The organism is Halomonas sp. V046, assembly GCF_052645355.1.
The window spans coordinates 57,407-114,313 of sequence record NZ_JBQXYF010000004.1 but is presented as its reverse complement, the minus strand read 5'-3'; the positions used below and the strand labels follow the sequence as shown (position 1 = coordinate 114,313).

52 protein-coding genes, 1 other RNA gene and 1 pseudogene (2 of these 54 only partly in view) are annotated in these 56,907 nt (G+C 65.0%); 10 read left to right on the top strand and 44 right to left on the bottom strand.

From position 1 onward, the window contains the following. From murB to ACUN9Y_RS06540, 7 genes are all read right to left on the bottom strand, one after another. Positions 1–899, bottom strand: the 5' portion of a protein-coding gene (murB, locus tag ACUN9Y_RS06570; RefSeq protein WP_445460087.1) for a UDP-N-acetylmuramate dehydrogenase. The gene continues 136 nt to the left of window position 1, outside the view; only the first 899 of its 1,035 coding nucleotides appear in the window; the start codon lies at positions 897–899; its stop codon lies off the left edge, out of view. Between the two features lie 5 nt (positions 900–904). After that, a complete protein-coding gene (locus ACUN9Y_RS06565) occupies positions 905–1,375 on the bottom strand; it encodes a low molecular weight protein-tyrosine-phosphatase (protein WP_445459881.1) in 471 nt (156 codons plus the stop codon). A 3-nt stretch (positions 1,376–1,378) separates the two neighbouring features. Further along, positions 1,379–2,158 carry a 3-deoxy-manno-octulosonate cytidylyltransferase gene (kdsB, locus tag ACUN9Y_RS06560; protein WP_445459880.1) on the bottom strand — a complete coding sequence of 260 codons (780 nt, stop codon included), beginning with the start codon at positions 2,156–2,158 and terminating at the stop codon, positions 1,379–1,381. After that, entirely contained in the window at positions 2,158–2,394 is a 237-nt protein-coding gene (locus ACUN9Y_RS06555; protein WP_445460086.1) for a Trm112 family protein, read from the bottom strand. The genes kdsB and ACUN9Y_RS06555 overlap by 1 nt, the downstream gene beginning before the upstream one ends. Next, complete coding sequence (gene lpxK, locus ACUN9Y_RS06550; RefSeq protein ID WP_445459879.1) at positions 2,394–3,506, bottom strand: tetraacyldisaccharide 4'-kinase; 1,113 nt, start codon at positions 3,504–3,506, stop codon at positions 2,394–2,396. The genes ACUN9Y_RS06555 and lpxK overlap by 1 nt, the downstream gene beginning before the upstream one ends. Then, positions 3,506–5,239, bottom strand: coding sequence for a lipid A export permease/ATP-binding protein MsbA (gene msbA / locus ACUN9Y_RS06545; RefSeq protein WP_445460085.1), 1,734 nt, complete (start codon positions 5,237–5,239; stop codon positions 3,506–3,508). Before msbA ends, lpxK begins: the two co-directional genes overlap by 1 nt. A gap of 123 nt (positions 5,240–5,362) precedes the next feature. Further along, complete coding sequence (locus ACUN9Y_RS06540) at positions 5,363–7,645, bottom strand: DNA internalization-related competence protein ComEC/Rec2 (protein WP_445459878.1); 2,283 nt, start codon at positions 7,643–7,645, stop codon at positions 5,363–5,365. A gap of 408 nt (positions 7,646–8,053) precedes the next feature. Here ACUN9Y_RS06540 and ACUN9Y_RS06535 point away from each other — a divergent pair, with 408 nt between their 5' ends. Further along, positions 8,054–8,593, top strand: a complete 540-nt coding sequence (locus ACUN9Y_RS06535) for a DUF2062 domain-containing protein (RefSeq protein WP_445460084.1) — start codon at positions 8,054–8,056, stop codon at positions 8,591–8,593. 174 nt (positions 8,594–8,767) lie between these two features. On the opposite strand, the gene ACUN9Y_RS06530 is transcribed toward ACUN9Y_RS06535, so the two are convergent. Further along, a complete protein-coding gene (locus tag ACUN9Y_RS06530; RefSeq protein ID WP_445460083.1) occupies positions 8,768–9,487 on the bottom strand; it encodes an ABC transporter ATP-binding protein in 720 nt (239 codons plus the stop codon). A gap of 4 nt (positions 9,488–9,491) precedes the next feature. Further along, positions 9,492–10,733, bottom strand: a complete 1,242-nt coding sequence (locus tag ACUN9Y_RS06525) for a lipoprotein-releasing ABC transporter permease subunit (RefSeq protein ID WP_445459877.1) — start codon at positions 10,731–10,733, stop codon at positions 9,492–9,494. Between the two features lie 146 nt (positions 10,734–10,879). On the opposite strand from ACUN9Y_RS06525, the gene ACUN9Y_RS06520 reads away from it, so the two are divergent. Together ACUN9Y_RS06520 and ACUN9Y_RS06515 are read left to right on the top strand one after the other, a co-directional pair. Next, on the top strand, positions 10,880–11,941 hold the full coding sequence (locus ACUN9Y_RS06520) for an agmatine deiminase family protein (RefSeq protein WP_445459876.1): 1,062 nt from the start codon (positions 10,880–10,882) through the stop codon (positions 11,939–11,941). Next, a complete protein-coding gene (locus ACUN9Y_RS06515) occupies positions 11,938–12,840 on the top strand; it encodes a carbon-nitrogen hydrolase (RefSeq protein WP_445459875.1) in 903 nt (300 codons plus the stop codon). The genes ACUN9Y_RS06520 and ACUN9Y_RS06515 overlap by 4 nt, the downstream gene beginning before the upstream one ends. Before the next feature lie 64 nt (positions 12,841–12,904). Here the strand turns inward: ACUN9Y_RS06515 and ACUN9Y_RS06510 are convergent, their stop codons facing one another. From ACUN9Y_RS06510 to ACUN9Y_RS06495, 4 genes are all read right to left on the bottom strand, one after another. Beyond that, positions 12,905–13,852: a Nudix family hydrolase gene (locus ACUN9Y_RS06510; protein ID WP_445460082.1), complete on the bottom strand. Its 948-nt coding sequence runs from the start codon at positions 13,850–13,852 to the stop codon at positions 12,905–12,907. 209 nt (positions 13,853–14,061) lie between these two features. Further along, positions 14,062–15,291, bottom strand: coding sequence for a bifunctional glutamate N-acetyltransferase/amino-acid acetyltransferase ArgJ (gene argJ / locus ACUN9Y_RS06505; RefSeq protein ID WP_445459874.1), 1,230 nt, complete (start codon positions 15,289–15,291; stop codon positions 14,062–14,064). A 60-nt stretch (positions 15,292–15,351) separates the two neighbouring features. Then, positions 15,352–18,096, bottom strand: a complete 2,745-nt coding sequence (secA, locus tag ACUN9Y_RS06500) for a preprotein translocase subunit SecA (RefSeq protein ID WP_445459873.1) — start codon at positions 18,094–18,096, stop codon at positions 15,352–15,354. A gap of 70 nt (positions 18,097–18,166) precedes the next feature. Further along, complete coding sequence (locus ACUN9Y_RS06495; RefSeq protein WP_445459872.1) at positions 18,167–18,514, bottom strand: hypothetical protein; 348 nt, start codon at positions 18,512–18,514, stop codon at positions 18,167–18,169. A 103-nt stretch (positions 18,515–18,617) separates the two neighbouring features. Between ACUN9Y_RS06495 and ACUN9Y_RS06490 the strand changes: the two genes are divergently transcribed. Beyond that, positions 18,618–19,091: a DUF721 domain-containing protein gene (locus ACUN9Y_RS06490; RefSeq protein ID WP_445459871.1), complete on the top strand. Its 474-nt coding sequence runs from the start codon at positions 18,618–18,620 to the stop codon at positions 19,089–19,091. A 268-nt stretch (positions 19,092–19,359) separates the two neighbouring features. On the opposite strand, the gene lpxC is transcribed toward ACUN9Y_RS06490, so the two are convergent. From lpxC to rsmI, 17 genes are all read right to left on the bottom strand, one after another. Next, complete coding sequence (lpxC, locus tag ACUN9Y_RS06485) at positions 19,360–20,271, bottom strand: UDP-3-O-acyl-N-acetylglucosamine deacetylase (RefSeq protein ID WP_445459870.1); 912 nt, start codon at positions 20,269–20,271, stop codon at positions 19,360–19,362. 329 nt (positions 20,272–20,600) lie between these two features. Continuing rightward, positions 20,601–21,773, bottom strand: coding sequence for a cell division protein FtsZ (gene ftsZ, locus ACUN9Y_RS06480; protein WP_445459869.1), 1,173 nt, complete (start codon positions 21,771–21,773; stop codon positions 20,601–20,603). Positions 21,774–21,807: 34 nt separating this feature from the next. Further along, positions 21,808–23,103, bottom strand: coding sequence for a cell division protein FtsA (gene ftsA, locus ACUN9Y_RS06475; protein WP_445459868.1), 1,296 nt, complete (start codon positions 23,101–23,103; stop codon positions 21,808–21,810). Positions 23,104–23,301: 198 nt separating this feature from the next. Then, positions 23,302–24,030 carry a cell division protein FtsQ/DivIB gene (locus tag ACUN9Y_RS06470; RefSeq protein ID WP_445459867.1) on the bottom strand — a complete coding sequence of 243 codons (729 nt, stop codon included), beginning with the start codon at positions 24,028–24,030 and terminating at the stop codon, positions 23,302–23,304. A gap of 2 nt (positions 24,031–24,032) precedes the next feature. Next, the gene (locus ACUN9Y_RS06465; protein ID WP_445459866.1) at positions 24,033–24,959 is read right to left on the bottom strand and encodes a D-alanine--D-alanine ligase; all 927 of its coding nucleotides are present in this window, start codon (positions 24,957–24,959) and stop codon (positions 24,033–24,035) included. Further along, positions 24,956–26,389: a UDP-N-acetylmuramate--L-alanine ligase gene (gene murC, locus ACUN9Y_RS06460; RefSeq protein ID WP_445460081.1), complete on the bottom strand. Its 1,434-nt coding sequence runs from the start codon at positions 26,387–26,389 to the stop codon at positions 24,956–24,958. The genes ACUN9Y_RS06465 and murC overlap by 4 nt, the downstream gene beginning before the upstream one ends. A 31-nt stretch (positions 26,390–26,420) precedes the next feature. Next, complete coding sequence (gene murG / locus ACUN9Y_RS06455; RefSeq protein WP_445460080.1) at positions 26,421–27,473, bottom strand: undecaprenyldiphospho-muramoylpentapeptide beta-N-acetylglucosaminyltransferase; 1,053 nt, start codon at positions 27,471–27,473, stop codon at positions 26,421–26,423. A 29-nt stretch (positions 27,474–27,502) separates the two neighbouring features. Next, positions 27,503–28,735, bottom strand: a complete 1,233-nt coding sequence (gene ftsW, locus ACUN9Y_RS06450; RefSeq protein WP_445459865.1) for a putative lipid II flippase FtsW — start codon at positions 28,733–28,735, stop codon at positions 27,503–27,505. Continuing rightward, the gene (gene murD, locus ACUN9Y_RS06445) at positions 28,732–30,201 is read right to left on the bottom strand and encodes a UDP-N-acetylmuramoyl-L-alanine--D-glutamate ligase (protein WP_445459864.1); all 1,470 of its coding nucleotides are present in this window, start codon (positions 30,199–30,201) and stop codon (positions 28,732–28,734) included. Before murD ends, ftsW begins: the two co-directional genes overlap by 4 nt. 7 nt (positions 30,202–30,208) lie before the next feature. Then, positions 30,209–31,291, bottom strand: coding sequence for a phospho-N-acetylmuramoyl-pentapeptide-transferase (mraY, locus tag ACUN9Y_RS06440; RefSeq protein WP_445459863.1), 1,083 nt, complete (start codon positions 31,289–31,291; stop codon positions 30,209–30,211). Between the two features lie 9 nt (positions 31,292–31,300). Then, on the bottom strand, positions 31,301–32,683 hold the full coding sequence (locus ACUN9Y_RS06435; protein WP_445459862.1) for a UDP-N-acetylmuramoyl-tripeptide--D-alanyl-D-alanine ligase: 1,383 nt from the start codon (positions 32,681–32,683) through the stop codon (positions 31,301–31,303). Then, positions 32,680–34,194: a UDP-N-acetylmuramoyl-L-alanyl-D-glutamate--2,6-diaminopimelate ligase gene (locus tag ACUN9Y_RS06430; protein ID WP_445459861.1), complete on the bottom strand. Its 1,515-nt coding sequence runs from the start codon at positions 34,192–34,194 to the stop codon at positions 32,680–32,682. The genes ACUN9Y_RS06435 and ACUN9Y_RS06430 overlap by 4 nt, the downstream gene beginning before the upstream one ends. 31 nt (positions 34,195–34,225) lie before the next feature. Next, complete coding sequence (locus tag ACUN9Y_RS06425) at positions 34,226–35,950, bottom strand: peptidoglycan D,D-transpeptidase FtsI family protein (protein ID WP_445459860.1); 1,725 nt, start codon at positions 35,948–35,950, stop codon at positions 34,226–34,228. Then, positions 35,947–36,270 (bottom strand): cell division protein FtsL, encoded by a 324-nt coding sequence (gene ftsL / locus ACUN9Y_RS06420; RefSeq protein WP_445459859.1) that lies wholly within the window; start codon positions 36,268–36,270, stop codon positions 35,947–35,949. The genes ACUN9Y_RS06425 and ftsL overlap by 4 nt, the downstream gene beginning before the upstream one ends. Before the next feature lie 9 nt (positions 36,271–36,279). Then, positions 36,280–37,236 (bottom strand): 16S rRNA (cytosine(1402)-N(4))-methyltransferase RsmH, encoded by a 957-nt coding sequence (gene rsmH, locus ACUN9Y_RS06415; protein ID WP_445459858.1) that lies wholly within the window; start codon positions 37,234–37,236, stop codon positions 36,280–36,282. 92 nt (positions 37,237–37,328) lie between these two features. Continuing rightward, positions 37,329–37,681, bottom strand: an RNA gene (gene rnpB / locus ACUN9Y_RS06410) — RNase P RNA component class A. Between the two features lie 281 nt (positions 37,682–37,962). Then, complete coding sequence (rsmI, locus tag ACUN9Y_RS06405) at positions 37,963–38,817, bottom strand: 16S rRNA (cytidine(1402)-2'-O)-methyltransferase (RefSeq protein ID WP_445459857.1); 855 nt, start codon at positions 38,815–38,817, stop codon at positions 37,963–37,965. 46 nt (positions 38,818–38,863) lie between these two features. On the opposite strand from rsmI, the gene ACUN9Y_RS06400 reads away from it, so the two are divergent. The 4 genes from ACUN9Y_RS06400 to ACUN9Y_RS06385 all read left to right on the top strand — a co-directional run bounded on the left by ACUN9Y_RS06400 (position 38,864) and on the right by ACUN9Y_RS06385 (position 42,279). After that, a complete protein-coding gene (locus ACUN9Y_RS06400) occupies positions 38,864–40,690 on the top strand; it encodes a penicillin-binding protein activator (protein ID WP_445459856.1) in 1,827 nt (608 codons plus the stop codon). Continuing rightward, positions 40,668–41,042: a YraN family protein gene (locus ACUN9Y_RS06395; protein ID WP_445459855.1), complete on the top strand. Its 375-nt coding sequence runs from the start codon at positions 40,668–40,670 to the stop codon at positions 41,040–41,042. Before ACUN9Y_RS06400 ends, ACUN9Y_RS06395 begins: the two co-directional genes overlap by 23 nt. Positions 41,043–41,107: 65 nt before the next feature. Continuing rightward, positions 41,108–41,701, top strand: coding sequence for a phosphoheptose isomerase (locus ACUN9Y_RS06390; protein WP_445459854.1), 594 nt, complete (start codon positions 41,108–41,110; stop codon positions 41,699–41,701). A 2-nt stretch (positions 41,702–41,703) separates the two neighbouring features. Then, the gene (locus ACUN9Y_RS06385) at positions 41,704–42,279 is read left to right on the top strand and encodes a BON domain-containing protein (protein WP_445459853.1); all 576 of its coding nucleotides are present in this window, start codon (positions 41,704–41,706) and stop codon (positions 42,277–42,279) included. 136 nt (positions 42,280–42,415) lie between these two features. Here the strand turns inward: ACUN9Y_RS06385 and ACUN9Y_RS06380 are convergent, their stop codons facing one another. The 8 genes from ACUN9Y_RS06380 to zapE form a co-directional block, all read right to left on the bottom strand. Next, complete coding sequence (locus ACUN9Y_RS06380; protein ID WP_445459852.1) at positions 42,416–42,898, bottom strand: ClpXP protease specificity-enhancing factor; 483 nt, start codon at positions 42,896–42,898, stop codon at positions 42,416–42,418. A 291-nt stretch (positions 42,899–43,189) separates the two neighbouring features. Then, on the bottom strand, positions 43,190–43,816 hold the full coding sequence (gene sspA / locus ACUN9Y_RS06375) for a stringent starvation protein SspA (protein WP_445459851.1): 627 nt from the start codon (positions 43,814–43,816) through the stop codon (positions 43,190–43,192). Between the two features lie 203 nt (positions 43,817–44,019). Next, positions 44,020–44,790, bottom strand: coding sequence for a cytochrome c1 (locus ACUN9Y_RS06370; RefSeq protein WP_445459850.1), 771 nt, complete (start codon positions 44,788–44,790; stop codon positions 44,020–44,022). Continuing rightward, on the bottom strand, positions 44,790–46,049 hold the full coding sequence (locus tag ACUN9Y_RS06365; RefSeq protein WP_445459849.1) for a cytochrome b: 1,260 nt from the start codon (positions 46,047–46,049) through the stop codon (positions 44,790–44,792). The genes ACUN9Y_RS06370 and ACUN9Y_RS06365 overlap by 1 nt, the downstream gene beginning before the upstream one ends. Continuing rightward, positions 46,049–46,648: a ubiquinol-cytochrome c reductase iron-sulfur subunit gene (gene petA, locus ACUN9Y_RS06360; protein WP_445459848.1), complete on the bottom strand. Its 600-nt coding sequence runs from the start codon at positions 46,646–46,648 to the stop codon at positions 46,049–46,051. The genes ACUN9Y_RS06365 and petA overlap by 1 nt, the downstream gene beginning before the upstream one ends. Positions 46,649–46,945: 297 nt before the next feature. Continuing rightward, positions 46,946–47,335 (bottom strand): 30S ribosomal protein S9, encoded by a 390-nt coding sequence (gene rpsI / locus ACUN9Y_RS06355; protein WP_445459847.1) that lies wholly within the window; start codon positions 47,333–47,335, stop codon positions 46,946–46,948. A gap of 13 nt (positions 47,336–47,348) precedes the next feature. Next, positions 47,349–47,777, bottom strand: a complete 429-nt coding sequence (rplM, locus tag ACUN9Y_RS06350) for a 50S ribosomal protein L13 (protein WP_445459846.1) — start codon at positions 47,775–47,777, stop codon at positions 47,349–47,351. A 239-nt stretch (positions 47,778–48,016) separates the two neighbouring features. Further along, positions 48,017–49,189, bottom strand: a complete 1,173-nt coding sequence (gene zapE, locus ACUN9Y_RS06345; protein ID WP_445459845.1) for a cell division protein ZapE — start codon at positions 49,187–49,189, stop codon at positions 48,017–48,019. A gap of 243 nt (positions 49,190–49,432) precedes the next feature. On the opposite strand from zapE, the gene ACUN9Y_RS06340 reads away from it, so the two are divergent. Continuing rightward, positions 49,433–49,870 carry a YhcB family protein gene (locus tag ACUN9Y_RS06340; RefSeq protein ID WP_445459844.1) on the top strand — a complete coding sequence of 146 codons (438 nt, stop codon included), beginning with the start codon at positions 49,433–49,435 and terminating at the stop codon, positions 49,868–49,870. A gap of 138 nt (positions 49,871–50,008) precedes the next feature. Here ACUN9Y_RS06340 and ACUN9Y_RS06335 read toward each other — a convergent pair whose 3' ends face one another. Further along, a complete protein-coding gene (locus ACUN9Y_RS06335) occupies positions 50,009–50,770 on the bottom strand; it encodes a Nif3-like dinuclear metal center hexameric protein (RefSeq protein ID WP_445459843.1) in 762 nt (253 codons plus the stop codon). A gap of 114 nt (positions 50,771–50,884) precedes the next feature. On the opposite strand from ACUN9Y_RS06335, the pseudogene ACUN9Y_RS06330 reads away from it, so the two are divergent. After that, a pseudogene (locus ACUN9Y_RS06330) lies at positions 50,885–52,105 on the top strand (Do family serine endopeptidase); the annotation flags it as partial. A gap of 473 nt (positions 52,106–52,578) precedes the next feature. On the opposite strand, the gene hisD reads toward ACUN9Y_RS06330, so the two are convergent. The 5 genes from hisD to ACUN9Y_RS06305 all read right to left on the bottom strand — a co-directional run. After that, a complete protein-coding gene (gene hisD / locus ACUN9Y_RS06325; protein ID WP_445459842.1) occupies positions 52,579–53,898 on the bottom strand; it encodes a histidinol dehydrogenase in 1,320 nt (439 codons plus the stop codon). A 191-nt stretch (positions 53,899–54,089) separates the two neighbouring features. Next, positions 54,090–54,743, bottom strand: coding sequence for an ATP phosphoribosyltransferase (gene hisG, locus ACUN9Y_RS06320; RefSeq protein ID WP_445459841.1), 654 nt, complete (start codon positions 54,741–54,743; stop codon positions 54,090–54,092). A 167-nt stretch (positions 54,744–54,910) separates the two neighbouring features. Next, positions 54,911–56,173 (bottom strand): UDP-N-acetylglucosamine 1-carboxyvinyltransferase, encoded by a 1,263-nt coding sequence (gene murA / locus ACUN9Y_RS06315; RefSeq protein ID WP_445459840.1) that lies wholly within the window; start codon positions 56,171–56,173, stop codon positions 54,911–54,913. Positions 56,174–56,185: 12 nt separating this feature from the next. Further along, complete coding sequence (locus ACUN9Y_RS06310) at positions 56,186–56,440, bottom strand: BolA family protein (RefSeq protein WP_445459839.1); 255 nt, start codon at positions 56,438–56,440, stop codon at positions 56,186–56,188. 222 nt (positions 56,441–56,662) lie between these two features. Further along, positions 56,663–56,907, bottom strand: partial view of an STAS domain-containing protein gene (locus ACUN9Y_RS06305; protein ID WP_445459838.1) — the 3' portion only. The gene runs 88 nt beyond the window's last position; the window shows 245 of its 333 coding nt (coding positions 89–333); its start codon lies off the right edge, out of view; it ends in the stop codon at positions 56,663–56,665.

Below are 56,907 nucleotides of genomic sequence, written 5' to 3'. Positions count from 1 at the left end.
CCGCCATGGTGGACGATGACCAAGGCCTGGCGCTCATGTACGCCGAAGTGGCCGCTGCGCCAGCCCTTGAGACCGCACTGATCGATCAACCAGCCCGCCGCCAGCTTGACGCCACCCTCGGCCAGGGCGAAATGAGGCATGTCCGGGTGAGCCTGGCGCAGGGCTTGCGCGCGGCTGCCATCGACCACGGGGTTCTTGAAGAAACTTCCGGCGTTACCGAGCTCGGCAGGGTCCGGCAACTTCTCGCGCCGCACGGCGCACACCGCTTCGGCCACTTGCCATGGCGTTGGCGCCGGCGACAGGCGCGACGCCAGGTCGCCATAGCCGAGGCGCGCGCGACCGGCGCGACTCACCCTCAAGGTCAGGTCGGTGATGACGACTCGGCCATCGAGTTCAGTCTTGAACAGGCTTTCACGATAACCGAAGTCACACTCGTCCACGCCCAAGCGCTGGAAGCGACCGTCGTCGAGGTGCATCAGGGTGAGGCTCTCCAGGGCATCGGCCAGCTCCACGCCATAGGCGCCGATGTTCTGTACCGGGGCGGCACCACAGTGCCCGGGTATCAAGGCCAGGTTCTCGAGCCCCCACCAGCCTCGCTCGGCCAGGGCCATGACGAGACCGTGCCAGTTGACGCCGGCGCCCACATGCACGTAGGCATCATTGCCGCGCGGCTCGAGCCACCACTGGGTCATGGCCGGGCGCAGGGTCAGGCCGGGCAGGCGCTCCGGCAGAATCAGGTTGCTGCCGCCGGAGAGCAGCGTCAGCGGGCCACGGCCGGTGTGACCGTCACGCACCAGAGCGCTCAGTGCCGCGCGACAGCGCGGCGTCGCCACCCGCTCCGCGATGCACGCAAGCCCCAGGGTATTGGACGCACTCAAGTCGACGTTGTGCTCGATCACCGCCCTCAAGGCGATTCTCCCAGCCGTGCCTTCAAGTCCGCCACCAGGCCATCGGTGGCACGCTCGATCATCTCGTAGACGCCATCGAAGCCGCCTTCATAGTAAGGGTCGGGCACGCTTCGCTGCGGCTCGCCGGCGAAGGCCATGAACAGCCCGACATGGGCACGGCAGTTTCTCGGTGCCTGACCCTCGAGGGCCGTCAGGTTATCCCGGTCCATGGCCAACAGGTAATCGAAGTCGTCGAAATCGGCGCGGTCGAGCTGTCGACCACGCAGGCCAGACAGCTCGATGCCACGCGAGCGCGCCGCCTGTTGGGCACGACTATCCGGCGGCGCGCCAACGTGCCAGGAGCCGACGCCACAGGAATCGACCGCGACGCGATCCAGCATGCCCTCGGCGTCCAGTCGAGCCCGCAGCACCCCTTCGGCGGTGGGCGAACGGCAGATATTGCCAAGGCAGACGAACAACACACGCATTGACTACTCCTCGTCGGCCGATGCTCGATTGGCGAAATAGGCGCGAACCCGCTCCAGATCTTCTGGTGTATCGACCCCCGCCGGATGCGACGCTTCGGCCATGACGACCTGTATCACATGGCCGTGGTGCAACGCCCGCAGCTGTTCGAGCTGTTCGAGCTGCTCCAGCGGCGCCGGTGGCCAACCACCGAAGTCGGCCAGAAAGCCGGCGCGATAGGCGTACAACCCGATATGACGAAGCCAGGCATCGGTCTGAAGCAGTGTCGGTGGCTCACGGAAGCCATCGCGATCCCAGGGCATTGGCGCCCGGGAGAAGTACAGCGCCCGCCCGCTGGCCGCCCGGGTGACCTTGACCACATTGGGGTTGAACAGGCTCTCGACGTCGGTGATCGGCTCGGCAAGTGTCGCGACCGAAGCGCCCTCGTCCTGCATCAGACGCGCCGCCACCTGATCGATCAGTGCCGGCGGCAACAGCGGCTCATCGCCCTGCACGTTGACCAGTACCGCGTCGGCGGCGAGGCCGAGCTGGCTCGCCACCTCCGCCAGGCGATCGGTGCCGGTGGCATGATCGCCCCGGGTCATGATGACCTCGGCTCCCAGGGGCGCCACCGCATCCCGAATGCGTTCATCGTCGGTGGCCACCACCACACGGTCGGCACCAGAGCGCAGCGCCTGATCCCAGACCCTAGCGACCATGGGCCGCCCGGCAATATCGGCCAGCGGCTTGCCGGGCAGCCGGGTCGAGGCATAGCGGGCCGGAATCACCGCAATGAAGTCGCTCATCAGACCTCTCCGCTACGGTCCTGGGCGCCACCACCGGGGCCGGCACCCGGTGATGTCTTCAGCGTCTCGTCGACGTCCATCGGGCGCGCCTCCTCGACCAGCATTACCGGAATGCCATCGCGGATCGGGTAGGCCAGGCTGTCGAACTGGCAACATAGCTCTCCGGCATCGCGGTCATAGCGCAGCTTGCCCTGGCATTGCGGGCACACCAGCATCGCGAGCAATTCCTTGTCCATCATCTCGTCTCCACAGCATCAGTGCGTTGAGCATCGTCGTCCCGCCAGGACGCGGTGCGTTGGTCCAGCCACTGAACAAAGGACGCCGAAGGGGCGGCCTCGACGTCCAGCGCCCAGCAATCATCGGGAGCAATGTCTTTACATTTGACCGCATCCTTGGCGGTCATCACCACCGGGCGCCCCCCGGCAAAGGACAGGGCGTCCGCCCCGAAGCGCTGGTGATCCGCGAAGGGATGGGCCCGATGCGCGATGCCAAGGGCGTCGAGGGTGGTGAAGAAGCGTCCGGGGTTACCGATCCCGGCCAGCGCTTCCACCGGCGGCGTGAACGGCAGCGGCGTCAGTGGCAAGCCACGCCTTTCGTCTGCGTCCTGCGGCCCCGTCCGAGTCACCACGCGCCGCCACCGCGCCGGTGCCAGACGCATGTAATGGGCGTCGTCGGGGAAGCGGTGTCGCGGTGGGCCATTGATGACCAGCGCATCGACACGCCCGAGGCGTGTCAAGGGCTCGCGCAGGGGCCCCGCCGGCAGGCAGCGTCCGTTGCCGAAGCCGCGCTCGCCATCCACCACCACGATCTCGATATCCCGGGCCAGCGGGTGATGCTGCAGTCCATCATCGGTGATGATCACGTTGCAGCCGCCCGCGATCAAGCGCCGAGCCCCGCGCGGGCGATCCGGATCGACGACCACCGGCAGCCCGGTCTGATCGGCCAGCATGCGCGGCTCGTCACCGCTTTCCGATACGGGCGTCTTCGCGCTTAGCCACAACGGATAGCCACCGTCCTGGCCCTCACTACCCGACGCTTTGCCGCCCGACACCCTGCCACCCCGAACCTGGCCTCCGTAGCCCCGCGACAGGATGCCGGGCCGAAGGCCCTGGTCGGCGAGATGACGACCGATCCAGGCCACCAGCGGCGACTTGCCGGTGCCGCCCAGGGTCAGGTTGCCGACCACAATCACCGGGACCGGGGCGCGCCAGGCGTGCTTCGTGCCGTCGCGGTAGCCACGCTCCCGGCGAGCCACCTCGCAGCGATACACGGCCTCGAGGGGGCGTAGCAGCATGAGCCATGATGCACCGGAATACGCGGCCCGCAGCCAACGATCGGAGAGACGCATCACTCGTCCTGAAACTGCAGCTTGTGCAGTGCGGCGTAGGCGCCATCCTTGGCCAGCAGGTCGCTGTGGGAGCCCTGTTCGATGATTTCCCCCTGCTCCATGACCAGGATCCGATCGGCACGTTCGATGGTCGACAGGCGGTGGGCGATGACCAGGGTCGTACGCCCCTTGCAGACTTCTTCCAGCGCCGCCTGGATATGGCGCTCCGATTCGGTGTCCAGCGCCGACGTGGCCTCATCCAGCACCAGAATGGGCGCATCCTTGAAGATCGCCCGAGCGATGGCCATGCGCTGTCGCTGTCCCCCGGACAGCATGACGCCGTTATCGCCGACCAGGGCGTCGTAGCCTCCGGGCATGCGTTCGATGAATTCATGGGCGTGGGCGGCCCGGGCGGCGGCTTCGATGTCCTTGGGATCGGCATCGGGAACGCCGTAAGCGATGTTGTCGGAAATCGAGGCGTTGAACAGCGTCACCTGCTGTGACACCAGGGCGATCTGTCGGCGCAGCGGCGTCAGCCGGTAGTCCTCCAGCGCCACGTCGTCGATCAGAATGCGTCCTGACGTCGGATGATAGAAGCGCGGAAGCAGGCTGACGAGGGTCGACTTGCCGCTACCGGAGCGACCGACGATGGCAACCATCTCCCCTTCCCGGATGTCCAGATCGATGCCCTTGAGCACCTCCGGCTGATCGCTGCCATAGGCGAAGCACACGTTCTCGAAGCGAACGCGCCCCGCCAGACGCCCGGGGTCCACGCTGCCTTCATCGCGTTCGGGTGTCTCGTCGAGCAGGCCAAACAGCTCGCTGGCCGCGGCGATGCCCTTCTGGATCGTGCCGTTGATCTCGCTGAGCGACCGAATCGGCTTGGCCATCAGCGATGCGGCGGTGATGAAGGCCACGAACTCACCCGGAGTCATCTCGTTCATCAGTGCCGGCGACATGGCCAGCCACACCAGCACGGCCAACGACAGTGCCACCAGCAGCTGAATCACCGGCGTACTGGTGGCCTTGGTCAGGGCTTCCTTCATGCTCTGTCGACGGTTGACCTCACTGGCCGCCCGGAAGCGCCCCTGCTCGTACTCTTCGGCGCCATGGGTACGGACCACCCGGTAGCCCGTCAACGCCTCCGACGCGACGTGAGTCACATCGCCCATGGAGCGCTGGATGCGTCGGGAGATACGCCGAAAGCGCTTGCTGGCAAAACTGACGACGGCGCCGATCAGCGGCGTGACCGCGATGAACAAAAGCGTCAACATCCAGTTGGTCCACAGCAGGTAGCCCACCAGGCCGATCACGAACAGCCCTTCCTGCAGCACCACCGTGATCGCCTTGGTCCCTGCGCCGGTGACCTGCTCGACGTGGTAGGTCACCCGGGAAATGAGATGCCCCGACGAATGATTGTCGAAAAAGCGCCCGGGCAACTTGAGCATGTGGTTGAACACATCGCAGCGCAGCGCGTGGACCATGTTGCGCGCCACGTTGCTCATGAAATAGGTGCCAAGGAAGGTGCCGAGCCCCCTGGCGCCGAACATGCCGACCACGAACAGCGGCAGGAACAGACGAAAGGCGGCATCAGGGTTCTGGATGCCGTCGATCAGGCGCTTCATCATCTCCGCCAGCGCGGTACTGGAAGCGGCGTAGATGGCGTAGCCGACCACGGCAACGGCGAAGGACTTCCAGAAGGGTCGGACGTAACCAAGGAGACGCTTGTAGAGCGTCCAGCCGGAGTATTCGATCACGTTGGCTCCACTAGCGAAGGGAATCGGCACGGGTTGTCCGTCATCGGCGAGGCAAGGCCTTGCTGGTGCGCCGCGCCATCGCGGGGCCGCGCCCGGGCCCCACGGTCCGGCAACCCGGATTCAGTGGCGCGATTCTACCGCATGGCACCGCCCACCGACACCGCCTGCGCCTCGGTCGAGGCCACGAGCAGGCGTTACCTTGAGATCCTGGCCACGGCGCAACCGGAGCCGCAGCTGACCATCCACGGCGGTATTCCACAGGCAGGCCCCGTGGCGGCGAAGCCGACGCACGACCTCTGGCGAAGGATGACCCGGGCGCTTGCCATCGCCCGCCGACACTATGGCATGCCGCGGTTTCAACGCCGCTACCAGGGCTTCACCGCTGCTGGTCTTGCTACCGTGATGGCCCAGTACCAAGGCAGACACCTCCCCCTTTAGCCCCCCGAGCCAATAGCGCTCGATCCGCGAGCCGGCGTCACCGGGCAGCACCAGTCGGCGTCCATCGGCCTTGATCTCGAGCACGCAGGAGCGATCATTGGACGCCAGTTCCCGGCCGGCGCCGACCGCCGTCGGCGGCCAGAGAAAACGAAATTCGACGCCCTCCCAGCGCCAGCCGGTGCCCCTCTGACACAGCGATACCTCGGCGTCAGCACCGACCGGCAGCGCCTCACCGGCCGGGTGGAACCAGCGCCCGACCCGGTGCTCGTCGCGCAGTGCCGCCACGCCCCCGGCATGGTCGCGGTCGGCATGGCTCACGACCACGACATCAACGTCCTGACCCGGGGGCCATAGCCGTGACAGCGGCGTGAAACCGGAACGAAAGCGAGGGCCAGTGTCATACAGGAGCCGATGCCGAGCGGTGATAACCTCGACCATCAGGCCCTGGCCAACATCCCACACCCGCACATCGAGCTCCCCCTGTCCTGGCCCGCTATGCCTCACGCCAACCATGCCCAGAAACAGGCATGCGCTCAGCGCCCAGCGCAGCGGGCGAGCCACGCCAGGCAGCCCCCAGACCAGGGCCAGGAGCATGAGGCCAAGACCCAGCGGCCAGGTCCATTGTGGCGTTAATATCTGGCCGGGAAGCCAGCGCTCGGCCGCGCCGAGAAGCCCCACCAGGGCCTCGATACCATAGCCCGCCAGCGACCAGACCAGGGTGGCAAGGGCTGGCCAGAGCCCAGCCAACGCCCAGCCCAGCAGCCCCAATGGCACCAGCATGCCGACCAACGGCACCGCCACCAGGTTGACCAACGGCGCCGCTGGCGCCAGGCGCGAGAAGGCCAGCAACACCGCACCGGCCATCAAGGGGCTGAGCAGCCACTGGGTCCGCCAAAGCACCTGCAACGACGACGTGACACCGCGCCGTCCTTCCCAGATGACGATCAGTAGCGCCACCGCGACGAAAGACAGCCAAAAGCCAGGGCGCCAGAGCGAGAGCGGGTCGCTCATCACGACGATAGCAAACGCCAGGCAAAGTCCCTGCCACGCCCCGGGCGAATGGCGGCCATTGGCCACCCACAGCGCCACCAGTGTCATGACCAAGGCCCTAAGGGCCGCCGGCGTGAACCCCACCAGCCAGACGAAGGCACCGGCCGCGAAGGCCGCCGCCCACCAGGGCCAGCTCTGCATACGAAAGCGGCGTGGCCATAGCAGCCGCGAGAGCCCTCGTGCCAGGCCCAGGGCCAATGTCGCCACCAACCCCACGTGAAGCCCGGACACCACGACCAGATGCGTTGTGCCTGTGGCACCGAGCAACGCCCAGTCGTCGGCGTCCAGGGCGCCTCCGGCGCCGAGAGTAAGCGCCGCCAGCCAGCGCTTGGTCCGGGCTGGCAAGGGCTCCTCCATCAGGCGCTGCAGTGCCCGTTGGCGCAGTCCAGGGCCCACGTCATCGATCAACACCGGTGGCGGAACATCGACGACCCAACCGGTCGCCCGAATACCCGAGCGCCACAACCAGCGTGCATAGTCGAACGTGCCGGGATTGGACAAGCCGGCGGGCGGTGTCAGGCGAACACTCAAGCGCCAACGCTGGCCCACGCGCATCGCCGACTGGCCTGGGTGATAACGAGACAGGCGCACCTTGCGCAGCGTGCGGCAGTCGCGCGCCGTCAGCAACGGTGACAGGCACCCGTCTACGGCGACGGTAAGCCGATCCATGCCCTGACGCCGCTCGAGGCTGACCACTCGCCCGCTGAGCGGGACCACCGCCAGGTCCGGCCCAGTGGCCAACCGCGCGCCATCGCTATCCAGCAGTGTCACCGCCACCCACAAGGCGGCAAGCGCGATCGCCAGCAGTGGTCCGCGCCGACCCGCCAGGGCGCCGAGCGCCACCAGCGTCAGCACAGGCAACCAGACGTCACCGGCGGAAGAGACGATGCCGCCCAGCAAGGCGCCAGACGCCAAGGGCCCGGCCAGCCCAAAGGGGAATCCCTCGTGTCGAGCTCGGCGCTCGTGGCACGCCGCTGGCGGCTTATCCGACCCCGCTGGCGGCTTATCCGACACCGCCGACGGCTTATCCGACCCCGCTGGTGGCTTATCCGACCCCGCTGGCGGCTTATCCGACCCCGCTGGCGGCCCCGATAGCGACCGGCGCCGCACCCGCCTTTCTGGTTTTGCGTCCATGCCCTTCCCTGGCGTCGGCTCGGTAGCCCGGGTCCTCCATGGCCCTGCCCGGCGTCACTCCAGGCAGCCCCGAGCCGCCCTGACGGATGCTTCACTCCGCCTTTGGCACTTTCGTTGGCAAGCGTCATGGCGGGGCGAGCGGCTAGTATGGATAATAGCCCGGCATCCGCAGTCGCGAGCTACGCCGCCATGCCGCGCCGATTCTTACAGCGCTATCTGCCCAATCCCGACACCCTGAGGCGACAGCGTTCGCTGCGCTTCATGGCGCATCTGATCGGCGACCCTGCACTCTGGGTCCTGTCGCGGCGCAGTGTGGCCAACGCTTTTTCGGTCGGACTGTTCAGCGCCCTGCTGCCGATTCCGTTCCAGATGGTCATCGCCGCCTTCGGCGCACGCCTCGGGCGCTGCAACCTCCCTCTGTCCGTGGCCCTGGTATGGATCACCAATCCGTTGACCATGCCGATCATCTACTACGCCAACTACTGTCTGGGCGCGTGGCTGATGCAGACGCCCGCCATGACGGCACCGGAGCACATCTCCACCCACTGGCTCCAGGACCAGTTGCTCGATATCCTGCCCGCCCTGCTGATCGGCTCGCTGGTCGCGGCGATCGCCATCGGCGCCCTGGCCAACCTGACCATTCGGTTGCTGTGGCGCTGGCAAGTCTCGCGCAGCTGGAAGGCCCGCGCCCGCCGGCGCAGACGCGCCAAGGCCGCCTCTCGAGTCTGACGCCCTCGGCGTCTCCCGCTCCAGCACAGCCCGGAGAACAGACCCGACAACAGCCCCGACAACAGCCCCGAGAGAAACCGATGGCTGATGAGGGCTCATCGCCCGACCCCCGGGGCAGACACGAAGACGCCGGCCCAAGGGCCGGCGTCGCGTTCGGTACTGTACCACCCGGCGTCAGGCCGAATGCAGGCACCCGCCATCGAGGCGCAGGACGCGGTCCTGGTGAGCGGCGAGACCCGGATCGTGGGTCACGATGACGAAGGCACAGCGCGCGGTGGTGGCCAGTTCATCCATCAGCGCCAGGATCCCGGCGGCGGTGGTTTGGTCCAGGTTGCCGGTGGGCTCATCCATCAGCATCAGGCTCGGATCGGTGACCAGCGCACGGGCAATGGCCACCCGCTGACGCTCACCGCCCGACAGCTCACCGGGCTTGTGGTCCGCCCGGGGCGCCATGCCGACCTTGGACAGAAGCGCCAAGGCACGCTCCTCGGCGGCTTTCTTGCGGCTTCCCCGAATGATCAATGGCAGCGCCACGTTCTCCACCGCCGAGAACTCCGCCAACAGATGGTGGAACTGATAGACGAAGCCGATATGGTGATTACGAAAGCGTCCTAGCTCGGCGTTGCCCATGGTGTGCAGCACCTTGTCGGCCACCCGCACCTCACCCGCGGTGGGCTCGTCGAGACCACCGAGCAGGTTCAGCAGCGTGGTCTTGCCGGAGCCCGAACTGCCGACCACCGCCACCCGCTCACCGGCGTGAACCTTGAGCTCCAGTTGATCCAGCACGGTCAGGTCCTGGGGCCCTTCGCTGTACACCCTGGACAGCCGACGGCACTCGAGCATCGGCTCCGACGTGGCCGCGCGCGGCGCCGCAACATTCTGCTCGGGGGTCATGGGATCACTCATAGCGCAACACCTCGGCAGGCTGCACCCGGGCGGCACGCCATGCCGGGTAAAGGGTGGAGAGGAAGGTCAGCACGAAGGCGGCAGTGACGATATTGGTGACGTCGCTCCAAATCAGCTGAGACGGTAGCTCGCTGATGAAGTAGACGCCGGCATCGAGGAAGTGAATACCGAACGTCGACTCGACGAAGGCGATGATATCGGACACGGTCAGCGCCAGCACGATGCCTATCGCGACCCCCAGGACGATGCCGATGATACCGATAGCCAGGCCCTGGACCATGAAGATGCCCATGATCGAGGCCGGCGTGGCGCCGATGGTTCGCAGGATGGCGATATCGGCGTGCTTGTCGGTGACCACCATGACCAGGGTCGAAACGATGTTGAAGGCGGCCACGGCGATGATCACGGTCAACAGCAAACCGATCATGCGCTTCTCCATCTGGATCGCCTGGAACAGGTTGCCCCGGGTATAGGTCCAGTCATAACCGCGATACCCCTGTCCCAACTCATTGACGATAGCGCGGGTCTCGCTGCCCGCCAGGAACAGGTCGTCGAGCTCGAGGCGCAGGCCACCGACGGTATCGCCCATGCGCGCCAGGGTCTGCATATCGTCGATGTTGGCGTAGGCCAGATTGGCATCGAGATCGGCGCCGACGCTGAAGATGCCGCTCACGGTAAAGCGCTTGAGCCGCGGGAAGACCCCGGCCGGCGTGATGGACGCCTCCGGGACCAGAAGCGTCACGCTGTCGCCGACCCCCACACCGAGGTTACGCGCCAGAATCTGGCCCAGCACCACGTGCCATTCCCCCGGCGCCAGTTCATCCAACGTGCCTTGGCTCATGTTTTCGTCGACGATCGAGACCTTGCTTTCCCAGGCCGGGTCGATGCCATTGACCATGGCGCCCTGGTTACGTCCGGCGGCGGAAAACATGCCCTGCTGCTGGATATAGGGGGCGGCACCGATCACGTGCTCGCGTTCGGTCAGGCGCTCGGCCAGAGGCTGCCAGTCGGTCATCCCCCCCGCCTGTTCGATCTGGGTGTGTGGCACCATGCCGAGCACTCGCTCGCGCAGCTCGCGGTCGAAGCCGTTCATCACCGACAGTACCAGGATCAGCACGGCGACCCCCAGGGTCAGACCGAGCATCGAGGTCAGGGAAATGAAGGAAATAAAATGGTTGCGTCGCTTGGCTCGCACATAGCGTAGCCCGATCAGAAACGGCAGTCGGTCAAGCATGGACTCTTTCCTTGTCGGCGGGCCGCCATGGTACGGTTTTTTGACGTCCTATGCATCGCCGTACCGGGTGATTTGCGAGATCCTTGCATCTTCGCGCGCCCGGCCCTACATTTCGCCGTTTGCCCGTGCCGACGCAGAGGTCGCCCATGCACCGTCTTGTCCCCGAATGGTCCGTTCAGGATGCCATCCAACTGACCTGGCCCCACGCCGATGGCGACTGGGCGCCGATGCTCGACGCCATCGAGGCTACCCTCGAACAGATGGCGCTGGTCATCGCGCGCTACCAGAGCCTGGTCATCGGGGTCGCCGACGAGACCACCCGTCGGCGCCTCGAGCGCCGCCTGATCCAGCGCGGCGCCGAGCCCGAGCGCCTGCACCTGGTCATCGTGGAAAGCGACGATACCTGGGCGAGGGACCATGGGCCCCTCGCCACCCGCGACGGTGACGCGCTGCGCATGCATGACTTCGTTTTCACCGGCTGGGGCGGCAAGTTCCCCGCCGACCGTGACAACCGCCTGACCCAGGCACTGGATGGGGCCGGGCTGATCGCCTGCGACGTCGAGTCCCACGCCCTGGTGCTGGAGGGCGGCGCTCTCGAGACCGATGGGCAGGGCACGCTGCTGACCACCGAAGCCTGCCTGCTCAACCCCAACCGCAACCCCGAGCTGAGCCGCGGCGACGTCGAGGCGCGCCTCGCCGAGACCCTCGGGATCGAACGGGTGCTGTGGCTCGCCCATGGTCACCTTGAGGGCGACGACACCGACTCCCACGTCGACACCCTGGCGCGGTTCTGCGACCCCTCGACCATCGCCTACGTGCGCTGCGATGATCCCGAGGATATCCACCATGCGGCGCTGGCGGCCATGGAGGCCGAGCTCAAGGCCCTGCGCCAGCCAGACGGCTCGCCGTATCGGCTGATCGCCCTGCCCTGGCCCCAGGCCTGCTTCGACCCTGAGGACGGCCATCGCCTGCCGGCCACCTACGCCAACTTCGTGATCATCAATGGCGCCGTGCTGGTGCCAACCTACGCGGACCGCCGCGACCTGGACGCCTTGGCGGCCCTGGCCGAGGCCTTCCCCGGGCGCGACATCATCCCGCTGGACGCCACCACGGTGATTCGCCAGCACGGCAGCCTGCACTGCCTGACCATGCAATGGCCCGCGGGCACGCTTGCCCGCCCCGACAAGTCACAAGGAGCCACTCCATGACGCGCCAACTCAGCGTGGGCCTCGTTCAGCAACCGGCCTGGCCCGACAAGGCAAGAAGTCTGGATGCCAGCGAAGCCGGCATTCGTGCGCTCGCCGCCCAGGGCGCCCAACTCATCATGCTCCAGGAGTTGCACGCCACGCACTACTTCTGTCAGCACGAGGATCCTGAGCTGTTCGACCTGGCCGAGCCACTGGACGGCCCCAGTGGCACACGGCTAGCGGCACTCGCCGCCGAGCTCGATATCGTGCTGATGGGGTCGCTCTTCGAGCGCCGCGCGCCCGGGCTCTACCACAACACGGCGGTGGTCTACGACGGCAAGCTTGGCCGTGTCGGCCAATACCGCAAGATGCACATTCCCGACGATCCTGGCTTCTACGAGAAGTTCTACTTCACCCCCGGGGATCAGGATGCCGAGCGCGGCCAGGGCTTCACCCCCATCGACACCTCGGTGGGCCGTCTCGGCGTGCTGGTATGCTGGGACCAGTGGTACCCCGAGGCGGCACGCCTGATGGCGCTGGCCGGCGCCGACATGCTGCTCTACCCCACCGCCATCGGCTGGCATCCGCCCGATGATGATGCCGAGAAGGCGCGCCAGAAGGACGCCTGGACCCTGATCCAGAGAAGCCACGGCGTAGCCAACGGTCTCCCCGTGCTGGTCGCCAATCGCGTTGGCCACGAAGCCGACCTGTCCACGGTGAGCCCCGGCATCGACTTCTGGGGCGGCAGCTTCGTCTGCGGCCCCCAGGGAGAACTCCTGGCCCATGCCGGCACCGAGGCCGAAAACCTGCTGGTGACGCTGGATCTTGACCACGGCGAGAACGTGCGTCGCATGTGGCCCTACCTGCGCGACCGCCGGGTCGATGCCTATGGCGATCTGACGCGGCGGTATCGGGATTAGGGGCGACGAAAAAAACCCACGGCCCTTACGGCCGTGGGTTTTCCTTGCGCGTGCGACGTCTGTCTTACTTCCAGAAATCGCGGATCGAGGCGATGCCCTGCGCCCCCACCGCTCGGGCGTGGCTGGCGTCGTGGCGGGTCATGCCGCCGAGGGCATAGACCGGCATGCCGGCACGTTCGACCAGCTGCTGGAAGTCGTGCCAGCCGATCGGCGGCACCTCTGGATGAGACGGCGTGGTGCGCAGCGGTGACAGGGTCACGAAGTCGCAGCCGATGCGCGCCGCCTGATCGAGCTGGGCCTTGTCGTGGGACGAGGCCGACAACCATTTGGCCTCGGCGATCGGCCGGCGCTCCAGGGTCATCAGGCGGGCACTGGTCAGATGAATGCCATCGGCGTCGACGCGTTCGAGCAGCGTCGGCTCTGCGTTGAGCATCAGCTTGGCGTCGTAGCGCCGGCACAGGGCCAAGGCCCGCTCGGCCCGGGCGATAAAGGCGTCCTCGTCCAGAGACTTCGCACGCAGTTGCACCAGGCGCACGTCGTCGTCCTTCAGTGCCCGCTCGAGGCGCTGATCGAAGATCGCCTCATCGGCTTCCTCATCGCTGATCAGATACTCCGACGGCAGCATCACCGCCTGCAGAATGGGCAGGTTGGCCGCCGGGAACGGATAGTTCGCCAACTCCACCATCGGCACCCAGCGTACCGCCTGTCCTTCACGGCCGAAGGGCTCACCGGCGAACTCCTTGACCTGCCAGACGTCGAGCAGGATATGCTTGTCCGGGTACTCGTGATGGATGCGAATCAAGGGCTGGGCACGCCGGATCTCGATACCGAGCTCCTCGTGCAACTCACGCTTCAGCGCTTCGAGCCCCGTCTCGTAGGGCGCCAGCTTGCCCCCCGGGAATTCCCACAGCCCACCGTGATCCACATTCGATGGGCGCCTTGCCAGCAGGACTTCCTGACCATCGGCGCTGATGATGGCGGCAGCCGCCACGTGCACCCTTCTCTTCACCATAGTGTTCATTCAACGTTACCAGCTTGGGGTCGCGGACCAGGCCCGCGTCGAGTCAGTATCGGGGTGAGCCATGTATCGGGCAGGTAGCCGGGCGGGTCGATCCAGGAATCGACCGGTGCCAACGGCAACCGATATCGGAATCGGCATAGGATACCGGCTGCGGCGCCAGGTTTCACCCATCTCCCGGCGCCGCACCGCGGTGAAGGCGCCTAGCTGCGATAATCGGCGTTGATGGAGACATAGTCGTGCGAGAGATCCGAGGTCCACAGGGTGGCCTCGGCGTCACCACGCCCCAGGTCGATGGCGATGCGGATATCGTCTCGCGCCATCACCGCACTGCCGGCGTCTTCGGTGTACGACGCCGCCCGCCCGCCGCCCTCGACAAGGCGCACCTCGCCAAGGTCGATGACCACCTTGTCGACATCGAAATCCGCGACCCTGGCCCGCCCGACCGCCGCCAGAATGCGTCCCCAGTTGGCATCGCTGGCGTAGAGCGCAGTCTTGACCAGGGGCGAATGGGCCACGGTAAAGCCGACCTCGCGGGCCTCCTCGACGCTACCCGCTCCGCTGATCGCGAGGGTCACGAACTTGGTCGCGCCCTCGCCGTCACGAATGATCGCCTGGGCGAGCTCCACCAGCACCTCATCGAGGGCCTCGCGCAATAGCGCCAGGTCATCGTCGTCGCTGACGGCAGCGCCGCGCCCCGTGGCGATCAGCATGCAGGCATCGTTGGTCGAGGTATCACTATCCACCGTGATGCTATTGAACGAGCGCTCTACCCCGGCCCGCAGCAGCGTCTCGAGCTGCGCTTGATCGATATCCGCATCGGTGGCGACGAAGCCCAGCATGGTCGCCATGTTAGGGCAGATCATGCCCGAGCCTTTGGCGATGCCATTGAGCGTCACGCGACCGCCCTTGAGCATCACACTGCGGGTCGCGCCCTTGGGCCTGGTGTCGGTGGTCAGGATCCCCTCGGCGGCCAACGCCCACGACGAGGCATCATCGCCCAGCGCCGCCAGTGCCCCGGGCAGACCCGCCATGAGCCGATCCATGGGCAATGGCTCGCCGATGACCCCGGTAGAGAACGGCAGCACCGCCGACGGTGCAACGCCACCTTGCTCGCCAAGGGCCTTGCAGGTCTCACGAGCGTCACGCATGCCGACCTCTCCGGTGCCGGCGTTGGCATTGCCGGTATTGATCACCAGATAACGCACAGACGCCCCTGCGCCCAGGGTCTCTTGCAAGTGGGCCTTGGCCACATGCACCGGCGCCGCACAGAAGGCGTTGCGGGTGAAGGTACCGGCGACCTTGGCGCCCTGGGCAATCTCGATCACGACCAGATCGCGGCGGCCAGGCTTCTTAATGCCTGCCATGGCGCTGCCGAGGCGCACGCCGTCGATTCGCGGCATGCTCGGAAAACTACTGTCACCCACTGCCATCTCGTGTCTCCTGCACAGGGAGCGACCCCGGGTCTTGGCCCGGGGTCGCGGTGTCGATCTTCAGCTCAACTTGCCGCAGCACTGCTTGTACTTCTTGCCAGAGCCACAAGGACAGGGATCGTTGCGCCCCACCTTCGGCGCATCGCGGCGCACAGGCCGCGTGTCGCCGACCTCATTGACCCGACGTTCGTCGTCTCCGCCCTCGACGCCGGCCAGACCGGCGCCCGCCGGCGAATCATGACGACTATCGGCCTGGGCGGTCTCACGGGCGAGCGCATCGCGGCGCTGACGCTCCAGCGCCTCGACCTCTTCGGGCTGTCGCACCTGGACATGACTCAGGATGCGAGTGACGTCGGCCTTGATATTGGTCAGCAGGTTCTGGAACAGCTCGAAGGACTCGCGCTTGTACTCCTGCTTGGGATTCTTCTGGGCATAGCCGCGCAGGTGAATGCCACGGCGCAGATGATCCATGGACTGCAGGTGTTCCTTCCAGCGGGTATCCAGTACCTGCAGCATGACCTGCTTCTCGAAGCGACGCATCAGTTCCTGACCGGCAATGGCGACCTTGGCCTGATAGGTGTCGCGGTGCTGAGTCTGCAGCCGTTCACGCAGTTGCTCTTCGTGGAAGCGGTCGTCTTCCTCGGCCCACTTAACCACCGGCGATTCGAGCTGATACTCGCTCTTGAGATGTGCCTCGAGGCCGGCCAGGTCCCACTGCTCGGCCAGGCTCTGGGGCGGCACATAGGCGCTGATGGCCTCATCCAGCACCTCCTCGCGTATGCCCATGACGCTCTCGGAGACATCATCGGCGGCGAGGATCTCGTTGCGCTGCTCATAGATCACGCGACGCTGGTCGTTGGCCACGTCGTCGTACTCGAGCAGCTGCTTACGGATATCGAAGTTGCGACCTTCGACCTTCTTCTGAGCACGCTCGACGGCATTGGACACCATCTTATGCTCGATCGCTTCGCCACGTTCGAGGCCCAGGGCCTGCATCAGCTTCTGGACTCGCTCGGAGCCGAACAGGCGCATCAGGTTGTCTTCCAGCGACAGGAAGAAGCGTGTCGAGCCCGGATCGCCCTGGCGGCCGGCGCGACCACGCAACTGGTTATCGATGCGCCGAGACTCATGACGCTCGGTACCGATGACGTGAAGGCCACCGGCGGCCAGCACCCCGTCGTGGCGCTCGCGCCAGGCAATCTTCAGCGCCTCGATCTGTGCCTCGTCGGGCGCCTCAAGCTGGGCGACCTCGGCCTCCCAGTTGCCACCGAGCACGATATCGGTACCACGACCGGCCATGTTGGTCGCGATGGTGACGGCGCCGGGACGACCGGCCTGGGCGATGACCTCCGCCTCGCGCTGGTGCTGCTTGGCGTTCAGGACATTGAAGTCGATCGCCGCCTTCTGCATCAGGTCGGCCAGATACTCGGAGGTCTCGATGGACGCGGTACCGACCAGCACCGGACGTCCGGCCTCGACCTGCGCCTTCACGTCCTCGATGATGGCCTCGAACTTCTCCTCCGCCGACAGATACACCAGGTCGTTTCCGTCCTGGCGCGCCAACGGCTTGTTAGTCGGGATGACGACCACATCGAGGCCATAGATCTGGCGAAATTCGAAGGCCTCGGTGTCGGCGGTACCGGTCATGCCCGAGAGCTTCTCATACAGGCGGAAGTAATTCTGGAACGTGGTCGAGGCGAGTGTCTGGCTCTCGCGCTGGACCGTCACGCCTTCCTTTGCCTCCACCGCCTGGTGCAGGCCCTCGGACCAGCGCCGCCCCGGCATGGTGCGCCCGGTATGCTCATCGACGATGACCACCTGGCCTTCACTGACGATGTAATCGACATCGGGGTGATACAGGTGGCGTGCCCGCAGCGCCGAATGCATGTGCTGAAGCAAATTAAGGTTCTGAGCGGCATAGAGCGACTCGTCCTCCCCCAGCAGGCCTTCACCGCGCATCAGCTCCTCGACGCGGTGGTGGCCACCCTCGGTGAGTTCGACCTGCTTCTGCTTCTCGTCGAGGGTGAAGTCGCCACTCTCCGGATCTTCTTCATCGGTGCACTGGGACAGCTTGGTGGCGAGGCCGTCGACCACCTTATACATCGCGGTGTTCTCGTCCACCGCGCCCGAGATGATCAGCGGCGTACGCGCTTCATCGATCAGGATCGAGTCGACCTCATCGACGATGGCAAAGTGCAGGTCACGCTGGACCTTCTCTTCCAGCGAGAAGGCCATGTTGTCGCGCAGATAATCGAAACCGAACTCATTGTTGGTGCCGTAGGTGATGTCGCAAGCGTAGGCATGGCGCTTCTCCTCGGAGGTCTGCCCCGAGTAGATGACACCGACCGAAAGACCGAGAAACTCGTAGAGCGGCTTCATCCAGTTGGCGTCACGCCGGGCCAGGTAGTCATTGACCGTGACCACGTGGACGCCCTTGCCCGGCAAAGCATTGAGGTAGACCGCGAGCGTTGCCACCAGGGTCTTGCCCTCGCCGGTCTTCATTTCGGCGATGCGACCGCGATTGAGGGTCATGCCACCGACGATCTGAACGTCGAAGTGGCGCATGCCCATGATGCGCTTGCTGGCCTCACGCACGGTGGCAAAGGCCTCAGGCAGAAGCGCATCGAGGCTTTCGCCCTGGGCCAGGCGCTCGCGGAAGGCACCGGTTCGCTCCTGGAGCGCGGCGTCATCCAGCACCTCGAGGGTGGATTCCAGGACATTGACGTCACGCACCTGGCGGGTCATGCGTTTAACGTCGCGGTCGTTCTTCGAGCCAACCACTTTACGCAGCAGAGAATTGATCATGAAGGGTCCAATAACGGCATAGGAATTCCCGCCGATGCACAACGGCACACCAACGGTACAAGAGCAGACATCAAGCCGTTATGGGGGGGCCGCGCGGGGAAACCACATCCAGGGCCGCGACCGGCGCCACCAGCGGTGCCATGTGGCGACGGACGTTATGAGCGGGGTAGCGCCAGTCGACCGGCGGGTAGCTGGCCAGGCGCCGGCGGCAGGCCTTGAGCACGGTACGGGCACGAATCAGCGCGGGTGCCATGATACATATCTGCACCAGCCGCTCGGTGGCCCTGGGCGACTCGGCCTGGGCTAGACTCGCCGGCAGCAGACAGCTCACCAAGAGCCCAGCCAACCACCAGCGCGGCATCATTCGACGCTGCCGCGGGTCGCCAGGGGACCGGTTGTCTTGGTGGGGACAGGACATGCTGTTGAGTGACTCCGTGGCGTGCTAGGCTCACGCCATTCGACCCATCGTCGAGGCGCGGCCCTCATCATCGACCCGGGGAACCTCCCCGAGATACAAGCCCATGAGTATAAAGGTTAAGCGGTTCCGAGCCCAGCCCATGACCCGGCTGCTCGAAGGTCGAGGCGAAACGGCCTCTCTAATGCGCATGGCGCGGCTCATCGAAAGGGCTCAGAGCCACCTGCGCGACAATCTACCTCCGGAGCTGGCAAGCCACCTCCATGTGGGCGGCTTCCGCCAGGGGCGGCTGACCCTGATTACCGATGGAGCGGCGTGGCTGACACGCTTGCGCTACGAACAAGCGCGCCTGCTCGACCTCCTCCACGAACTCCCTGGCTTCGAGGCCGTGACGGGCTTCACCTTCAAGGTCCGACCGGTGCGCCCGGCCCAGGTCCCGCCACGCCAGGTCAGGCACCTGACCGCGAAGGCCAGCGACGAGATTTCAAGCTGCGCCGACGATGTCGACGATCCGCGGCTGAAGAGCGCCCTCCAACGCCTGGCCGCCCACGCCGAAGCCTCGACACCATCGAACGAATGAGGGTCGATGGCCGGTCTTCCCGTCGGCCCGAGCCAGAGCCGGCCGCAACCCCAACCGCCATGACCAAAGCCCCATAAAAAAGCGACGTAAAAAAGCGCTATAAAAAAAGCGCCGCCCCCGAGGGGCGGCGCTTTTTCTACTGCAATCAGCGACGGAGTGCCTGCATCTTACCGATTTCTGCTCAATGTTACGGACCTGGTCTTGAACCTAGCCTCGGGCCGACGCCTGACGGGGGCGAGTCGTCAGGCGCGGTGTCGAGGGGCGGCTATCACGCCATGGCGGGTGCGGCGTAGGAGATCGGCGCCTGCTGGGCTTCGTCCTCGAAGGTGACGATTTCCCAGGCCTCCGGCTGCTCCAGCAGCGCACGGCACAGCTGGTTGTTGAGCGAATGGCCGGACTTTACGCCGCGGAATTCGCCGATCAGGCTATAGCCGAGCTGGTAAAGATCACCGATGGCGTCGAGCACCTTGTGCTTGACGAACTCGTCGTCGTAGCGCAGGCCACCGTCGTTTACGATGCGGTAGTCATCGACCACGATGGCGTTGTCGAGGCTGCCGCCCAGCGCCAGGTTGTTGGAGCGCAAGTACTCAAGATCACGCATGAAGCCAAAGGTACGCGCCCGAGACACTTCCTTGACGAATGACGTGGTGGAGAAGTCGACCATCGCGGTCTGCTTCTGGTCTTCGAATACCGGGTGATCGAAATCGATGGCGAAGGACACCTTGAAGCCCTGATGGGGCAGGAACAAGGCTTCCTTATCGCCTTCGCGCACCAGAATCTCGCGCTTGATGCGGATGAACTTCTTCGCCGCATTTTGTTCGAGAATGCCCGCCGACTGGATCAAGAAGACGAAGGGACCGGCACTGCCGTCCATGATCGGCACTTCCGGCGCGCTCACGTCGACGAAGGCATTGTCGATACCGAGTCCCGCAAAGGCGGACATCAGGTGCTCGACGGTAGCTACCTTCTCGCCGTTCTGAGACAGCGCGGTGCAGAGCGTCGTGTCCGTCACGTTCAGCGCCCGGGCCGGAATCCTGACCTCAGGGTCCAGATCGGTACGAACGAAGACGATACCGGTATCCACCGGCGCGGGCCGAAGGGTGAGGTACACCTTCTTGCCGGAATGCAGACCCACGCCGGTCGCGCGGATGACATTTTTGAGGGTACGTTGTCTGATCATGTGCAGTCGCCAGGCCGTCGTTGATTATCAAACACCGTTCACTATAACACCGAACGGACGTTTCAACAAAAAAACATCGACTCAATCGTCCTGGCCCTTCTCCATGGTGTCATCGGGTCGGCATCGCGATATCGCCCACCGCCCGCATTCATCGTCGAGCCAGTACCGTGCAGTGCGATGACAGCCTGAGGATGCTTCCATGCGGCATCCTCGCACGCATCGATCGGCCTTCCGTGACCGGCACTACGGGTGTTGCACCGAACCCCACGACCGCCGAGGCCTAGCGGTAGCTAGCCCTTCGGCGACGGTCGCCGGTGCCCGCATGGCTCTCAATCCGCCTGGCGGCGCAGGAAAGCCGGAATATCCAGGTAGTCATCCAGGTCCTGTGACTTGCGCTTTTCGGCCTGGGGGCGGGGCGTTTCCTGGGGCTCGGACTTGGTCGCAGCCGCCGTTTGACCGCGGTTGATGCCGCCTTGCTGAGGACGCTGACGCACCTCGGCACGGCGTGCAGGCTCGCGATTGACGGGCTTCTGCTGGCGGACCTGGCTGTCGAGGCCGGCCGCCACCACGGTGACACGCAGCTCGTCGGTCATTTCCATGTCGATCGAGGTACCGACGACGATGGTGGCATCTTGAGACGCGAACTCCTGCACCGTGGCACCGACATCATTGAACTCACCGATGGACAGATCCGGGCCGGCGGTAATGTTGACCAGAATGCCGCGTGCGCCGTGCAGATCGATATCTTCCAGCAACGGGCTGCGAATCGCCTTCTCGGCGGCTTCTCGTGCGCGATTCTCGCCGGTCGCCCCACCGGTACCCATCATCGCCATGCCCATCTCCGACATGACAGTGCGCACATCGGCGAAGTCGACGTTGATGATGCCGGGGCTGGTGATCAGCTCGGCGATCCCCTGCACGGCACCCAGAAGCACGTCATTGGCCGCACTGAAAGCGGTCAACAGAGTGGCGCTCTTGCCGAGCACCGACAACAGCTTCTCGTTGGGAATGGTGATCAGCGAATCGACGTGCTCGGAGAGTTCCTTCATGCCCTCTTCGGCGGCCCGCATCCGCTTCGGCCCCTCGAAGGGGAACGGCCGTGTCACCACGGCCACCGTCAGGATGCCGAGTTCCTTGGCCACCTGAGCGACCACGGGCGCGCCGCCGGTGCCGGTGCCACCGCCCATGCCGGCGGTGATGAACACCATGTCGGCACCGTTCAGCAGCTCGGCAATACGCTCACGATCTTCCATGGCGGCCTGCCGGCCCACGTCGGGATTGGCGCCGGCACCGAGCCCCTTGGTGATCTCGCTGCCCAGTTGCAGGACGGTCTTCGCCGCCACCCGCTTCAGGGCCTGGGCATCGGTGTTGGCGCAGATGAACTCCACGCCCTCGATGCTGCTCTCGACCATGTGATTGACGGCGTTGCCGCCGCCGCCCCCAACGCCGATCACCTTGATGACCGCGCTGCTTGAGGGTGCGCTATCTACGAGTTCAAACATATGCCCCGTCTCCTGAGCCGCTTGTGCGACCCTTTCAGAAATTTCCTTTGAACCAGCCTTTAATCTTTTCCAGCGCCGGAGTCCTTTCCTCTGGTCCCCGCCGGGAGACATCCTCGCGCTCGCGTCTCGGGTGCGCCGAGAGGTCCCCGCTTTGCCCTTGGCGACCATGACCCTTGCGGGCTTCATGTAGAGCGTAATGTAACAAACCGACACCCGTCGAATAAATCGGGTTGCGCACCACGTCGGCGAGCCCGCGTACGTTCTGCGGACAGGCAATGCGCACCGGCATGTGGAAAATCTCCTCGGCCAGCTCCACCACGCCTTCCATGCGCGAGGTCCCGCCGGTCAGGACGACGCCGGAGGCGACCAGGTCCTCAAACCCACTGCGCCGCAGTTCGTCTCGCACCAAGGTAAAAAGTTCCTCGTAGCGCGGCTCGACCACCTCGGCCAGAGACTGACGCGACAGGTCTCGGGCGGGCCTATCCCCGACGCTCGGCACCTTGATCATCTCGTCGCTGGAAGCGAGCTGAGTCAGGGCGCAAGCGTACTTGACCTTGATTTCCTCGGCATACTGTGTCGGCGTACGCAAGGCCATGGCGATGTCATTGGTGACCTGATCACCGGCAATCGGAATCACCGCGGTGTGGCGGATGGCGCCCTCGGTAAAGACGGCGATGTCCGTGGTGCCGCCACCGATATCGACCATGCAGACGCCAAGCTCGAGTTCATCCTCGGTCAGCACCGCATGACTCGACGCCAGTTGCTCGAGGATGATCGCATCCACTTCAAGCCCACAACGCCGCACACATTTCTCGATATTCTGCACCGCATTGAGCGCCGCGGTGACCAGATGCACTCGAGCCTCGAGCCGCACACCAGACATCCCCAAGGGCTCTCGAATGCCGCCCTGGGTGTCGATGGCAAATTCCTGGGGCAGAACGTGGAGGACACGTTGGCCTTCGGAGATCGCCCGCGCGCGCGCCGAATCGATCACTCGGTCGATGTCGGACGAGGCGACTTCGCGTTCCTTGATCGCCACCACGCCGTCGGAATTCATCGAACTGATGTGACTGCCGGCGATGCCGACATACACCGAGTGGATGTCACAGCCCGCCATCAGCTCGGCTTCTTCTACCGCGCGCTGAATCGACTGAACGGTGGATTCGATGTTAATTACCACGCCCTTCTTCATTCCCCGGGAGGGATGAGAGCCAATGCCGGCAATTTCGATACCACCATCGTCGGTGGGCTGGCCCACGATCGCGACGACCTTGGATGTTCCGATATCCAGTCCGACTACCATACTGGACACGTTGGATGGGCCTGCCATGAGTCGGGAATTCTCCTCGAACCGATCCCGATAATTGGGAACTTGTCTCTGTAATGAAAAAACCTGGGACGATTATAGGAACAATACCGCGTGTTCTACCAGCCCAGGGCGTAGACATATTTCACGATACGGGGACATCCATTCAAAAGAAATACCCGAAACTCGATAACGACAATTAAATGAAGTGCGGTTTTTTGATTAGCCTTGTTGCTCGGCGCCCTCTTCCACCGGCTCGGTTTCTCCGTGCCACGCCACCGAGACCCCATTCGGATAGCGCAGGTCGATGTAGCGAATATGCGACGCCACCTCACCCAGTTCACGCTGCCACGCCGCTTCGAGCCTTCCCAACCGGGCTTCACGATCGCTGCGCCCGAGCATCACCCAGACGCCATCGTCGAGTTGAAAGCGCCAGGCGCCACGCGCCTCGAGTCGTAACTGGCGCAGCTCCAGGCCCATTTTCTCGAAACGACCGGAAAGTTCAGCATAATAATCGAGCACTTCTTCACTGGAACCCGACGGTCCCGCCAGATCGGGCAAGTCGCCAGGTGGCGACACCGGGGCGAAATCGAATGGCTCTCCCTCGCCGTTCAGCAGTTGCCCATCGTTCCAGCGTGCCACCGGTACTTGCTCGGTCAGTTCAAACGTCAAGGCATTGGGCCACTCTCGACGCAGGCGCACCTCTTCCAACCAGCCGACGGCCAGAGCACGCTCTCGCAACTCGCCGAGGTCCACCGACAGCCAGGTACGGCCGCGAATCAGCGGTGCCAGCTGTGCCTTCAAATAGTCGGCCCCGGCATAGTGCAGCTCACCACGGATCGACACGCGCTCGATGGGACGATCGAGCCACACCCACAGCGCTTTCCCGCCGGCACCGATCAGCAATCCCAGCAGCACCAGGCCGAGCAAGGTTCCACGGCGGGCCGCCATGCTCAGCGCCGTCCCTGCGCAGTCGCGAGGATGCGCACGACCAGCTCATCGAAGCCGATACCGGCGTGAGCCGCGGATTGCGGGACCAGGCTATGATCGGTCATGCCCGGCACCGTATTTACTTCGATCAGCCAGAACTTGCCATCGCCATCACGCATCACATCGACCCGTCCCCAGCCTTCACACCCCACTGCGTCAAATGCAGCAAGGCACAATTCGCCCAACGCCGTTTCTTGTGCTGCGTCGAGCCCGCAGGGCAAATGGTAGAGGGTGTCATTGGACAGGTACTTGGCTTCATAGTCATAGAAGCCGTTCGGCACCTCGACCCGAATCGCGGGCAATGCCGTGTCGCCCAATACCGACAAGGTAAATTCGTCTCCGACCACAAACCGCTCGGCCATCACCTTCGCATCGAAACGTGCCGCATCCGCATAGGCCGCTTCGAGCTCTCCTCGATCGCGCACGATGGTGATGCCGATGGTCGACCCTTCGTGAACCGGCTTGACGATCAAGGGCAACCCCAGGCGCTCGACCACCTCGCTCCAATCGGCCGACGGGGTCAGCGCGATGCTCTCCGGCGTCGGCAGACCCGCGGCAGACCACAGCGCCTTGGTCCGCAGCTTGTCCATCCCGAGCGCCGAGGCCATCACCCCCGAACCGGTGTAGGGAATGCCGGCAAGCTCGAGGGCGCCTTGCAGACAACCGTCCTCGCCCCCGCGCCCGTGCAGGGCGATGAAGACGCTATCGGGCGCCAGGGCCTGAAGGCCGGCGACACCGCCCTCGGCGAGGTCATAGCCGACGGCGTCGACACCCGAGCGTGTCAGCGCGGCCAGCACCGCGGCACCGCTTTTCAGCGATACGTCACGCTCGGCACTGTGCCCGCCGAACACCACCACCACCCGTCCAACGTCGGCCTTGTCGCGCGTCACAGGGTCACCTCATCGAAGTTGAGTCGGGCATCGGCCAGGCGCTGAGAAATACCGCCCACGTCGCCGGCGCCCTGGGTGATCAGAATGTCATCGGCACGCAGCACCTTGGCCAGCACCGCCGACAGCTCGCTCTTGTCTTGTACGAAGATCGGATCGACTTCGCCACGCTGGCGAATGGAGCCCGCCAGGCTACGCCCCTCGGCGCCGGGTATCGGCGCCTCACCGGCGCTGTACACATCGAGCAACAGCAGGGTATCGACTCCCGACAGGACGCGAACGAAGTCCTCGTAAAGATCGCGGGTACGCGAATAGCGATGCGGCTGATAGACCATGACCAGGCGCCGGTCCGGCCAGCCGGCTCGGACTGCCTTGATCACCATCTCGACTTCGCGAGGGTGGTGACCGTAGTCATCCACCAGCATCACCTCACCGGCGTGCTGCGGCGCCGGGAAGTGACCATGGACCTGGAAGCGGCGCCCGACACCGGCGAACCCGGCAAGCCCGCGCAAAATGGCGGCATCATCGACGCCGGCATCGCTGGCCACCGCGATCGCCGCCAGGGCGTTCTGGGCATTGTGGCGTCCCGGCATGGCCAGGTGCACCGCGAGGTCCGCCAGCTCCCCAGGACGCACCGCCGTAAAGCGGACTTCACCGGCCTCCTGGATGAAGTTCTCGATGCGGTAGTCGGCGTCGTCGCTGAAACCATAGGTCACGAATTGCCGATTGATCTTGTCGAGCAGCCCACGCACGTTGTCATCATCGATGCACAGCACCGCCAGCCCGTAGAACGGCAGGTTGTGCAGAAACTCGACGAAGGTGGTCTTAAGACGCTCGAAATCGCCGCCGTAGGTACTCATATGGTCGGCGTCGATGTTGGTGACGATGCTGACCATCGGCTGCAGATGCAGGAAGGAAGCATCAGACTCATCGGCCTCGGCCACCAGATAGTCGCCCTGGCCGAGTTGGGCATTGGTCCCGGCGCTGGTCAGCTTGCCGCCGATGACGAAGGTGGGATCGAGCCCGCCCTCACCCAGCAGCGTCGCGGTCAGGCTGGTCGTGGTCGTCTTGCCGTGGGTGCCGGCCACCGCAATGCCGTGACGAAAACGCATCAGCTCGGCCAGCATCTCGGCCCGACGGACCACCGGAACCCGGTGCTCGTGGGCCCAGCGCAGCTCGGGGTTTTCCGGGTCCACGGCGGTCGACACCACCACCACGTCAGCGTGGGCGGCGTTCTCGGCGGCGTGACCGATGGCGACCTCGACGCCGCAACGCTCGAGTCGCGTCACCACCGGCGAGGTCCTCAGGTCACTACCCGAGACCTGGTAGCCTTGATTCGCCAGCACTTCGGCGATGCCGCACATGCCGGCCCCGCCGATACCCACGAAATGAATGCGTCGAATGCGGCGCATGCCCAGCCCGCGGCCGGACATCGTCTGGCCGGGAACCGGCCCATTGGTGTCATTACTCAAAACCCGTCTCCATGCAGCCTGCCACCAACCGTTCCACGGCATCCAGATGGGCACCCTGGCGGGCGCCACGGGCCATGCCGGCCAAGGTGGCGGGATTCAGAAGCGACTCCAGGCGTTCGGCCAGAGCCACCGCGTTCATGTCTTGCTGTGGCATCAGCGATGCCGCGCCGGCATCGACCAGCGCCTGGGCGTTGGCGGTCTGGTGATCATCCACCGCGTGAGGAAAAGGTACGAACAGTGCCGGCTTGGCCGCCGCGGCAAGCTCCGCCACGGTCAGCGCACCGGAGCGACAGACCACCAGGTCGGCCCACTCGTAGGCAGCCGCCATATCGCCGATGAAATCCGTCACCTCGGCCTCGACGCCGACATCGCCATAGCCTTGGCGGGTCGCCTCATCCTTGTCACGGCCGGCCTGATGACGCACCTCGGGGCGCTGGTCATCGGAAAGGCGTGCCAAGGCCTCGGGCAGGCGCTGGTTAAGCGCCAGGGCGCCGAGTGACCCGCCCACCACCAACAACCGCAACCGACGCCCGGACATGCTGTCGGCGTCGCGCGGCGCCTCGCCGATGGCCGCAATCTCGGCGCGTACCGGATTGCCGATGACCTCGGCGTTACCGTTGAAGGCCTGGGGAAAGGCGGCAAAGACGCGCCGGGCGAGCCTTGCCAGGGCGCGGTTGGTCAACCCGGCCACGGCATTCTGTTCATGAATGACCAAGGGACGACGCCCGAGCCAGGCCGCCAAGCCGCCAGGCCCACTGGCGAAACCACCGAGCCCGACGACCAATTGCGGGTCGAAGCGACGAATCACGGCCCTGGCTTGGCAGACGGCCCGCGCCAGGCGGACGGGAGCCAGACACCATCCGGCCAGGCCATTGCCGCGCAAGCCACTGACAGCAATCCGGTTGAGGGCGATTCCGGCCTCGGGCACCAGACGATTCTCGATGCCCCGGGGACTGCCGAGCCACTCGACCTCGACGCCCTGCTCGGCAAGCCCTTTGGCCAGTGACAGGGCCGGAATCACGTGGCCGCCGGTGCCGCCGGCCATGATCAGGACGCGCCGTCCGTTGCGCTCGCTCACTGCTTCACTCCTTGTGCGTCGCTGCGTTTTGGCCCACCGCGCCGAGCCGTCGGCGCCGCCTGGCGGGCACGCTCGCGGGTTTCGATATCGACCCTGAGCAATAGCGCCACCATGATACAGCTGATCACCAGGCTCGATCCGCCATAGCTCAACAACGGCAAGGTCAGCCCCTTGGTGGGCAGCATGCCGGTGCTTACCGCAATGTTGATAAAGGCCTGGGCGCCGATGACCAGCGCGATGCCGTAGCTGAGGAAGGCCGCAAAGGGTAGCTGGGCGAGTTCCGCCCGCCGCCCTATCGCCATTGCCCGCCACACCAGCAACGCGAACAGCCCCACCACGCTGATGGCACCGATCAAGCCGAGCTCTTCGGCCAGCACGGCGAACACGAAATCGGTATGAGCCTCGGGCAGATAGAACAGTTTCTGCACGCTATTGCCAAGCCCCATGCCGATCAGGTGACCGCGGCCGAAGGCGATCAAGGCCTGGGTGAGCTGATAGCCACTGGCGAATTGGTCGGCCCACGGATCGGTAAAGCTCGTCAAGCGAGCCATGCGGTAGGGCTCGGCGACGGCCACGATCACGCCGAGAGCACCGACCAGCACGATCAACAACAGAAAACGCCCCCACGGGGCTCCTGCCATCAGCAGCATGCCCATGACGCAGCCGGTCATGACCACCACGCCACCGTAGTCGGGTTCGAAGATCAGCAGTACCGCGATCACCCCGACCACCGCCAGGGGACGCAGGAAGGCTCCCCACTGACGACGCACCTGAGGCAGAAATCGCTCGAGATAGCCGGCCATGTACGTAATCAGACACAGCTTGGCCACTTCGGAGGCCTGCAGGTTAAACGGAACGCCGGGCAAGGACAGCCAACGACGGCTACCGTTGACCTCGCGCCCGACCAGCAGCACCGCCGCCAGCAGGACGATGCCTACCAGCAGCAACAGCGGTCCGTTGGCTCGCCACCAGGCCAGTGGCACGCGCAGCGCCAAGGCGCCGACGGCGATCCCGCCGACCACGAAGATGCCGTGACGAATGCTGAAGTACCAGGCATTGCCGGTCAGGCTCGAGGCGACCTCGGTGGAGGCCGAGGTCACCATGACCCAGCCAATCAACAGCAGTGAGAAGGTCGCCACCACCAGCCAGCCGTCGAAGGGCTGATCCCGGGTCGACAGCCGTTGGCGCAGCGCTGACAGGCGCCGCCCGGTAGTCGCGAGTCGACTCATGTCTGCTCCTTCGCGGCCAGACGCTCGACAGCGGCGCGAAACGCCTCACCCCTGGCCAGGTAATTGACGAACTGATCGAGGCTTGCACAAGCCGGCGACAGCAGCACGGCGTCCCCCGGACGCGCCATGGCGGCCGCACGGGCGATAGCCTCATCGAGACCCGCGACGCGACACACGGCCAGCTTGCCGGCGAGGGCCTGAGCTAGGCGTTCGGCGTCCTGGCCAAACAGGATCGCCTCGCGCCCGTAGCTGGCGAGCGGCTCACCGAGCGGCGCAAAGTCCGCCCCCTTGCCGACGCCACCGGCCAGCAGGATCAGGCGCCCCGCCAGCGTCGGCCCGATACCGGCGATGGCGGCAAGCGTCGCCCCCACGTTGGTGCCCTTGGAGTCATTGATCCAATCGACGCCGTCGATGCGTGCGATCCACTCGCTGCGGTGGGCCAGGCCCGTAAACTCTTCGAGCACAGAGCGCATCGCCGCCAGAGGAAAGCCCAGACGGGTCCCCATGGCCAGCGCCGCCAGGGCATTGGCCTGGTGATGACGGCCGCTCAGGCGCATCGCCGCGACCGGCATCAGCGGCGTGTCGCCGTGCACCAGCCAGGGCTCGCCTTGGCGTTCGGCAACGCCCCAGTCGTCCTTGCCGTCGGGCTCCTGAACGCCGAATCGCGACAACGCCGGCGGCGCCTGTTCGGGCCAGGTCTCGGGGTCTTCGGCATTGACGACCGCGTGGGCCGCCCCGGTGAAAATGCCGAGCTTGGCTCGCCGATAGCCCGCCATATCGCCGTGGCGGTCGAGATGATCTTCGCTCAGGTTGAGAAAGGCCGCCGTCTCGGCACCGAGCCGCGGCGTGGTCTCGAGCTGAAAGCTCGACAACTCGAGCACGTAAAGTTCCGCGTCGGGGGCGGCCGCCAGCAGGTCCAGCGCCGCAGTCCCCAGGTTCCCGCCCACCGCGACTCGGCGTCCGGCCGCGCTAGCCATGGCGCCGACGAGAGTGGTCACCGTGGACTTGGCATTGGCCCCGGTGATGGCCGCGATCGGAGCGCGACAGGCACGCCTGAACAGCGCGATCTCGCCGACCAGGCGCGGCTCACCGGTGGCCGGATGGATACGAGTCAAGAGCGCAGCGAGCGGCGCCTGATGCGGATCGACCCCAGGACTCACCACGACTTCCTCGGCGGCGTCGAGATCGAGTCCCGCGAACCCACCCAGGCGTAGCGGAACATCGGGGAAGTCACGCACGAAGTCATCGAGGCCCGGCGGCGCATCACGAGTATCGACGACCATGAACGGCGTCCCGAGACGCCTCAGGTGGCGGCAGATGGCCATCCCCGAGACGCCCAGCCCCACCACCACCGTGGTGCCTTCGGGCACGCGGTAGCGATCTGCCACCGTGCTTCGCGCCGGATCATTGGCGCTTGAGAGGGGCGGTGCGAGGCCCTGGTGTGTAAAACCGTCGGTAGCAGCCATGGACAACTCAGCGAATCTTCAGGGTGGCGAGACCCATCAGCACCAGCACCACGGTGATGATCCAGAAGCGCACGATGACCCGCGGTTCCGGCCAGCCCTTGAGCTCGAAGTGATGATGCAGCGGTGCCATGCGAAAGATCCGGCGACCGGTGAGCTTGTAGGAGCCGACCTGAAGGATCACCGAGACGGTCTCCATGACGAATACGCCGCCCATGATAAACAGCACCACCTCTTGGCGCACGATGACCGCGACGACGCCGAGGGCCGCCCCCAGGGCCAGCGCCCCCACATCGCCCATGAACACCTGTGCCGGGTAGGTGTTGAACCACAGAAAGCCAAGGCCGGCCCCGGAAATCGTGGCGCAGAACACCGCCAGCTCGCCGGCGCCCGGGATCAGAGGAATCTGCAGGTACTGTGCAAACACCGTGTTGCCGCTGGCGTAGGCGAAGACGGCCAGGCCCATGGCCACCATCACGGTCGGCATGATCGCCAGACCGTCGAGGCCATCGGTCAGGTTGACGGCGTTGGAGGCGCCGACGATAACCAGGTAGCTGAGCAGGATGTAGAACACCCCGAGTGGCAGCACGAACTCCTTGAACAGCGGCAGAATCAGGCTGGTCTCGACCGGCGAAGCGGCCGTAAAATACAGCACCAGCGCCGCGGCCAGGCCGATCACCGATTGCCACAGATACTTCCAGCGAGCGGGCAGACCTCGGGGATTCTTCTCGACCACCTTGCGGTAGTCATCGACCCAGCCGATGGCACCGAAGCCGAGCGTCACGACCAGCACCAGCCACACATAATGGTTGGTCAGATCGCCCCACAGCAGTGTGCTGATGGCCATGGCCATCAGAATCATGGCGCCGCCCATGGTCGGCGTGCCGGCCTTGGACAGGTGGGACTGGGGGCCGTCGTCGCGCACCGCCTGGCCGATCTGGCGCTCCACCAGGCGGCGAATCATCAAGGGCCCGAACCACAAGCACAGCACCAGAGCGGTGATCGTCGCCAGAATCATACGCAGGGTCAGGTAGCTAAAGACGTTGAAGGCGCTCTGGTAGTTCGCCAACAATTCAGCCAGAAAAAGCAACATGTATCCGGTTCACCTTGAAACATCTGGCCGCAAGGCCGCCACGACGCGCTCCATGCCGGCAGCGCGAGATCCCTTGACCAGGATACTGGCACCGCTTGGCAAATGTTGCAGGACGTGGCGTGTCATCGCCGCCTGATCATGGAAATGATACCCGCCTTCACCGAAGGCCAGGCTAGCGGCGTTGGCCGCCTCGCCCAGGGTACCGAGAAAGTCGATGCCGCGTTCCCGCGCGTAGCGTCCGACCTCGGCATGCAGCCGTTCGGACGCGTCCCCCAGTTCTCCCATGGCACCCAGCAGGCACCAGTGCGGACCCGGCAAGCTCACCAGCGTATCGATGGCCGCCTTCACCGCGCCTGGGTTGGCATTATAGGTATCGTCGAGAACCCGGGCGCCACGCACCCCGTCCTCGACGGTCAGACGCCCGGGGCTCGCGGTTACCTCGCCAAGCCCAGCCACCACATCCTCGCCGGAAAGCCCCATCGCCAGCGCCGAGGCGGCGGCCACCAGGGCATTGGCGACGTTATGGCGTCCGATCAGCGGCAAGGTGACACGCCCCAGTTGCCGAGCGTCGAAAGTCAGCGTGAAAGCATAGCGCCCACGATCGTCACAGGCCAGATCCGTGGCGCAAAGACGCGCCGATTGCTGACAGGACACGTCGATGACGTCATGCGGCGCGGCGAGACTGGCCCACAGCGGGTAGAAGGCGTCGTCGCGATTGAGCACGGCCACACCGCCTTGCTTGAGCCCCGCCAGAATCTCGCCCTTGGCCTGAGCGATGCGCCCGAGTCCGCCGAATTCGCCCACGTGAGCACCGGTGACGTTGGTGATGGCGACCACCTGGGGCTCGGCCAGCGCCGTGGTCCAGGCGATCTCACCGAGGTGGTTGGCACCGAGCTCCACCACCGCCTGCCGATGCGTGGCTTGCAGTGCCAGCAGCGTCAGCGGCGCGCCGATATCGTTGTTCAGATTGCCCACGGTCGCTAGCGTCTCACCCTGGCGCGACAACAGCGTGGCGAGCATCTGCTTGACGGTGGTCTTGCCGCTGTTACCGGTCACGGCGACCAGGGGACCGCCCCAGGCACGGCGTGCCTGGCGTCCCAGCAACCCCAGTGCCAGACGCACATCACCGACCTTGAGCTGAGCCAAGGCGTCGTCGACATCACGCTCGACAATAGCGGCGACCGCTCCGGCTTCGCGGGCCTGGGCCAAGAAGTCATGGGCATCGAAGCGCTCACCGCGAATGGCGACGAAGACCGCTCCGGGCGCGAGCTTGCGTGTGTCGGTGACGATCGAGGCAACGCCGGTCTGCGCCAGGCCAGGCGCCAGCGCCTGGTCATCGAGACCAAGCACGCGCGCCACGTCCCCCAGGGTCGAAAGGCCCGGGACACTCATGAGCCGGCTCCGGCCAGGCGTGCGTCAAGCGCCGACTCGGCCTCGCCGACATCGGAAAAGTCATGGCGCACGCCCTGGACCTCCTGGTAGGTCTCGTGCCCTTTTCCGGCGATCAGGATGACATCTTCATCGGCCGCCTCGCGAATCGCCAAGGCGATGGCCGCGGCACGCCCGTCGATGTTCAAGGCCCGCGCCTGCGCCGAATCATCGAGCCCGGTCCACAGCGCCGCCCGAATCGCGGCCGGCGCTTCACTGCGCGGGTTGTCATCGGTGATCACTACGCGGTCGGCACGCCTTGCCGCAGACTGGGCCATCAGCGGGCGCTTGCCGCTGTCGCGGTCACCGCCGCACCCGACGATGCACCACAGCGCGCCGCGGCCGGGCAGGTGCGCCCGCAGGGCCGCAAGGGCATTGTCCAGGGCATCCGGGGTGTGGGCATAGTCGATGACCACGGTGGGGGCACCGGGCCGAGCAATGACCTGCATGCGTCCGGGCACCGCAGTCAAGGACTCGGCGGCGGCGAACAGCTCGTCGAGGCCCGCGCCAAGCCCGTAGAGCGTGGCGATGGCCAGCAGGACGTTATCCAGGTTGAAGCGCCCCACCAACGCCAGTACCAGCACCCTCTCCCCTTCCGGCGTCGCGATCAGCGCGCGCATGCCGTCACTGGCCGGGTTGACGTCGAGGACTCTGAGCGACACCCCCTCGGCCTCACCGACGGCCAGTACCCGCACGCCTTCCGGCACGCCGGCAAGCATCAGGCGTGTCAAGGGGTCGTCGCCGTTGACCACGGCCAGGGCAAGCTCCGGGCGCTTGAACAGCTTCGCCTTGGCGGCAGCATAGGCGATCATGCTGCCGTGATAATCGAGATGATCGCGGCTCAGGTTGGTGAACACCGCCGCCTTGAACCGACAGCCCGCCACTCGGTTCTGCTCGAGGGCATGGGAGGACACCTCCATGGCCACCCGAGCGAGCCCCTCCGAGCCAAGCTCGCCGAGTTGACGCTGCAGCGCCAGCGGCTCGGGCGTCGTCAGCATGCCTTGTTCGAGGCGACCGGGGCGGCCGTGCCCCAGGGTACCGACGAGCCCCGCATCGACGCCGACAAGGCGCGATAACTGGGCGATGTAGTGGGTCACCGAACTCTTGCCGTTGGTGCCGGTCACGCCGATCAATTCAAGCGACTCGGGCACCGCGAAAAGCGTCCGGGCAAAGTCACCGAGGCGCTCGCCCAGTCCTTCGAGCCACACCACTCGCTCGCCGCCCCCCCCGAAGTCGCCGCGGGCCACCGCGGACTGAGCGAGCACCATGACCGCACCGGCGTCGAGGGCTTGCTGGATATAGTCGCGACCGTCGGCGCCAACACCGGGAACGGCGATGAAGGTATCGCCGCGGGTGAGTTCGCGGCTGTCGGTCGTCAACTGGGTCGTGGCATCGGCACAAAGATCGCCCGGCAGGCGTACGTTCGGCCAGTAGCGAGCGACGACGGCAGCCAGATGCTCAACGGAAATCGTCATGACAGGCTCCAGGCGCTAGAGTCGAAAAAAGTCACTGCGTGGCGTCCTCTTCCTCGGGACGGTCCGGCGGCACATCGAGAATGCGCAGGGCACTGCCCGCCACTCGAGAAAACACCGGAGCGGCAATGGCGCCACCGTAATAGGAGTCGCCCCGCGGATGGTCGATCATCACCACGGTGATGATGCGCGGGTCCGACACCGGTGTGATACCGACGAAGGAGGAGCGATAGGCGTTCTCCTCGTAGCCCGCGCTGCCGGACTTGCGCACCGTGCCGGTCTTGCCGGCGACGCTGTAGCCCGGCACCATGCCGCGGCGCGCGCCGGTGCCCGGTGCGACCACTTCATCCATCATGCCGAGCACCTGGTCGGCCACGTCCGGGCGAATCACCGGCTCGCCGACAGGCGCCTGGTTCACGCGCAGCAGAGACGGCGGTAGACGTTCGCCGTGGTTGGCAATCGCGGTATAGGCACTGGCGAGCTGCAACGCCGTCACCGACAGCCCGTAGCCATAGGATAACGCCGCCCACTGGCTGCTCGACCAACGCACCGGAGACGGCATGCTGCCGGTGGCCTCGCCTGGAAAGCCCGTGCCCGGTGCCGTCCCGAGCCCCAGGGCGCGATACCTCTCCGGCACCACGGGATCGTCGAGCTGAAGGGTCAACTTGGCCATGCCGATATTGGATGACTTGCGCAGGATGCCGGCCAGGGTCAACTTGCCGTTGTTGGACACATCGCGGATCGTGAAGCGGTCGATGCGCATCCACCCAGGCGAGGTGTCTATTACCGTGTCCGGCGGAAACTTCCCGGTCTCGAGCAGCGCCGACATGGCCAGCGGCTTGATCACCGAGCCCGGCTCATAGACATCGACCATGGCCCGGTTGCGCAGGCCCTGAGGGTCGAGACCGGCACGATTGTTCGGGTTGTACGACGGCTGGTTGGCCATCGCCAAGACTTCCCCGGTGCGCGCATCGAGCATGACCAGAACACCGCCGTCGGCATCGTTTTCATCCACCGCCACCTTCAGCTCGCGATAGGCCATGTACTGCAAGCGCTGATCGATGGACAGCACCAGGTCGCCGCCGGGCTGGGCCTCCTGCAACACCTCGAGATCACGCACCAGCCGGCCACGCCGATCCTTGATCACCCGGCGCTTGCCGGGCTCACCGGACAGATACGACTGATAGGCCAGCTCGAGACCTTCCTGGCCCTGATCGTCGACGTTGGTCACGCCAAGCAGCTGGGCAATGACCTCGCCGGCCGGATAATAACGTTTGTACTCTTCCCGCGCATGCACGCCGGGGATGCGCAGGCTGAGCACGCGCTGCGCCGACTCGGGCGTCATGCGCCGACGCAGGTACATGAACTCCCGCTCACTGTAGCGCCCGATGCGCTCGTTGAGCGCGTCCAGGTCCTGCCCCAGAGCCCGGGCCAGCATCAGGCGCTGGATATCGTCCTTGGGCAAGTCCTGGGGATTGGCCCACAGGGTAACCACGGGCGTGGAAATGGCCAGGGGCTCGCCGTGACGGTCCGTGATCATGCCGCGATGCGCGGGAATCGGGTCGGTGCGCAGGGTCCTGGCATCGCCCTGAACCTGAAGGAAGTTGCGGTCAATGACATGCAGATCGACGATCCGTCCGGCCAGCAGGCCAAGGCCGATCAGAATCAGCGTCAGCATCACCACGTAGCGCGCCTGGCCCATGGGCGCCATGGGCGGCGGACGGCGGGCCGAGACGCCCCGCGGCGACTCGTCGGTCATGGCGCAATCACCTCGATATCATGGATATCAGGCAGACGCATCTCCAGACGCTCCACCGCCATGCGCTCCACACGGGAGGGCGACGACCAGGCGCTTTCCTCCAGCAGTAGCTGCCCCCATTCGGTCTGCAACTGCTGTTGCTCCCGCTCCAGTTGCTGAAGCTGTGCATACTGCACCCGAGTCTGATGACTGACGCTGATGACCGCCAGTGCCGACACCAGGCAGGCCCCCAGCAGGGCCAACACCAGTACCAGGCGAGCAGAAAAGGTTTGCCGCAGGGGCCAACCGAAGGCATTGATGTCCAGTCGTCCTTGAGCCATGCCGTGTCCTCAGTAGCGCTTGCGAGCCATGCGCATCACCGCGCTGCGTGCCCGGGGGTTGGCATCGACTTCTTCCTTGCTGGCACGCAGCGCCTTGCCGAGGGATTCGAGTCGACGCGGAATCTGGTCATCGCGCAGCGGAATCCCCCTGGGCACATCGGTGTCACCGCGCACATGATCACGAATGAAGCGTTTGACCCGCCGGTCTTCCAGCGAATGAAAGCTGATCACCACCAGGTGCCCGCCCGGCGCCAGCGCTTCGAGTGCGGCGTCCAGTGCCGCGTCGAGTTGATCGAGCTCGCCATTGATCTCGATACGGATCGCCTGAAACACCCGCGTCGCCGGATGCTTGCCCTTCTCCCACGCGGGGTGAGCGGCCTTGACCACTGCCGCGAGGTCGGTGGTCCGGGTAAACGGCTGTTCACGCCGGCGCGCCACGATGGCACGCGCCAATCGCTTGGCAAACCGCTCCTCGCCGTAGCGCTTGAACACCGTGGCCATCTCGCCCTCGTCGACTCGCGAAATCCATTGTGCCGCGCTGGGCCCCTTGGTGGGGTCCATACGCATGTCCAGGGGACCATCGCGCATGAAGCTGAAGCCTCGCTCTGGATCGTCTAACTGCGGCGAGGACACGCCCACGTCGAGAAGAACGCCGGATAATTTGCCGTGCAGCCCTCGCGCCTGGGCGACCTCGCCAAGGCGGGCAAAATCGGCCTGCACGATCGAAAAGCGCGAATCCTGGATGCTGGCGGCCTCGGCAATGGCCTGAGGATCCCGGTCCAGACCGACCAGGGCGCCATCCTCGGCGAGTCGCGAGAGAATCACGCGTGAGTGCCCCCCGCGACCGAAGGTACCGTCGAGGTAATGGCCAGAGGGATCATGAATCAGCGCGTCAACGGCGCCGTCGAGCAATACGCTGGTATGAGCAAAGCCGCGCACGGACGTTTCAAAGGGGGGTGACGGCATGACAATCTCATTGGACGAGCGGTGGCGACGGACTAGCACATGGCGCTGCCGATGCCTCGCGGCGAGACGCACCACCATGCGCTGAAAATCGTAGGGGGAGTCGGCCGATAAGCCGGGTTCTGTCTAAGACAGTCATTCCTCTAGGGGCAGCGTCACCGCTACCCTCAAGCAACCTACCCGAACCCAGCGCGGGCCACGCCATGGGGTTCCTATTTGGTCTTGCTCCGAGTGGGGTTTACCGTGCCACGCACTGTTGCCAGGCGCGCGGTGCGCTCTTACCGCACCCTTTCACCCTTACCGGCCTCCCAGAAGGAGACGTAGGCGGTCTACTCTCTGCTGCACTTTCCGTCGGCTCACGCCGCCCAGGCGTTACCTGGCACTCTGCCCTATGGAGCCCGGACTTTCCTCCCCCGCACGAAGCGGCGGCGACTGTCTGGCCAACTCCCGCGGGAAGCATACCAGTGCCCCGCCAGGCGCTCAATCTTCACGTGAACGCGTTTAAGACGAGAGAGACGATAGAAGCAAGAGAAGCAAGAGAGGCGAGAGGGGCGAGAGGGGCGAGAGGGGCCAGCCCAGTCTGGCGCGACTCGGCGCAGGGGAAGCCCACCAGCGCCCCGCCAGGCGCTCAATGTTCACGTGAAGGCGTTTGAGGAGAGAGAGGCCCGCACAGTCTGGCGCGACTCGGTCGCGCCGGAAGACATACCGCGATACCACCGCTCAAGCGTGTCACTCGGCATCCTTGATCTGCTGAAGCGCCGCATACCACTGCTTCTTTGCGCCGCCCAAGACGCGCGCCGCCACCGCGGCGGCCTGCTTGACCCCGACGCCTTCGGCCAGCAGCGACCGGAGTAGCGTCTCTGCGTCCAGATCAATGGCGGCGCCGTCGCGCTCGGCGCCGCCCTCGACCATCACCACGAATTCACCGCGCGCTTGATCCGGGTCGTGCTCCATGCGCTGGAGCAACTCACTGGCCTTGCCATCGAGAAAGGTCTCGAAGGTCTTGGTCAATTCGCGTCCCAGCACCAGGCGCCGCTCGGGCCAGAGTGCAGCGATATCGGCCAAGGTGTCGCGAATTCGATGGGGCGACTCGTAGAACACCAGAGTCTCGGTGGCAGCACCAAGCGTCTCGAGGCGAGCCCGTCGACCGCTACCTTTTGCCGGCAGGAAGCCATGAAAGCGGAAACGATCGGTGGGCAAGCCCGCGGCGCACAGCGCCGTGACCAGCGCACAGGCGCCCGGAATCGGTATCACGCGAAAGCCCGCCTCGCGCACCTCGCGCACCAGCACGTACCCCGGATCACTAATCAACGGGGTACCTGCGTCACTGATCAAGGCGACATCGTCCCCTCGCGCCAGCCGCTCGATGAGCTGATCCACACGCGCGGCTTCGTTATAGTCATGCAGGGAGATCATTGCCGGCGACAGACCGAGGTGGCGCATCAGCCTGGCGCTGTGACGGGTGTCTTCTGCGGCCACCAAGGCCACTTCGCCCAGTACCTTCACCGCCCTGGGGCTCAGGTCATCCAGATTCCCAATCGGCGTGGCGACCACGTACAATGACCCTGCTATCGCGTCTGACATCTCGGCTCCCTGGGGTGCTATCCGGACCTAGGACAAGGAAGGATTCATGAAGATATTGACTCGCGGCCCGCTGGCCGCCGCGCTTCTCGCGCTGTCGCTGGCGGGGTGCAGTCTCGCCCCGGGCATCGTGCAACGGGTAACGGACGAAAACCCGGACCAACTGCTGGCCCAGGCAGCACAACAGCAACCGGCCGAAGCCGCCAACACTCGCTTGCGGGCGGCCGACATCCTAGCACGCTCGGGGCGCCGCCCCCAGGCGCTGGAGGTGGCCAGCAACCTCGATGACAGCCAACTCTCCGGCGATGCCCGGCGCCAATGGGCGCTGCTGCTGTCTGAGCTAGGCGACACCGAGGGCTCGCCACAGGCCGTCATTCGCGCCACCGAAGGGCTGGACCGCATGGGCCTGGCCAAGGATGACGCCACCCTGATGCGCCTGCGCCGCGGCATGGCGCTTGGCCAGCTTGGCGAACCCCAGGAGGCCAGCCGCCTGCTGATGCAAGTCCAGACGGCTACCGGCCGCGAGGATATCAACGACGCGATCTGGGAGAACCTCTCGACGCTCAACGCCAACCAGGCCAGCCAGCTTGCGGTACCCGGCAACGCCCTGATCAGCGGCTGGCTGTCCCTGGCGGAGCTGGTACGCCAGAGCGGTGGCGACATCCAACGCCTGTTCACTCGCCTGGACGACTGGCGCGTCGCCAACCCCGATCACCCGGCCAATCGCCGCCTGCCCCGCCAGATCACCGATCTGCGCGACCTGCGCGGCAAGCAGGTCGAGCGCATTGCAGTCTTGCTCCCCGAGGACGGCCCCCTGGCCGGGGTCGCCGATGCCATCGAAAAGGGCATCCGCACCCAACACAGCAACGTGGTCAACAGTGGGTCCAGCGGCGCCCAGCTGACCTTCCTCGACAGCTCAGGCGGTAACCTCGATACGCTCTACCAGCAAGCCCAGAGCGCCGGCGCCCAAGTGGTTCTGGGGCCATTGGACAAGAACAACGTCTCCCAGCTCGAGAGCCGCACCAGCGTGCCGCTGCCGACCGTGGCGCTAAACTATGGCGAGAGCGCGTCGAACACCACCGAGGGGCTCTACGAGTATGGCTTGTCGGCCGAGGATGAGGCACGCCAGGCCGCTCGTCGCGGCTGGCAGGACGGACATCGCAGCGCCTCCATGCTGGTCCCGGACAACGGCTGGGGTCGCCGCGTAGGCGAAGCCTTCTGGAACGCCTGGCGCGAGCTCGGCGGCGATGTGGCCAATGCCGTGCGCTACAATCCGGGCGCTCCCGCCACCGAGAGCACCCGCAAGGCGGTCTCCAGCCCGCGACCGGACATGCTGTTCCTGCTCGCACTTCCGGACTACGCGCGCCAGGTGCCGCCGACCCTCGAGTACTACAGCGCCGCCGACCTTCCGATCTACGCCACGTCGCACCTGTACGAAGGCCACCCCCAGCCGCGCCTTGACCGCGACCTGAACGGCGTTCAGTTCCTCGATATTCCGTGGCAGATCCCCGACGCCGCCGCCGGGGGCGCCGAGGCCCTGCCCTTCTACGACAGCTACCGCGAACTGCGCAATGAAGGCAATCCCTCGTTGTTCCGCCTGTATGCCATGGGCGTCGACGCCTATGAGCTGGCCAGACGCCTGCCCCAGATCGAGGCCTTGCCAAGCACCCGCATGCAGGGCGCGACCGGCACGCTGAGCTCCGACGGCAGCGGACGCATCTACCGCGAGCTCCCCTGGGCCAGGTTCGCCGACGGCACGCCCTCGGCCATTCTCTCCGGCAAGCGCCTGGGCGAGGTTGCCGACACTACCCAGGACAACCGCCAAGGCAATAACTCGGCAAACGACGGCCCCGATGACCCAGCCAACGCCGAGTGACGCCCGGCGCCGTGGCGCCCTCATCGAGGGCGTCGCGGCAGACTGGCTGAGCGCCAAGGGGCTCGCGCTGGTGGCCCGCAACCAGCACGCCAAGGGGGGCGAGCTGGACCTGGTGATGCGCGACGGCGAGACACTCGTGTTCGTCGAAGTTCGCCACCGCGCCAGCCATCGCTTCGGGACCCCTGCCGAAACGATCACCGCCAGCAAACAGCGCCGTCTGACACAGGCGGCGCGTTTTTATCTGCATCGCAACGGGCTATCATGTCCCTGCCGCTTCGACGTGTTGGCCGTTTCCGGTACGCCGCCCCGGCTCGAATTCGAATGGATCGTAGGCGCCTTCGAAGCGAATTGAATACACTGAAAGCGCTCGGCGTCCGACGGGACAGACCGCGATTTCACATGGACCAGGAAGGCAGCATGGATTTCCAGAGCCGAATTCTCGGACACTTCAACGACAGTATCGACACCAAGACCTATGCCAGCGAAGTGCTGCCCCCCTTCATCGAAGTGGCCAGCCAAATGATGGTCCAGTGCCTGGTCACCGACGGCAAGATCCTGGCCTGCGGCAACGGTGGCAGCGCCGGCGACAGCCAGCACTTTTCCTCGGAGTTGCTCAACCGCTTCGAGCGCGAACGCCCGAGCCTGCCGGCGCTGGCCCTGACCACGGACACCTCGACGCTGACATCGATCGCCAACGACTACAGCTATAACGAGGTCTTCTCCAAGCAGGTTCGCGCCCTGGGCCAGCCCGGCGACATCCTGCTGGCGATCTCGACCAGCGGCAATTCCGCCAACGTGATTCAGGCCATTCAGGCGGCCCACGACCGCGACATGACGGTGGTCGCCCTGACCGGGCGCGATGGCGGGGACATGGCCTCCTTGCTCGGCCAGGATGACTGCGAGATCCGCGTCCCCGCCACCTCGACCGCTCGCATCCAGGAAGTGCACCTGCTGGTGATCCACTGCCTATGCGATCTCATCGACGAACAACTCTTCGGCGCAAGCGAGTAACCATGATCAAGCATTCCTCCTTCCTGACCACCCTCGCGCTGTCGGTTCTGCTGGCCGGCTGCACCACCGTGGCCTCCGTGACCAACCCCGGCACCATCGACGAGGACTACGGCGAACGCACCCTCGGCGCCACGGTGGAAGATGAGAGCATCGAAACCAAGTCGGTACACAACCTCGGCCGTGTCGACGCGCGCCTCGACGATGCGCGTATCAACGTCGACAGCTACAACGGTGTGGTTCTGCTGACAGGGCAAGTGCCAAGCGAAGAGCTCAAGGGTCGCGCCGAGGAGATCGTCTCCCAGGTGCGCAACGTGCGCCGCGTGCACAATGAGCTGACCGTCGCCGCGAACCTGCCCACCAGCCAGCGCCTCAATGACGCCTGGCTCGACACCAAGGCACGTACTGCACTCGCCACCAGTGACCAGGTCGACTCGAGTCGCATCGAAGTCATCACCGAAAACGCCACCGTCTACCTGATGGGCCTGGTGAGCCGTGCCGAGGGAGATCAAGCGGTCAATGTGGTCTCCAGCGCCGGCGGCATGGAGCGCATCGTCAAGGTTTTCGACTACATCGACTGACCGACGGCGAGCCGGCACCCCATCGCCTCGCCGGCTCAGCCGCGATAAAAAACGCCGCGAAAAAAAACGGCAGGCCCCGAGGGCCTGCCGTTTTTTTGTCTGCGAAGCGTTGCTCCACGTCACTCGCCTCGATGGACTACTTGATGACTCGCAGCGACGGACGGCCCTTGCGTGGCGGTATGCCCTGCTCGCCGTCATCGCCGTCATCGGCGTCGTCGGAGCCACCTTCCTGGCTCCCACCACGCTCAACGCTCTCGAGCGCGGGCCCCGAGTCGTCCTCGGCCGACTCATCATCGACCTCGGGCAGCACCGGCTCATGGCCAAACACCATGCCAACACCGTTTTCTCGCGCATAGAGCGCGATGAGCGCAGACATCGGCACGAACAGCATCTGCGACTGACCGTTAAAGCGTGCCGAGAAGCGAATCACCGAGTTATCCATGTGCAGGTCGCGCACCGCAGTCGGCCCCAGATTCAATACTATCTGGCCGTTCTGCACGAACTGCCGCGGCACCTCGACTCCATCCTGCTCGGCATCGACGACGATATACGGCGTCAATTCATTATCCAGCAACCACTCGTAGAGTGCCCTGGCCAGGTAGGGGCGACTAGACTGCATGTTTTGACCCTCTTGGATGGCAAATTGGCTCTCTGGGGTGGTGATCGACCCGGGGATCGGTCCGGTCGCGACGCTTGGCCAACATTCACCAGCGCCACCCTCAGACCGTCACTGCGGCGAGAGATTCACCGTCGGACCGCGCTGGCGACCCTTGGCCAGGACAACGGCCTGGACATGGCCCGAGCGAACGACCCTAGCGAACTCTCGCCTCACCCCGCAGCGTAGATTCGTGGCCGCCTTGCGCCGTAAACGCCGGCATCGCAAGCCGTTCCAACGGCCCCGGGACCCCGGTCAGGCGCGGATTTCGCGCTCGGACTCCGACAGTGCGGCCTTGAACCCTTCTCGGGCGAAGACGCGCTCCATATAGCCCATCAGCGGCTTGACCTGCTTCTCCGGCAATTCGATGCCGAGTGCGGGAAGCCGCCACAGGATCGGCGCCAGGCAGCAGTCGACCAGGGTGAACTCCTCGCTCATGAAGAAGGCCATGTCCTCGAAGATGGGCGAGATACCGATCAGGCTCTCACGCAATTCCTTGCGCGCCTTGTCGGCCTCCTTCTTGCTGCCGGACTCGATGCGCTCCACCATCGGGCACCACTCACGCTCCACCCGGTGCATCCACAGCCGACTCTGGGCTCGGGCGACCGGATAGACAGGCAGCAGTGGCGGATGCGGAAACCGCTCATCCAAGTACTCCATCATCACCTTGGATTCGTAAAGCACCAGGTCACGGTCGAGCAGCGTAGGCACGCTATTGTAGGGGTTGAGATCGGCAAGCTCCTCAGGATGCTTATCCTCCGTCACCTCCACGATATCGACGGCAACCCCCTTCTCGGCGAGTACGATCCGTACGCGATGACTGTAATGATCGTCGCCACCGGAATAGAAGATCATCGACGACCGCTTGGCCACTACACCCATGTAACAATCCTCGCATTAGTTCAAGCCGGGATGATAACACGACAACCCCCCATTGCGGGGGGATCGAGATCGTATCGCCACCAACGAAGCCGGCGGTCGGTAACGCCTACGCCTATCGCCGCTCATTTACCGACATCAGGACGCAGAACAACACAGGGCGCATGGTCAGCCGACCATGCGCCCTGCTCTTGCCACCGCCTAGGTCAGTGCACGTCGCGCCAGTACTCGCGCTTCAGGAAATACGCAATCACACCGAAGATAAAGATGAAGATCAACACCTTCGGCGCGAGAGCCTGAGCATGAAGCTTGGACGGCTCGCCGACGTAGGCCAGGAAGTTCGTCAGATCATACACCGCCGCTTCGAACTCGGCGGGCTCCATCGACCCTGGGGACGTGACCTGCAATGTCTCGCAGGACTGGTACTTTCCGGTCAGCGGGTCTAGCGTGGCATCGCCGATCGCGCGATCCGACGCCGCACACACCTTCTCCTGCACCCCCTGCAGCGGCTCCAGGACGTTGGGCATGCCCACCGAGGGGAACACCACGTTATTGACGCCCGTCGGGCGCTCGGGGTCGCGATAGAAGCTCAGCAGGTAGGTATACAGCCAGTCGGTGCCACGCAGGCGAGCCTCGAGCGTCAAGTCCGGCGGCGTGGTGCCAAACCACGCCTCGGCATCGGCATCGGCCATTGCCTTGTGCATCTGATCATTGAACCCCAGCTCCGGCGAGAAAATCAGGTTGTCCTCCACCAGGTCAGCCGGCATTCCCAAGTCTTCAGCGGCACGCGAGAAGCGCTGGTACTCAAGCGAGTGACAGCCCATGCAGTAGTTGGTAAACAGCTGCATGCCCTTCTGCAAGGACGCCTGGTCCTCGAGGTCCGGCGTCATGTTGCGCAGATGCACCCCCTCGCCTCCCGCGGCGAAGGAGCAAAGAGGAACCAGCGCGAAGAGCAGTGCGAACAGTTGCTTTTTCATTAGCCAGTCACCCTTTCCGGAACGGGTTTCGTCTTCTCCAGCCGGGTGTAGAGCGGCATCAACAGGAAGAACGCGAAGTAGATCACGGTGCACAGCTGAGCGATGGCGGTTCGCAACGGCGTCGGCGGCAACACGCCAAGCACGCCAAGGATCACGAAGCTGATCGCGAACAACCCGAGCATGACCTTGGAGATCCAGCCCTTGTAGCGCATGGAACGCACCGGGGAACGATCGAGCCAGGGCAGCACGAAGAGCACGGCTATCGCCGCCCCCATGAAGATCACCCCGAGGAATTTCGCTTCGAGTCCGAACAGGTTGAAGGTGATCGCACGCAAGATCGCGTAGAAGGGTGTGAAATACCACACCGGTGCGATGTGGTCCGGCGTCTTCAGCGGGTTCGCCGGCTCGAAGTTGGGCTTCTCGATGAGGTACCCGCCGCCTTCCGGGAAGTAGAAGATCACTACGCAGAACACGAACAGGAACACCGCGACGCCGACAATATCCTTGACGGTGTAATACGGGTGGAACGGGATGCCATCCAGCGGCTTGCCCATTTCATCCTTCTTCTGCTTGATATCGATGCCATCGGGGTTGTTGGAGCCGACCTCGTGCAAGGCAATGATATGCAGGACCACCAGCGCCAGGATCACGATCGGCAAGGCCACCACGTGCAGGGCGAAGAAGCGATTCAAGGTAATACCGGAGATCAAGTAGTCACCGCGCACCCATTGCGCCAGGTCTGGACCGATACTGGGGATTGCCGAGAACAGCGAGATGATCACCTGGGCGCCCCAGTAGGACATCTGGCCCCAGGGCAGCAGGTAGCCCATGAAGGCCTCGGCCATCAGCGCCAGATAGATCGCCATGCCGAAGATCCACACCAGCTCACGCGGCGCCTTGTAAGAGCCGTAGAGCAAGCCGCGGAACATATGCAGGTAGACGACGACGAAGAACGCCGAGGCACCCGTGGAGTGCATGTAGCGGATCAGCCAACCGTATTCGACGTCGCGCATGATGTACTCGACGGAGGCGAAGGCCCCTTCCGAGGTCGGGTTGAAGCTCATGGTCAGCCAGACGCCGGTCAGGATCTGATTGACCAGCACCAGCATCGCCAGCGAGCCGAAGAAATACCAGAAGTTGAAGTTCTTGGGCGCGTAATACTCGGCCAGGTGTTCCTGCCACATCTGCGTGGCCGGAAAACGATCGTCTACCCAGCGCATGAACCCACGCTCGGCCTTGGCCTTGTTCGGATTCCCCATCAGGCAGCCTCCCCATCTTCGCCGATCACGATGACCGACTCGTCCACATAGTGATGCGGCGGAACCTCAAGGTTGATCGGTGCCGGAACGTTGAGGAACACCCGTCCAGCGAGGTCGAAGCGAGATCCGTGACAGGGGCAGAAGAACCCCCCCGGCCAGTCACTGACACCGACCCCTTCGGCATTGGGCTCCGGCTTGAACAGCGGCGAACAGCCCAAATGCGTACAGATTCCGATCAGTATCCCGATTTCCGGGCGAATGGAACGCAAGGGACCGGCCGCATAGCTCGGCTGCTGTGGCTTGGCGGAATCAGGGTCTGCCAAGCGTTCGCCGGTCAGGCTCTCGGTACGCTCGATCATCTCCGTGGTCCGATTGAGCACCCAGATCGGGCGACCGCGCCACTCGACGGTCATCCGCTGACCGGGTTCGAGCTTGGATATATCCGCCTGGACAGGAGCTCCTGCCGCCCGGGCCCTGGCACTGGGCTGCCAGGATGCCACAAAGGGGACCGCAACCCCGACTGCACCTACCGCACCTACCACGGAGGTCGCACCTACGAGGAAACGGCGTCTCCCTTTGTTCACGCCGTTATCTGCCATGATCTGATTTCTCCCATCAGCCTTATCCGTTGTTGTTTTCCACGGCTCCTGGAAAGCTCGTGACCACGGATACAAGTGGATTGTATGTTAAGAAATCCCCCCCGCCCGCACAAGGACGCCCCCTGCGACCAAAGGCCGTACAAGGGGCAGTCTATTGACGCAGAACAACTTTCCTCTGGTATGCGCAAGCCGCCCCAGGGGCTCGAGTGCGCGCAGGCACCCCCATCCGACCCCATAGACACGAAAAAACGCCCGGGTCCAGGACCCGGGCGTTGATGTCGGCAAGCGGTGAGTGGATCAGCGCTTGGAGAACTGCGGGCGACGACGCGCCTTGCGCAGACCGACCTTCTTACGCTCGACTTCACGGGCGTCACGAGTGACGTAGCCGGCTTCGCGCAGCGGCCTGCGGAAGTCTTCGTTGTAGTCCATCAGGGCACGCGTGATGCCGTGACGGATAGCGCCGGCCTGGGCGCTGCCACCGCCACCCTTGACAGTGACGTAGACGTCGAACTGCCCCAGGGTCTCGGTCAGCTCCAGCGGCTGACGCACGACCATGCGACCCGTGACGCGACCGAAATACTCGTTAAGATCACGGCTATTGACGGTGATCTTGCCAGTGCCCGGCTTCAGGAAAACGCGAGCGGTAGATGTCTTACGACGACCGGTACCGTAATACTGCTGTGTCATGGCGACGACTCCCTCAGAGGTTCAGTTCTTGCGGCTGCTGGGCAGCGTGCGGGTGTTCGGTGCCGGCATAGACCTTCAGCTTGGCGTGCATGGCACGACCCAGCGGGCCTTTCGGCAGCATGCCCTTCACGGCGCCTTCGATGACACGCTCTGGCGCGTGACCGATCAGCTGCTCGAAGCTCATGGAACGCAGGCCACCGGGGTAACCGGTGTGGCGGTAGTACATCTTGTCACTGGTCTTGTTGCCGGTGACCTTCACCTTCTCAGCGTTGATCACGACGATGTAATCGCCGGTATCCACGTGGGGTGTGTACTCGGGCTTATGCTTGCCACGCAGGCGGCGAGCGATCTCGGTGGCCAGGCGACCGAGCGTCTTGTCCGCGGCGTCGACGACATACCAGTCGCGCTGGACGGACTGCGGCTTAGCACTGAACGTCTTCATGGATGAAATCACCAATTCGATGTATTGGATCCTGTCCGAGCCACGCATGGCGCGACCGGTATCGGATCTTCCCTATTTTTCTTGGTTGCCCGCATGCAGGCGCTGACCCGGAGTGCCCCGAAGACAGCATCACGCACCCGGCGCAACGGTCGAGCGAGCGCGCATTCTACACGACCCGGCAGGGGAACGTAACCCCCTTGCCAGGCATCCCGCACGGAGTGCAACGCGGCACCGAACGATCACGGCTTATGCGCCAGCGCCAGATAGTCCCGCGACTGCATTTCCTGCAGCCGCGACAGGGTGCGCTCGAACTCGAAGTCGAGCTTGCCCCCTTGGTACAACTGTTCGGCCGGCACTTCCGCCGACATCAGCAGCTTGACCCCTCGGTCATAGAACTCATCGACCATATTGATAAAGCGCCGTGCCTGGTCATCGCTGGCACCGCTCATGCGACGCACCGAGGACACGATAACGGTATGAAACTCCCGGGCAAGCTCGATGTAGTCGTTCTGGCTGCGCGGGCCATCACACAATTCCAGAAAATCGAACCAGACCACGTCCTCATGCAGGTAGCGAGCATGCAGCACCCGATGATTCACTTCGACCGGCGCCTTCGGCTCACCTTGTTGCCCGGCGATCTCGCAGAAGCTGCGCGCAAGCTCCCGGTCGGCCGCCTCGTCCAGCGGGGAATGGAAAATTTCGGCACGCTCGAGGGCTCGCAGGCGATAGTCGACCCCCGAGTCGACGTTGACCACGCGACAATGTCGGTTGAGCAGCGCGATTGCCGGCACAAAGCGCGCTCGCTGCAGGCCATCCTTGTACAACTCGTCGGGCACGATATTGGAGGTCGCGACCAGCACCACGCCGTGTTCGAACAGCGATTCGAGCAGGTTGGCGAGGATCATCGCATCGGTGATGTCCTTGACGAAGAATTCATCGAAGCAGATGACCCTCGCCTCGTCGGCAAATTTCGCCGCGATCAGCTGCAGCGGGTTCTTGTGCCCCTTGTAGTGGGTCAACTCGCTGTGTACCCGCTGCATGAAGCGGTGAAAGTGGGTGCGCATCTTGCGCGGAAACGGCAAGGACTCGTAAAACGTATCGACCAGGTAGGTCTTGCCACGACCGACGCCGCCCCAGAAGTAGAGTCCCTGGATGTCCGGCACCACGGGCTCGGCGGGCGCTTCCTGGCGCCCAAACAACCCCTTGACCCGCGACTTCCACCCTCCCGTCAATGCGGCCGGCGGCGAGGGTTCCGGCGATGCCACCAGTGCATCGTAGAGGCGCTGCAGGTGCTCGACGGCATTGGCCTGCGCCGGGTCGTGGGTGAAGTCCTCGCGCTCCAGGTCACGCCGATAGCGCTCCATGGGCGTCTCGGGGCGGTCGGGGTTGAGCTTGGGTGACGTGGCGGTCATGGTCCATCCTGACTCGAATCAGAAGAGTGAAAGGCGCCATTATACCCAGCGATCCGCCTCTTGGCAGCGGACCTGGCCGGCGCGGGCTCTCAAACACACTGGCGCTCGCTAAATAAGTGAACACCGCAGCCCAGCGACGTTGACCCCTTCCGACGCCTAACGCCTATAATGGGCACCCGGCCAGGCCGGTGGCACGACCCATCACAGGCGTCGAATCGTTTGATAGCCCTCAGGGAGAACACAGTGGAAGCAAGCAACATCAACATGGTGCTGGCGGCGGCCTGCCTGGTGGCTGGAACCGGCATCGGTGCATTGGGCTACCACCTGCTCAATGCCGGCGCGCGCAATGCTCAACGACTGAAACTGCGACTGACCGAGCGAGAGCGTCAGCTCACCGAATGGAAAGACGGCGTCGATGAGCACCTGCGCGGCATGGATGAGCTGGTGCATCGCCTGGTGGAAGACGGCCAGAGCCTGCGCCAAGCGCTCGATGATTCGGCCCGACGACTCGGCAGCGACGCCATCGCAGCACCGATCGCCGAGGTCCCCGCCACACAAGAGGAAGAGGACATTGCGGTGCCACGCGACTACGCCGACGGCAATCGCGGCACCTTGTCCGAGGACTTCGGTCTGCGCAAGGCCGGGGAAGAAGAGCACAGCCCCCACCCCCAACGCTACTGACACCTCTCGTGGCAGTGCACGACCGCGCCGAGCGCCCGGGCTAAAGCGCCTGGGCTCCTCTTGCGCAGCGACCCTGGCCAGGATTCTGGCGGCGGGGCCGAGCAGACCTGCCTGACGACAGCCGTCGCCAGATGACCGTCAGGCCGGGTTGTCGATATCCACGAAGCGATGCTCCACCGCGAACCGCTCCCCCAACCACTGGCCCAGCGCCTGAACGCCGTAGCGTTCGGTGGCGTGGTGCCCTGCGGCGAGGTAGTGGATCCCCATTTCCCGGGCCAGGTGCGTGGTGCGTTCGGAAATTTCGCCGGAAATAAAAGCCTGGGCTCCCGCCTCGGCAGCGGCGGCGATCATGTCCTGGGCCCCGCCGGTGCACCAGGCCACCCGGGTGATGTCCCCTGCCTCGGGCGCTTCGATCAGCAGCGGCTTGCGCTCCAGGCGCTGCCCGATCAGGGCTTCGAGCTCGACCGCCGTCATGGCCTCGCCGAGACGTCCGCGCCACAACAGCCCCTGCCCCATCGGCGCATCGATGGTCCCTTCCACTTGAAGCCCTAGACGACGGGCCAGCATGGCGTTGTTGCCAAGCTCGGGGTGAGCATCCAGCGGCAGATGGTAAGCCAGCAGATTGATATCGTGCCCCAGCAGCGTCGCCAGTCGCCGACGCTTCATGCCGGTCACCGCCACCGGCTCGTTCTTCCAGAAATAGCCATGGTGCACCAGGATCAGGTCCGCCTCCCAGGCTACCGCCTCATCGAGGAGTGCCTGACACGCCGTGACTCCGGTCATCACCCGCGTCACCGACGATCGGCCCGACACCTGCAGGCCATTCTCGGTGTAATCCTGGAACCGGGCGGTGCCGAGCAATTCGTCACAGGCACTCACCAACTCATCACGGTCGATCATGGTTTCTCCTGGCATCCTTCGGACATACAAGGGATTCGCGATGGTACAATGAGCCCATTGTACTTGGCCCCTCCACGGCCTGCGACTCCGCCACGCGACAAGGATCCTCGCCGCATGCGACGCACCCTGCTGCCCTATCTCTGGCCGGTCATCATCGGCGTCCTGCTCGCTATCGTGCTGCTCAATGCCTTCCCCGAGCGCCTCGGTCGAATGGCGTCGGCACCCGACCACCCGGTCATCAGCGCTCCGTCGCTCGACGGTAGCGGCCGAGCCGTCGGTCCCCAGCAGCAGGTCCCCGAACGCCCTGCCCCGGAGGTTCAGGAAGCCGGGCCTCTCGAGCGCCGCCAGGGGCCGGCGAGCTACGCCGAAGCCGTGGAACGCGCCGCGCCAGCGGTCGTCAACGTCTACTCTTCACGGGTGGTGGAGCGCGACACCCACCCTTTGATGTCGGACCCCTTCTTTCGCCAGTTCTTCGGCGACAACATGCCCTCCCGCCAACGCATGCTGTCGAGCCTCGGTTCCGGCGTGATCGTCAGCGATGATGGCTACGTCCTGACCAACCACCACGTGATCAGCGGCGCCGACGAGATCCAGGTGGCGCTGCGCGATGGCCGGGAGACGCTAGCGGAAGTGATCGGCACCGACCCGGAAAGCGACCTGGCGGTCCTCAAGATTGATCTGGAGGACCTGCCGGTGATCGAGCTCACCGACTCGCGCATGGTCGCCGTGGGCGACGTGGCGCTGGCCATCGGCAATCCCTTCGGCGTTGGCCAGACCGTGACCATGGGCATCATCAGCGCCACCGGGCGCAGCCACCTCGGCCTCAACGCCTACGAAGACTTCATTCAGACCGACGCCGCGATTAACCCGGGCAACTCGGGCGGCGCCCTGATCAATCCAGAAGGCGCCCTGGTGGGGATCAACACCGCCATCTTCTCTCGCTCCGGCGGCTCCCAGGGCATCGGCTTCGCCATCCCCGCCAACCTGGCGCGCAATATCCTCGATGAGCTGGTCACCCAAGGCCGCGTGATCCGTGGCTGGCTCGGCATCGAAGCCCAGGAGCTCAACCAGGAGCTTGCCGCCTCCTTCGGCCTGAAGGTCCCCGCCGGAGTGATCATCGCCGGCGTCGTGTCGGGAGGCCCGGCCGACCAGGCAGGGCTGGTCCCGGGGGATGTGTTGCTGGAAGTCGATGGCCGCGCGGTGATCGACCCCAGGCGCACGATGAGCGACATCGCCGCGGTGGCACCCGGGACGCCCCTGGCCGTGACGGTGGCCCGCAACGGCGAGCCGACCCAGGTGGAACTGATGGTCGGCGAGCGCCCGACACCCAGCTCTCAGGGGCTGCAGCTCACCCCACAGCCGAACGCTCCCGAATCACGCCGGCTCGAACCCGACGCCCCTGACGCCATCGTGCCGCCGCTCGATGCGCCAGCACCGGATATTGGCGACGGGACAGGCCGTGACCAGGGCCCTGATCAAAGCCCCGGCGAGAGCCCCTATCAAAGCCCTGATCAAAGCCCTGATCAAAGCCCTGATCAAAGCCCCGGTGGGAGCCTCGACGAGAGCCCTGATCAAAGCCCCGGTCAAAGCCCCGTTGAGAGCCCTGATCAAAGCCCCGGCGAGAGCCCCGCCGAACCGTCCGGCCAGTAGCCCGGCGAATACCCAGCGAACCTCCGACGCAGAGGACGGCGTGTCGCCTCCCCGCACGATCAGCACTATCAGCACCAACGCAAACGCCCCGGCGAAAGCCGGGGCGTTTGCGGACAGGCTGGCAGGTTGCTGCTGCCATCGCGCCTACCCTGCCACCTTCAATCACGAATACGGTATTCGGCGCTTCGCGCGTGAGCCGTCAGCGATTCTCCACGGGCCAGCACAGACGCGGTGCGACCCAGCGTCGATGCGCCTTCGGCCGAACAGTGAATGATCGAGGAGCGCTTCTGGAAATCGTAGACGCCAAGCGGCGACGAGAAGCGCGCGGTCCCTGACGTCGGCAGCACGTGGTTCGGTCCGGCGCAATAATCACCCAGGGCTTCCGCGGTGTAACGCCCCATGAAGACAGCACCGGCGTGGCGCACCTGCGGCAGCAGCGCCTCGGGATCCGCCACCGACAACTCCAGATGCTCGGGCGCGATGCGATTGATCAGCTCGACCGCCTCACCGACATCGCGGCAGGCGATCAGGGCCCCACGAGCGGCCATCGATGCCCGCGCGATCGGTTCTCGCTCGAGACTCGGCAACAGGCTCGCCATGGCGTCCTGCACCGCATCGAGATGCGCTTCGTCCCAACTGACCAGGATCGCCTGGGCATCTTCATCGTGCTCGGCCTGGGAGAAGAGATCCATGGCGAGCCACTCCGGATCGGTGTGGCCGTCAGACACCACCAGGATCTCCGAGGGCCCGGCGATCATGTCGATCCCCACCTGACCAAAGACCGCCCGCTTGGCCGTTGCCACGAAGATATTGCCGGGCCCCACGATCTTGTCGACCCGGGGCACGCTCTCGGTACCATAGGCGAGGGCCGCCACGGCCTGGGCGCCGCCGACCGTGAACACATGATCGACGCCGGCCAGGTGCGCCGCAGCGAGCACCAGGTCGTTCACCACCCCGTCGGGCGTTGGCACCACCATGACGATCTCCCTGACCCCCGCCACGTGTGCAGGCAACGCATTCATCAACACCGACGACGGGTAGGCCGCCTTTCCACCCGGCACATAGATGCCGGCACGGTCGAGCGGCGTGACCTTCTGCCCAAGCACAGTACCGTCGGCTTCGGTGTACTGCCATGAGGTCGGCTTCTGTTGTTCATGATAGTGACGCACACGCTCAGCGGCGACCGTCAGCGCCTGGCGCTGTTCGTCGCCGAGGCCGTCGAAAGCCGCCTGCAGACGCTCAGGCCCGATCGTAAGCTCCGCCATGGTCGTCGCATCAACACGATCAAAGCGACGCGTCAGGGCCACCAGGGCCTCGTCGCCCTTCGCCTTCACCTGCGCCAGTATTTCCGCCACGCTCTGCTGCACGCGGTGGTCCGAGACCCCCTCCCAGGCCAGAAGACTCGACAGGCACGCGTCGAAGTCGGCGTCACGGGTAGAAAGGCGAGTCACCGCGATTTCCGGGGCAGATTGGGTCATCTGAGGGGCTTCCTGTGTGCTGTCCGTTCTCGCTCGATGAGCGTCGTAGCGCTTGGTGAGCGCAATCTGTCGGCCACCCGCCAAGAGGCCGTCTCGGCGGGCCGGGCGCAGCCGGTCTTGCTCGGCCGGTCTTGCTCGGCCGGTCTTGCTCGGCCGGTCTTGCTCGGCCGGTCTTGCTCGGCCGGTCTTGCTCAGCCGGTCTGGGCCGGGCGTCGCGCCGCCACCGCTTCGCGCAAACGCGCAATCAATGGCTTCAACCGATCGTGTTTGATCGTCATGGCCGCCTGGTTGACCACCAGCCGAGTGCTGATATCGGCCATCATCTCCCGTGGCTCCATGCCATTGGCACGCAGGGTGTTGCCGGTGTCGACGATATCGACGATCTCGTCTGCGAGGTTCATCAAGGGGGCAAGCTCCATGGCACCGTAGAGTTTGATCACCTCGGCCTGAATGCCCTGTTCGGCGTAGTAGCGCCTGGCCACATTGACGAACTTTGTCGCGACCCGGCGCCGGGCCCTGGCCGGCTCGGCGCCCTTGAGCCCAGCGGTCATGAGCTTGCAGCGAGCGATCTCCAGATCCAGGGGTTCGTAGAGCCCTTCGGCGCCATGCTCGAGCAGCACGTCCTTGCCGGCGATCCCCAGATCGGCGGCCCCCAGCTGAACGTAGGTCGGCACATCGGTGGCGCGAATCACCACCAGCTTCACATCGCTCAAGTTGGTATCGAACAACAGCTTGCGACTCTTGCCGAGATCCTCGACGGGACGAATGCCGGCGTCGGCCAACAGCGGCAGGGTCTCATTCAGGATGCGCCCCTTGGAGAGCGCCAGTATCAATTGCTTGCTCATGATCTCGCCTGATTATCGGGCCTTGGCACGCGGCCTTGGTGTGCGGGCTTGTTATGCGGACTTGCATGCGGGCTTGCATGCGGGCTTTAGCGTGATGACAGTGACTGGGCGAAGCCCCCCAAGGCCGCTGGCCAACCGGCGCGGCCCTGGACGTCGGTCGCGATCGCCTAGCCCGGAATGCGCTTGATCCGCGCGCCCAGCAGTTGCAGCTTTTCCTCGATGCACTCGTAGCCACGGTCGATATGATAGATGCGGTCGACCAGGGTCTCGCCTTCCGACATCATCGCCGCTATCACCAGCGACGCCGAGGCACGCAGGTCGGTGGCCATCACCGGGGCGCCGGACAGGCGCTCGACGCCATTGATCACCGCAGTATTGCCTTCCAGCGCAATCTGAGCGCCCATGCGATTGAGTTCCTGCACGTGCATGAAACGATTCTCGAAGATCGTCTCCACCACCCGGGAGTTGCCCTCGGCCACCGCGTTCATGGCCACGAACTGAGCCTGCATATCGGTCGGGAAGGCCGGATAGGGCGCGGTGCGAATGTTGACCGCCTTGGGCCGGCGCCCTTCCATATCGAGCTCGATCCAATCGTCGCCGGTAGTGATCTTGGCCCCGGCCTCCTCGAGCTTGGCCAGTACCGCCTCGAGAATATCGGCCCGGGTACGACGTACCCTGACCCGCCCGCGCGACAAGGCCGCCGCCACCAGAAAGGTGCCTGTCTCGATGCGATCCGGCATCACATCGTGGTGCGCGCCATGCAGGCGCTCCACCCCTTCGATGGTGATGGTGTCGCTGCCATGGCCGCGAATATCGGCGCCCATCTTGATCAGGCACTCGGCCAGATCGACGATCTCCGGCTCACGGGCCGCATTTTCCAGTACCGTGGTGCCGTCGGCCAGGGCCGCCGCCATCAGCAGGTTTTCGGTACCGGTCACGGTCACGGTGTCGAAGAAGATGGTCGCGCCCTTGAGGCGCCCATCACTGCTGGCCCGAATGTAGCCGGCCTCGACACGAATCTCGGCGCCCATGGCTTCGAGGCCACGAATATGCAGATCCACTGGCCGGGATCCGATGGCACAGCCTCCCGGCAGCGACACATCGGCCTTGCCAAAGTGTGCCAGCAACGGCCCGAGCACGAGAATCGAGGCCCGCATCTTCTTCACGAGTTCATACGGAGCATGACAATCGGTGACCTGAGCGCCGTTGAGCTGAATGCTCATTTTCTCACCCATCACCGCCTGCACGCCCATATGGCCAAGCAACTCCAGCGTGGTGGTGATGTCCTGCAGGTGAGGCAGGTTGCCGATGGTCACCGGCTCCTCAGACAGTAGCGTGGCACATAGAATAGGCAGGGCCGCATTCTTGGCGCCGCTGGCCCAGACATCGCCTTCGGCGGGTCCGTTGCCGGTAATGATCAGTTTATCCATGCAAGGTTACCGTCAGGTCCCCGGGTTTTCCGCCGCGGACTGCCACTGGGAGGGGGTGTACGTCTTGATGCTGACCGCGTGCAGCGCACCGGACGCGATTTCCTCGGCCAGCGCCGAGTAGATCACCTGCTGACGCTTGACCGGCGACAGCTCACCGAACCGCTCTCCCACGGCGACGACCTGAAAATTGCAGCCTTCACCCTGGATATGAAATTCACAGCCTTCCACTCGGCTTTCGAGCAGCGCCTTGACGTCGCTGGGTTGCATGCACGGGCTCCTTGAAGGGTTCACGGGTCGCGCCGGCTCGAGGCCGGCGCGCGCACAAATCACGATGGGGGGCTATGGTAATGAAAAGCGTCGCGCTTGGCGATGGCGAACGCCAAGCGAGGGCCATCTAGGCCCTCGCTTGGGAGAGGAAACGCCGTGGTGAACCCCGAACGACCCTTGCCGCAAACGGGCACGGCGGCCACTGGCGCGCCGCCCGTTGCCTCAGGTCGAGACGCTGGCGGGCAGCAGGCTGTCGATACCCGCGAGCCGAGTCAGACGCTGCAGAGCCGGCGACAGCTCAACGCCTTCGAGACGCAAGCCCGTCTCGCGAATGGCGCGTAGCCACTCCAGCATCACGCTCAGCGCGGCGCTCGAGACCTGCTCGACGTCGCCGAGATCCAGCCGCACGGACTCCCCCTGCTGCCGAGCTTCGAGCCACTCGCGTCCGGCTTCGGCCATCTCGGCCG

Bases quoted from the DNA above. Each gene is read 5' to 3' on its own strand.
- kdsB (WP_445459880.1), bottom strand. From the start codon at position 2,158: ATGAGCGACTTCATTGCGGTGATTCCGGCCCGCTATGCCTCGACCCGG.
- ACUN9Y_RS06385 (WP_445459853.1), top strand. From the start codon at position 41,704: ATGATCAAGCATTCCTCCTTCCTGACCACCCTCGCGCTGTCGGTTCTG.
- ACUN9Y_RS06335 (WP_445459843.1), bottom strand. From the start codon at position 50,770: ATGATCGACCGTGATGAGTTGGTGAGTGCCTGTGACGAATTGCTCGGC.
- argJ (WP_445459874.1), bottom strand. From the start codon at position 15,291: ATGGCAGTGGGTGACAGTAGTTTTCCGAGCATGCCGCGAATCGACGGC.
- ACUN9Y_RS06510 (WP_445460082.1), bottom strand. From the start codon at position 13,852: ATGGTGAAGAGAAGGGTGCACGTGGCGGCTGCCGCCATCATCAGCGCC.
- ACUN9Y_RS06515 (WP_445459875.1), top strand. From the start codon at position 11,938: ATGACGCGCCAACTCAGCGTGGGCCTCGTTCAGCAACCGGCCTGGCCC.
- ftsL (WP_445459859.1), bottom strand. From the start codon at position 36,270: ATGGCTCAAGGACGACTGGACATCAATGCCTTCGGTTGGCCCCTGCGG.
- ACUN9Y_RS06565 (WP_445459881.1), bottom strand. From the start codon at position 1,375: ATGCGTGTGTTGTTCGTCTGCCTTGGCAATATCTGCCGTTCGCCCACC.
- murG (WP_445460080.1), bottom strand. From the start codon at position 27,473: ATGGCCGGCGGCACCGGCGGCCACGTGATTCCGGCCCTGTCACTGGCC.
- ACUN9Y_RS06555 (WP_445460086.1), bottom strand. From the start codon at position 2,394: ATGGACAAGGAATTGCTCGCGATGCTGGTGTGCCCGCAATGCCAGGGC.
- ACUN9Y_RS06425 (WP_445459860.1), bottom strand. From the start codon at position 35,950: ATGACCGACGAGTCGCCGCGGGGCGTCTCGGCCCGCCGTCCGCCGCCC.
- murD (WP_445459864.1), bottom strand. From the start codon at position 30,201: ATGGCTGCTACCGACGGTTTTACACACCAGGGCCTCGCACCGCCCCTC.
- secA (WP_445459873.1), bottom strand. From the start codon at position 18,096: ATGATCAATTCTCTGCTGCGTAAAGTGGTTGGCTCGAAGAACGACCGC.
- ACUN9Y_RS06395 (WP_445459855.1), top strand. From the start codon at position 40,668: ATGACCCAGCCAACGCCGAGTGACGCCCGGCGCCGTGGCGCCCTCATC.
- ACUN9Y_RS06495 (WP_445459872.1), bottom strand. From the start codon at position 18,514: ATGTCCTGTCCCCACCAAGACAACCGGTCCCCTGGCGACCCGCGGCAG.
- ftsW (WP_445459865.1), bottom strand. From the start codon at position 28,735: ATGAGTCGACTCGCGACTACCGGGCGGCGCCTGTCAGCGCTGCGCCAA.
- mraY (WP_445459863.1), bottom strand. From the start codon at position 31,291: ATGTTGCTTTTTCTGGCTGAATTGTTGGCGAACTACCAGAGCGCCTTC.
- ftsA (WP_445459868.1), bottom strand. From the start codon at position 23,103: ATGGCAGGCCCATCCAACGTGTCCAGTATGGTAGTCGGACTGGATATC.
- ACUN9Y_RS06370 (WP_445459850.1), bottom strand. From the start codon at position 44,790: ATGAAAAAGCAACTGTTCGCACTGCTCTTCGCGCTGGTTCCTCTTTGC.
- ACUN9Y_RS06535 (WP_445460084.1), top strand. From the start codon at position 8,054: ATGCCGCGCCGATTCTTACAGCGCTATCTGCCCAATCCCGACACCCTG.
- ACUN9Y_RS06390 (WP_445459854.1), top strand. From the start codon at position 41,108: ATGGATTTCCAGAGCCGAATTCTCGGACACTTCAACGACAGTATCGAC.
- ftsZ (WP_445459869.1), bottom strand. From the start codon at position 21,773: ATGTTTGAACTCGTAGATAGCGCACCCTCAAGCAGCGCGGTCATCAAG.
- ACUN9Y_RS06530 (WP_445460083.1), bottom strand. From the start codon at position 9,487: ATGACCCCCGAGCAGAATGTTGCGGCGCCGCGCGCGGCCACGTCGGAG.
- lpxC (WP_445459870.1), bottom strand. From the start codon at position 20,271: ATGATCAGACAACGTACCCTCAAAAATGTCATCCGCGCGACCGGCGTG.
- zapE (WP_445459845.1), bottom strand. From the start codon at position 49,189: ATGACCGCCACGTCACCCAAGCTCAACCCCGACCGCCCCGAGACGCCC.
- rsmI (WP_445459857.1), bottom strand. From the start codon at position 38,817: ATGTCAGACGCGATAGCAGGGTCATTGTACGTGGTCGCCACGCCGATT.
- hisD (WP_445459842.1), bottom strand. From the start codon at position 53,898: ATGACCCAATCTGCCCCGGAAATCGCGGTGACTCGCCTTTCTACCCGT.
- ACUN9Y_RS06365 (WP_445459849.1), bottom strand. From the start codon at position 46,049: ATGGGGAATCCGAACAAGGCCAAGGCCGAGCGTGGGTTCATGCGCTGG.
- ACUN9Y_RS06435 (WP_445459862.1), bottom strand. From the start codon at position 32,683: ATGAGTGTCCCGGGCCTTTCGACCCTGGGGGACGTGGCGCGCGTGCTT.
- rplM (WP_445459846.1), bottom strand. From the start codon at position 47,777: ATGAAGACGTTCAGTGCTAAGCCGCAGTCCGTCCAGCGCGACTGGTAT.
- lpxK (WP_445459879.1), bottom strand. From the start codon at position 3,506: ATGCGTCTCTCCGATCGTTGGCTGCGGGCCGCGTATTCCGGTGCATCA.
- ACUN9Y_RS06430 (WP_445459861.1), bottom strand. From the start codon at position 34,194: ATGACGATTTCCGTTGAGCATCTGGCTGCCGTCGTCGCTCGCTACTGG.
- rsmH (WP_445459858.1), bottom strand. From the start codon at position 37,236: ATGCCGTCACCCCCCTTTGAAACGTCCGTGCGCGGCTTTGCTCATACC.
- petA (WP_445459848.1), bottom strand. From the start codon at position 46,648: ATGGCAGATAACGGCGTGAACAAAGGGAGACGCCGTTTCCTCGTAGGT.
- ACUN9Y_RS06400 (WP_445459856.1), top strand. From the start codon at position 38,864: ATGAAGATATTGACTCGCGGCCCGCTGGCCGCCGCGCTTCTCGCGCTG.
- murC (WP_445460081.1), bottom strand. From the start codon at position 26,389: ATGTCCGGCCGCGGGCTGGGCATGCGCCGCATTCGACGCATTCATTTC.
- ACUN9Y_RS06525 (WP_445459877.1), bottom strand. From the start codon at position 10,733: ATGCTTGACCGACTGCCGTTTCTGATCGGGCTACGCTATGTGCGAGCC.
- ACUN9Y_RS06380 (WP_445459852.1), bottom strand. From the start codon at position 42,898: ATGCAGTCTAGTCGCCCCTACCTGGCCAGGGCACTCTACGAGTGGTTG.
- ACUN9Y_RS06490 (WP_445459871.1), top strand. From the start codon at position 18,618: ATGAGTATAAAGGTTAAGCGGTTCCGAGCCCAGCCCATGACCCGGCTG.
- ACUN9Y_RS06310 (WP_445459839.1), bottom strand. From the start codon at position 56,440: ATGCAACCCAGCGACGTCAAGGCGCTGCTCGAAAGCCGAGTGGAAGGC.
- hisG (WP_445459841.1), bottom strand. From the start codon at position 54,743: ATGAGCAAGCAATTGATACTGGCGCTCTCCAAGGGGCGCATCCTGAAT.
- sspA (WP_445459851.1), bottom strand. From the start codon at position 43,816: ATGGGTGTAGTGGCCAAGCGGTCGTCGATGATCTTCTATTCCGGTGGC.
- rpsI (WP_445459847.1), bottom strand. From the start codon at position 47,335: ATGACACAGCAGTATTACGGTACCGGTCGTCGTAAGACATCTACCGCT.
- ACUN9Y_RS06520 (WP_445459876.1), top strand. From the start codon at position 10,880: ATGCACCGTCTTGTCCCCGAATGGTCCGTTCAGGATGCCATCCAACTG.
- ACUN9Y_RS06470 (WP_445459867.1), bottom strand. From the start codon at position 24,030: ATGGCGGCCCGCCGTGGAACCTTGCTCGGCCTGGTGCTGCTGGGATTG.
- murA (WP_445459840.1), bottom strand. From the start codon at position 56,173: ATGGATAAACTGATCATTACCGGCAACGGACCCGCCGAAGGCGATGTC.